The sequence below is a fragment of the Pantoea sp. B_9 genome (assembly GCF_008632015.1).
Taxonomy (GTDB): domain Bacteria; phylum Pseudomonadota; class Gammaproteobacteria; order Enterobacterales; family Enterobacteriaceae; genus Pantoea; species Pantoea dispersa.
In genome coordinates this window covers 287,019-344,689 of record NZ_VWVL01000005.1, presented here as the reverse complement: position 1 = coordinate 344,689, position 57,671 = coordinate 287,019, and the positions used below count along the sequence as shown (strand labels likewise).

Genomic DNA, 57,671 nt, shown 5'->3' with positions numbered 1-57,671 from the left:
GAGCACATCAAGCTGATTCGTTATCCCGGTCAGGCAGCAGAAGCCAGCCAGCAGGGCGTAGGCGCGCACAAAGACTCCGGCTTCCTCACCTTTTTGCTGCAGGACGATCAGCCCGGTTTGCAGGTGGAAGTGTCACCCGGTCACTGGGTGGATGCGCTGCCGAAGCCGGGCGCGTTTGTGGTCAACATCGGTGAACTGCTGGAGATTGCCAGCAATGGGTATCTGCGCGCCACCGTGCACCGCGTGGTGTCGCCGCCGGCTAATCGTGAACGCGTGTCGATCGCTTTTTTCCTCGGTGCGCAGCTGGACGCCGAAGTACCGCTGTATCAGCTGCCGCCGCAGCTGGCGGCAGAAGCCCACGGCCCGACCAGCGATCCTGACAATCCGCTGCTGCGTGAAGTGGGCTGGAACTACCTCAAAGGGCGTCTGCGTTCCCATCGCGATGTGGCGCAGCGCTATTACGCTGATGCATTAAGCACAGTGAAATCATAAGAAACCTAAGGAAAGCCCATGCAGAAAACGATGATAGCGTCACTGGCCCTGATGGCCCTGTTCAGCAGCGTGGCGTCCGCCGCGGCACTGCACGTGGCCGCCGATCCGGTGCCGCACAGTGAGATTCTCAACTACATCAAACAAACCGACAAACAGCTCGACCTGAAGGTGATCGAGCTTAACGGCAATTTAAACGCCAACGAGCTGCTGGCGCGTGGCGACGTCGATGCCAACTATTTCCAGCATGTGCCTTATCTGCGCGATCAGGAAAAAGCGCTGGGCGAAAAATTTGCCGTGGTGGCGACCGTGCATATTGAGCCACTCGGGATTTATTCGCACAAAGTGAAATCCCTGAAAGATCTACCGGATGGCGCGCAGGTGGCGGTGCCCAACAACGTCACTAACCTGAGCCGCGCGCTCTATCTGCTGCAGGCCAACGGCCTGATTACGCTGAAAAGCCGCAGCGCCAGTACGCTGGTGACCACGGCGGACATTAGCGACAACCCGCACCAGCTGAAGATCATTGAAGTTGAAGCGCCGCAGCTGCCGCGCGCGCTGGATGATGCGCAGCTGGCGATTATTAACGGTAACTATGCCCTGCAGGCCGGGCTGGTGCCGTCAAAAGACGCGCTGGCGCTGGAACAGGCAAAGGATAATCCCTATGCCAACGTGCTGGTCACCACGCCAAAGCTGGCCAGCGACCCGCGCATTCTCGCGTTAGCGAAAGATCTCGAATCAAAGCAAACTGCTGAATTTATCAACCAGCACTACAAAGGATCGGTTATCCCGGTTAATCAATAATGCGTGGCGCCACCTGCGGCTGACAGGTGGCGCACCCGCTGTTCTGTGGTATATTTCGCCACCAACACCAGTGGCACCTGCTGCATAACATAAAAAATAACTTATCAATTGATGGCTATTTCCCGCTTCGTCAGGCTTCAGCGGCTGACGCTTTCTCGCGCCTGGTTGCACCTGCGGCTGTCAGCCCTGTGTCTGCTGCTCAGCGGCTGCGGAACGCTGTCGCAAACGTCCGCGCCGGTGGGCGATCGCGTCTATCTTTCCCACGCCTCCTTCCATGAAAACGTCGATGACATTGTGCGCCACTACATGCAGCAAAAGCAGGTGACCGGCATCAGCATCGCCATTATTCATCAGCGCGGCGCGCCGCAGTTTTACAGCTATGGCGTCACCGATGCGCGCCAGCGTTATCCCATCACGCCGGATACGCTGTTTGCGCTGGGATCGCTGAGCAAAGGCGTTACCGCGGAGGTCATTATCGGGCTGGTGGATCGCGGCGAGCTGCACTGGAACGACACGCTGGCCACGCTGCTGCCGCGCGGCGTGCCGCTGAGTGAGGATGCAAAACGCATTACGCTGCTACAGCTGGTTACCCACACCTCGGGGCTGCCGCGTCAGGATATGGATCTGCCGATGTTCCTGAAATTTATGGCTTACCTGCGCAGCGGCGAAAATTTTTACGGCAATCTGGATAGCGATGCCGTGCTGAGTTATCTGGCGGATTTCAGCGCCCCCGCGCACCCGGCGGCGCAGTACTCCAATCTCGGCTATGCGCTGCTGGGCTATATTCTGCAGCATCGCCTGCATCAGGACATTGAAACGCTGGCGCAGCATCAGCTGTTTGGTCCGCTTGGCATGACCAGCAGCAGCTTCCATCCGCAAATCCTGCGCGGCTATCCGTGGCGCGCGCTGGGCCACGCCGGCGATCAGCCGAAACTGATCGCGCGTGGTCAGCTGACGCCAGACTGGGCCTTTCGCGGCAATATGGTGGCGGCCGCCAGCCTGTACAGCAACGCGCGCGATCTGATTCGCTACCTCGATGCGCATCTGCACAGCGATGCACACGGCGCGCTCGGTCAGGCGCTGGCGCAGGTCAATCATCCTTATGAGCAGCATGGCAATCAGGCGCAGAATATCGCCTGGGTAACCGATACCTATGGTCAGCAGCAGATCACTTATCAGGTGGGGTATATTGGCGGTTATGCCAGTTTTATCGGCTACGATCGCGCCCACGGCAATGCCATCGTGGTGCTGCAGAATGCCTTCAACTGGAGCAACTATCTCGGCATTGCGCTGCTGCGTGATTTGGCGCGTAAAGATCGCCGGGATATGAACACGGTTGCTTGCAATTTTGCTGCTCAGCAAAGCGCGCCGCCTGAGGTATGCTGTGGAGCGAAATTTGACGCGCTAAGCGCGGCGCGGGAACCTTCCGCACGTGGCGCTTGTCAGTAAATGGGACAGTTAAATAATTAACCAGAGTGGAAATCACCAATGCGCAGGACACACGTCACCCTTCTTTCAGCAGGAATTTTTCTGGGCGCTTTAAGCCTGACGCCAGCAGCACTGGCAGAAGGTGAGCAAACCGATAGCGTACCGATGCCGCCGCAGGTGCAGCAAACCGCACCGGACGCCTCAGCGCCAGCGGCCACCAGCGATGCGCCCGCCAGCAGTGAACCGGCAGAATCCAGTGGCGATGTCGCGCCGATTCGCCCGTCACAAAACGGTCCGGGTGAAGCGCCATCCGCCGCCAATAATTACGATCTGCACACCATCATCATCGATTACAAAGAGTATAAAGTCGGTGACGTCGTGCCGGATGAGTACCGTAAAAAGCAGTACACCATCGTTGAGTGGCAGCCGCGCCACCTGCCTGCACCGCAGGAAGGCACGCACTGGGCTTACATCAACGCTAACTACATCCTGATCACCGACGACAGCGGCAAGATCGTGATGGGCAAATCCGGCGACATTTTCTTCAAGGGTTAATGCCCGGCAGCAGGCGCGCTAACTGCGCCACGCCTGCCATTATCTGACTGGTGCTGGTATTACCGTATCCCAGCACCAGTCCCTGCTGTTTTTGCCCGCCCAGATAAAAGCCGGACAGCGCGCCAGGCGCATAGCCATGGCGAAATAGCTGCGCCGTCAGCGCCACATCATCCACCGTATCCGCCAGCGGCAACACCAGATGCATACCGCACTCACCGCCCAGCAGCGGCACCTGAGTACCAAATGTCTCCTGTAGCGCAGCCCGCAGCGTGGCCTGCCGCTGACGGTACAGACGGCGCATTTTGCTCAGGTGGCGATTGAAATCCCCGCTGCGTAAAAACAGCGCCAGCGCCTGCTGTTCCGGCCGGTTACCGCCGCGTAACAGCTCATGCAAGGCCGGCCGCAGCCGCGGCAGTAGTGGGGCAGGCAGCACCATGTAGCCGATGCGCAGCGCCGGAAACAGGGTTTTGCTGAAGGAGCCGATGTAAATCACCGGCGTCGGCTGCGCCATGCCCTGCATCGCGGCGATGGGCTCGCCGCTGTAGCGAAAATCGCTGTCGTAATCATCTTCAATAATCCACGCCTGATGCCGCTGTGCCGCCGCCAGCAGCGCCAGCCGGCGCGCGGCGCTCATGATCGCGCCGGTGGGATACTGATGCGTCGGCGTGGTGTAAATCAGCCGCGGCGGGCGCTGCTGCCAGTCCTGCGCTGTCGGTGCCAGTCCCTGCGCATCCACCGCAATCGGCTCGATCTGCAGATCGCCGAGGCGCATCGCCGCTTTGGCGCCGCGATAGCCCGGCTCCTCCACCCAGCCGGTGTCACCACGATTGGTGAGCAGCGCGACGCACAGCGTCAGCGCCTGCTGCGCGCCTTCGGTAATCACAATCTGCTGCGGCGCACAGCGCACGCCGCGCGCCAGCGCCAGATGCTGCGCCAGTGCCTCACGCAGCGCCAGCTCACCCAGCGGATCGCCGTAGCCCAGCAGCTGTGCCTGCTGCGCGGTTTGATTGAGCGTGCGACGCCACTGCGCCAGCGGGAAATGCGCCAGCGCCGGCGTGCTCGGGCGCAGCGCCAGCTCCTGACTGGAGAGGCGATGCAGCGAGTGCAATCCGGCAGCGCGCGCGGAAACCGGCCAGTCGGTGCTGTCGTCGGACGCCTGCGCGGGCAGCGGCGTGTGCGCCAGCCGGCTGACGCGGCTTCCCTGGCGGTCGCTGAGGATAAATCCTTCCGCCTGCAGCTGTGACCAGACGGCGATCACCGTATTGCGCGACACCTGCAGTTCAGCCGCCAGCTGGCGGGTCGCCGGCAGGCGCGTGCCCGCCGCCAGCTGACCATTCAGTATCGCCTGGCGCAGCCGCTGATACAGCTGCTGTTGCAGTGTCAGGCTGCCGTCGGCCTCTGGCGGTGCCAGCAGCAGCGATTGCCGGTTTAATGCACGCATCGGCGCCTCCGTGGATCTATCGATTTGTCACATTGTGGCGCTTTTTCCTGAACCAGCAAAGTGGCACGCTGCACGCTGTCACTCTCACACAGAAGGAATCGCCGTATGTCATCGCAGACCAATCGTTATGGACAACCCATCGGCCCGGTGCTGGAGGCGTGGCAGCCGCGCCCGCTGCCGCAGGGGCAGATTTTCACCGGCCAGTATTGCCGGCTGGAGCCGCTGGATGCCGCACGTCACGGTCGCGAGCTGTATGCGGCTTATGCGCTGGCGGAAGATGACCGCGACTGGACCTGGCTGCCGGTCGGGCGCTTTGACGATGAAGCGTCTTATCTGGCGTTTGCGCAGCAGTGCCAGCAGAGTCCGGATTACCTGCACTTCGCGGTTATTGACCGGCAGAGCGGGCGGGCGGTCGGCTCGCTGGCGCTGATGCGCATTGAACCGCAGCACGGTGTGATGGAGGTCGGCTTTGTGGTGTTCTCTCCGTTGCTGAAGCAAACCCGCATGGCCACCGAAGCCCACTATCTGCTGATGCGTTACGCCTTCGAACAACTCGGCTATCGTCGCTACGAGTGGAAATGCGACAGCTGTAACCAGCCGTCGTACAACGCCGCACTGCGGCTGGGCTTCCGTTATGAAGGCACGTTTCGTCAGGTGGTGGTGTATAAAAATCGCAGCCGGGATACCGCCTGGTTCTCTATCATCGACAGCGAATGGCCGCAGGTGAAGCTGGGCTTTGAGCGCTGGCTGGCGGCAGACAATTTCGACGCCCGTGGGCAACAACGCGCCAGGCTGGAGACATTACGTCAGGCCTGACGCGCGCGCCGGGCTGGCTACCCGGCTAACCGGCAAAAATATATTTGGCGGCTGACAACACAAAGGCGCTGGCCATCGCCATCATCAGCCGCCGATGCCAGAGATTATCGCGTTTGAGCTCATTGAAACCGAGCTGCATGCGATGGTCGAGATCCAGCAGGCGCTCATCCACTTTTTCAAAGCGTTTATCAATTTGCCTGAATCGCTCATCGATTTGTTCAAAACGCTGATCGATTTTCCTGAATTGTTCATCGATTTGTTCAAAACGTTGATCGATTTTCCTGAATTGCTCATCCATCTTTTCAAAGCGTTGATCGATTTTCCTGAATTGCTCATCCATCTTTTCAAAGCGTTGATCAATTTTCCTGAATTGTTCATCGATTTGTTCAAAACGCTGATCGATTGTCCTGAATTGCGCATCCACTTTTTCAAAGCGTTTATCGATTTGCCTGAATTGCGCATCCATCTTTTCGAAGCGTTGATCGATTTGTTCAAAGCGTTGATCAATTTTCCGGAATTGCTCATCGACGTTATCAAACCGCAGCTCAATGGCTTTAAACGTATGGCGGACCTCATTTTCAAAATGCCTGAGGCTCTGTGCCAGTTTATCGACACGTTGCGAGGTGGCGTGATTTGCCCGCATCACGCCTTCCATGGCCTGCGAAAGGTGCGTTTTGGTCAGGCTGTTTTCCTGCTGCATTTCGGCAAAAATGTCGACCATCACTTCGGCCTGGTGATCGGCCACGCCCGCCTGCTGCAGCGCTTTAAATGCCTTATGGGTGTTCATCATCGTCGGTATCATCCCTGTTGCTCCTGGTCGCCTTTCCTGTTGCCTGCAAGGTTATCCAGGTGGTGATAGTTTCACCATGTGATGATGTGGATTTTGCGCGACGTCTCGAAAAATATCAATTCGTACAAAGAGTAACGCTAAGCGGCAATAAAAAGGGCCTGCACGCTGGCAGGCCCTGGTCTGGCACGCATTTTTATCAATTTTCGGGCTGCGGAATTATTTTTATCTCCGCCATGCCGATACCGAGTTTGCGTGGATCCTGACCGGTAATGTTGCCGAGATTAGACAGCTGTGGTTCTGGCGGCGTGATGATGAGGTTGCGGCTGGCGCCGGGGTTGGTGAAATGCAGCGTCTGCGTGGAGAACGCGTCACCCAGATTGAGCTGCTGCACTTGCTCGCCGACGCGCACCGGAATCGGTCGATGGGCGTTAGCCCCATAGGCGCGTGCGGTGATCACCACGTCAAAGCGCGCCGGCAGCGGATCGATATATTCAATGTTCACCTCCGGCGCGAGGTTGGCGTTCGACCAGCGCCCCCAGCTTTCTGGCCGTGAAATACCGCTAAAGCGCTTCACGCTGGCCGGCGCGCCCGGCACGGTCAGCAGGAAGCTGTCCGCCTGGTAGCGAATGGCATTATCCTCGATGCGCATTTGCTGCTCGTTGAGCTGGTAGGTCGCCGCACTGACCTTCACCTGCGGGAACTGCGCTTTGCCCTGCCACACCGGCTGGTCGATGCGCGTCACCGTGGGTTGTCCGCCGGTCTGGCCCATCGCCAGACAGAGATCGGTCGACAGCGCCAGCGCCGGCTGCCACAGCCGGCCCATTTTGAAGCAGCGATCGACCCAGACAAACTTATCGCTGGCGGCAAAATCGGCCAGCTGGAAGCGCAGCGGCGCGGCGTATTCGCCTTCCGGCAGCGGCTCTACCTGATGATCGGATACGCGGAACAGGATCGGCAGCCTGAACGTCGCGCCCGAGAAGCTAAAGGTATTTTTGGGCTGGTCGATGGTGAACGTCTTCATCTGGCTGGGGAAATTCCACAGCTGAATGATATCGGCTTTCCACGCCGTCACCTTCTTCGCCATGTCATCGAACTGGCTGGAGAGCGAGGCCGAAGACAGCCCGCTGCGGCCAAGGCCAATCGCGTTATCCCCGCCGAGAATATCCAGCACCGTGGCGCCGTTATCCAGCGTGCTGCGCTTGCCGTCCAGCACCTCGGCCTGCGGCTGATCGCCACGGATCACCATAAACAGATCGCGGCGCGGCTGCTTGATCAGATACTGATGCGCCGTGTTATTCATCGCCAGATGATCGGAACTCACCACAATCACGGTGTTTTTAAACCACGGCGAGGCTTTGATGCGGGCAATCAGGCGCGCCACGTGCTCCTGGGAACAGGCCACCGCGCTAAACGACTGGTTGGGTTTGCCGTCATAGCTGTAACTTTTGCGCTGACAGCTGCGCGAAATAAAGCCGTCCGGATGATGGGTGTCCACGGTGAGTGTAAACAGCGCAAAGCGTTTCTGCTGACGCGACAGCTCCTCATACTTTTCAAACACTTCATCCATCACCGTATCGTCGTAAAAGCCCCAGTTGTTACGGTAGCTGGGGTCGGCGACGCGGCTCTTCAGCTCCTGCGAGCCGTACATGTTGGCGGCGTCAAAACCGTGTGACAGCAAAAAAGTGTCTTTACCGGCAAAGCGCAGGTCTGCGCCCTGAATAAACCAGTTCTCATAGCCGGAGTGTTTGAGAATATCGCCGAGGCAGATATTTTGCGGATAGAAGCTGGAAAGTGAAGCCGAGGCGTTGCCGTCGAACGGCGCAAACAGCGGAATACCGCACTGTGACGCCACCATGCCGGCGATGGTGTAATCGGTGCCGGGCAGTTGTTCGGTATTGCTGAAGTCAATGCTGTGATCTTTTTCGCGGCTCAGCTCTGGTGCCAGTCCAGGAAAAGCCTGTTGATCGAAGTAGGTGCGCTCAAGGCTTTCGCCGTAGATATACACCAGGTTGAGCTTCGGCGCGTTAATCTGCTTGTTCGGCGTTTTATAATAAGTTTCGAAATCCGAGCCAGCCTGGCGCGCGTGGGAGGCGATCAGCTCTTTCACCTGGCGAAACGCCGGCGTGGTTTGCACCGAGCCGGCAGCACAGGCGATCGCCAGCAGGCTCCAGCCGAGATGATGCGGACGTTTATGCCGGCGCAACACCCAGGAGAGAAAACAAAACAGTAAAAACAGGCCGATGATCAAGCCAAGCGCCGGTACCACATATTTGCTCACGCCCGCGCCGGTCAGGCTGTTGGTCAGGGTATAGAGCACCGCATCGTTGATGCCATCGCCGGTAAAATAGTTGCTGGCATACAGCGTAGCGTTGAGCACGATGAACAGGGTGAGCAGCAGCAAGATCAGGATAAACCAGAATTTATTTCGCCCGGCTTTATACGAATAGACTGCGATCGCAGCCAAAAAGAGCACTATTGAAAGCAACTCCAACGGCAGATCCTCACATTAAGTAAAAAGAACGCGTTACCTGCGTCTGCGGCCCTCTGCGGGGGTTTTGCGTCAATCTATATTGGCTGTCACAGGGCTGCAACACATCCAACCAGATTTGTGCGATGCATTGCGAATCGTTTAAGGCGGGTTTAGGCGGAGTCTGATTTAGTCTGGCAGCAACCGGCGCGCTGCTGCCAGCCAGGGCGGGCGCGGGCGTTACAACTTACCGGTGAGATACTGCGCTTCGCCGTCGGCAAAGCTCCAGTCACCTTTGCTGTTGGTGATAAAACTGATCATCAGATCGTTGCCCTGCACGCCACAATTCTCCCGCAGCTCGCGCGCTAACTCTGCCATGAAGTGCGTTTTCTGTTCTTCACTTCTTGGGCTGGTGTACACGCGCACCATCACCAGATTGTCGCTGCGCGCAAAGCCCAGCCCGGTATCCTGAAAGACCATCTGATAACGCTTGTTTTCATGAACAATCTGGTAACGATCGCGCGCCGGAACCTTAAATGCCGTGAGTACTGCGCGATGCGCTGCGTCGAGTAAGGTACGAATCTCTGCTTCAGAACGGCCCTGAATAACATCAAAAGTCAGTAACGGCATCAATAAATCCTCGTTTTTGCCCACGCGGAAAGAGTAGGATGAAACGCTATGCTGCCGCTTGCTGCCGGAAAGAAAAAGCGCGCTGATTAAAATTATTATTTATTATTTTGAACAATCCTGATGAAAGAAATTAAAACCGATGCACTCTGGGTGCATTTGCACTGGCTGACGGTGCTGGCGGAACAGGGCAGTTTTACCCGCGCGGCTGAACGCCTGGATGTCAGTAAAGCGGCGATGAGCCAGAAAATCAAAGAACTGGAGCAGATGGCGGGCGTGGCGCTGGTGCAGCGCACCACGCGCAGCGTGCGGCTGACGTCGGCCGGTGAAAAGCTGGTGGACGACCTGCGTGAGCCGTTTGCGCGCATCGCGCAGAGCTTCTTTAGCGTGCGTGACGAAGCCGGGCCGGTGCGCGGTCTGGTGCGCATCAGCGCGCCGGTGGCGTTTGCCCGGCAGCAGCTGGTGCCGATTATCGGCGACTTTCTGCGCGACTATCCGCAGGTGCGGTTGCAGCTCAACGTCAGCGATCGGCTGGTGTCGCTGGGCAGCGAAGGATTCGATCTCGCCATTCGCCACAGTCAGCAGCTGCCGGAAACGCACGTCGCGCTGCCGCTGTGTGAAACGCGCACGCTGCTGGTGGCCGCGCCGGACTATCTGACCCGTCACGGTACGCCGCATACGCCGCAGGCGCTGCAGCAGCATAACTGCCTCTATTATCCGCGCGGGCTGGAGTCGCCGCAGTGGCGCTTTCGTCTCCACAGCGATGACAGCGAAACGGTGCAGGTGAAGATTCAGGGGAATTTCGCCACTAATAACAGCGAGTCGATTCGTGACGCTGCGCTGCAGGGGCTGGGCATTGCTATGCTGCCGGACTTCAGCGCCAGCGCGGCGCTGACCAGCGGCACGCTGCAGCAGGTGCTGCCGGAGTGGCAGGCGGTCGATGCCTTTGCCGACCGCCTGTGGGTGGTGCGGCCCTACGCAGCGCAGGTGCCGCGTGCCGTCACCACCTTTATCCACTGGCTACGCACGCGCTTTGTTGATGGGTGAGGCCAGCGACGCGCTGAGCGGTGCGCTGGGCTGCATCATCGCCCCCAGCAGGCTGCGACGGTTGTAGTTACCGAGGCGCAGATTGAAGTCGAGATGCAGCTGCTCAATGCCGCTCAGCTTGATCACCGGCGGCGGCGTATGCGGGCGCTGATGGAACAGCACCGTGTGCGCAAAGGCGTCACTTTGCCAGTTGTTCAGCCGCTGATAGTAATAGGCGTTGGCCTCACATTTACGCAGATACAGGTTCACGCGGCGATGTTCGCGCATCGCCGCCTGCTGCGCCAGCGAACCCAGCTGCTGTGCCGGCTCGGCGATTTTCTGCGTCAGCAGGGCAAAATCATCGCGCTTTGCCAGCTCATTAAAATAGTTGTGCGCCCCCAGATGCTTGATCGGCGCGTACTGTTTTTGCCACTCACGAATAAAAGGATTATTGGGCGCAGCGGCGAGAAACCAGTTTTCAATCACCGGTGCCAGATAGTTGACGGTGGCAATTTCGCGGTAATAGCCAATCACATCCATGCGGCGTTCCTGATGCGCACGGTGCACCCAGCTCAGGTCTTCAAATAACAGCGTGCTGCAGTCAATCGCAATACCGCCGTAGCGTAATAATAATTCGAGGCGAATGACTTCACTTTTTTGCTGCTCGATTAATTGTGTCGAGGTAAAAATAAAATCCGGCAGGACTTCTTTAAGCGTTAAACGGTTTAATACATACACCTGATGATCGGGATTATCCTGACGCAGCTGCTGGATATTTAACGCCATCGATTTCGGTAAATATTCATTGTCCCAGTACATCCAGATTTTTTTGGGTATTTCCGGCAGCGCTTTCTCACCCGAAAGCAACACGATATTGTCCTCTTCGCTGGGATCATATTCCGGCGCGCAGAGCGCAGTATGCTGTTTTTTCTGCAGTAATGTCTGGCCGGTAAAGGCGATTCTCTGCCAGTGTTGCCAGAGCGTAAGGGCTGGCTGGAGACGTTTTTTTATCATGATGCACCTGATTATTGTGATTATGGGGAGCAAGGATTCCCTGATGCTGGCGGCTTGAGCGCGCTTATGTGTCCTGACGGCTGTGTGTAAAAAGACTACCCTTGCTTAATAATCGATCCGCAGCGGCAAGGCTACGAATTTTTTTCGCTTTCAGATTTACCGGAAATGCCGGGATCCGGGATGGCTAAAAAGAGGTATCAATAAAATGATGAGGGAGTGCGTTTTTTATTTTTGCTCGATTAAGACTATTCCTAATAAAATAACCCTCTACAGGCGCAGGCTGCGGCACGGAATAAAAATGAGCGATCGGCGGTCCGTTAACCGCGCTGTATTTTCCCCTGGCCTGGCCGCCGCTTGCCCAACGCGGAGGCAGGTTAGCTACGCTTAGAGCAGGCAACGAAAAAAAGGAGACACTATGCAGCCACACAAGCGTGGGTTACTGGCGGTTGATAAGCAGGGCAACCGCGTGCTGTTTCTCAATCCCGACAGCTTCGCCGTTGAGCAGGAGCTGAATGCCTTACCGCCGCGACCGCATGAGCTGCTGATGCTGCCCGCGCTGGAGAAGGCGTATGTGCCGATCTACGGTGATGGCGTCCACGGCGACAATCCGCATCCGGGGCACAAGGTGGCAATTATCGATTTGCGCCGCCGGCAGATTCGCGGCTTTATCGATCTGTCACCGCTCAAGGCGCCGCACAGCGGCCAGCTGGGACGCGATGGCAAAGTGTATCTGTGCTGTGAACACAGTGCCGCGGTGGCGGTGATCGATCCGCACAGCGACACGCTGGAGAAAACCATCCGGCTGCCGTCGCACAACGCGCACCGGCTGACGCTGTCGCCCAGCGGCCGCAAGCTGTTTACTGAAAACGAAGAGGATGCCAGCATCACGGTGGTAGATCTGTGCGAGGCGGAAGGGCGCATCATTGATAACATCCTGCTGCCGGGACCGATTGCCGGCATTGCCGCCTCGCCAAAGCACCCTTACCTGGTGGCCAGCGCGGCAGACGCGCCGCTGCTGTACGTGGTGGATCGTCAGAGTCACCGTATCCGCCAGCGCATCACGCTGCCCGGCCATCAGCAGCCGTGCCAGGTGGTGCGCTTCAGCGCCAGCGGTGAGCGGCTGGTGGCAATTGGCGACGGGGAAGGGGTGGTGACGCTGTTTGACGACTTGCTTAATCCGTTGGGGGACGTTGCGGTCGGCAATCAGCCGATGGATGGCTGTTTTAGCGCCGATAACCGCAGTCTGCTGATCGCTAATCAGGGTGACGGTTCGCTTAGCCTGATCGATCTGACGCAGATGAAGGTCATCGCCACGCCGCAGGCTGGCACCGGCTGCGAAGTCCTGAGCTACTTTCAGCTGTCGTCCTGAGTGCGAAAGCCGCCATCAAATAAACGGCCGGTGATAAATCGCGCTGCTCCAGTGGCGGCTGCTGGCGTGTTTTTCTGCCTGCCAGCCGCGCTTGCGCAGTTGGCGCGCAATCAGTTTGTTCATAATACCGTGGCCCACCAGCAGCACCGTGCCCTGTTGCGACAGGGCAATCAGTTTGTCTGCCGCCCGCTGCGCGCGCTGCCGGGCATGCTGCACTGATTCCACGCGCCCGGCGTAACCGCATAGCCACAGCAGGCGCAGCAGCGCCAGCCACAGCGTCAGCGGCAGATGCAGGCGCGCGAACGGCAGCAGCGGCATCGCCACTTCACTGAACACCTCATCCACGTCCTGCGCCTGCAGGCCAAGCCGCGCCAGCGACGAACGCGCGCGCGGCAACGGACTACAGGCAATCACGCTGGCCATGCGCGCAATCGCCATACTGCGCGGCGGCGGCGCATCACAAATCACCGCCTGGTCGTAGCCTTCACACCAGTCCGCCAGCGCCCGCGCCGTAAAGCGCCCGCTTACCGGATGGTCTGGCTTGCCGTGTCGCATGAGGATAATGGTCATAATGCTCCTGAGTGAAGGTCATCCAGTCTACTGCAGGCACGCAGGATTTCGCGCGGCCCGGGCGGTTTTAAGAATAATGCCCGGGTGTCATCAAAACTTAACTGAAATGTGCGAAAACGGCGCGGTGAAAGTTTGGTCGCCGTTTTTGCCAATGATAAGCAATAGTCGTTAATCACGCAGCGTGCGTGGATTTTTTAATGACGCTGGCTGTAATGTAATGTCATGAATTAACGCCGTTTTTATCTTTTTCTCCTGCACCATTGTGAAGATAAGTTAATTATTTTCCTGTTGATCACTTGATTTATCTACGCGCGTAGATAGACTGTCTTCACAGTGACAACTCACGGTGCCAGAGACGAAGTTGGCCTTGAGATGACCCAGTTACATTTGCCGTGCTAATGCGATCGATGAAAAAAACATCGGCGAAATCAGGCAAATAGATGAATTCCAACACCAGGGGATTCTTTACTGACCTTTCATCCAGGTTTGCCTACTGAACGTCGCCACCGGGGAGTTCCGCTTGTTGCCAGGGAACCGACCCACGGATGGGCGTTTACTGTTTTCACCTCTTTCAGGGAAATGGTTATGACGGTACATCACTCCGTTACGCAACAAGGTTCACATGCTTCCGCCGCCGATGCGCGGCTGGAAACCACCTCCGGGCGCAAAGATTTCTGGCGCGCCACCTTCTCCTGCTGGCTGGGCACCGCGATGGAATACGCGGATTTCGCCCTGTATGGCCTCGCTGCCGGCATCATTTTTGGCGATGTGTTCTTCCCCGAAGCCACCCCGGCGATGGCGCTGCTCTCCAGCTTTGCCACCTGGTCGGTCGGCTTTATTGCACGCCCGATCGGGGCGCTGCTGTTTGGCTGGATTGGCGATCGCAAGGGCCGCAAGGTGGTGATGATCAGCACCATCATTCTGATGGGCGCTTCGACCACGCTGATCGGCCTGATTCCTTCCTATGCAACGATTGGCCTGTGGGCGCCGGCCTGCCTGGTGCTGCTGCGTTTCACGCAGGGGCTGGGCGCCGGCGCAGAGCTCTCGGGCGGCACGGTGATGCTGGGTGAATACGCGCCGGTTGAGCGCCGTGGCCTGGTGTCGTCGGTGATTGCGCTTGGTTCCAACAGCGGCACGCTGATTGCGTCGCTGGTGTGGCTGGCGGTGATTCAGATGGATAAAGCCACGCTGCTCGACTGGGGCTGGCGTATCCCGTTCCTCAGCAGTGTGTTGATTGCTGCGGTCGCGCTGTGGATTCGCCGTCATCTGCGTGAAACGCCGGTGTTTGAGCGTCAGCAGGCGGAACTGCAGGCGCAGCGCCATGAAACGCTGGCGCAAAGCGCGACGCAACCCGACAGCCGCAGCTTCTGGCAGCGCAGCCGCGCCTTCTGGACCATGGTGGGCCTGCGCATCGGTGAGAACGGCCCGTCCTATCTGGCACAGGGCTTTATCGTCGGCTACGTCGCCAAAGTGCTGATGCTGGACAAATCGGTGCCGACCACCGCGGTGTTCATCGCCTCGCTGCTCGGTTTCCTGATCATCCCGTTTGCCGGCTGGCTGTCGGACCGCTTTGGCCGACGCATCACCTATCGCGGCTTCTGCCTGTTACTGATGGTTTACGCCTGGCCCGCCTTTAGCCTGATGGACAGCCGCGAGCCGGCCATCGTGATTCCGGTAATTGTAGTGGGCATGGCGCTGGCGTCGCTGGGCATCTTTGGCGTGCAGGCGGCGTGGGGCGTGGAGATGTTTGGCGTTAAACACCGTTACACCAAAATGGCGGTTGCCAAAGAGCTGGGGTCTATCCTTTCAGGAGGCACCGCACCGCTGGTGGCGGCGGCGCTGCTGTCGTTTACCGGCCACTGGTGGCCGATTGCCGTGTACTTCTCGGCCATGGCGACCATCGGTTTCCTCACCACCTTCGTGGCACCGGAAACGCGCGGACGCGATCTGAATCTGCCGGAGGATGCTATCTGACGCGCAGGATGGTGCAACATTCTTTGATTACGCTGGCCGGTACTCCCGGCCAGCGGCATTAACACAGAGGCAATATTGGCGAAATCCCCAACCGGAAATGTGACACGCAGTGACGTTGCCAAAGCCGCCGGAACCTCGGTGGCGGTGGTCAGCTATGTGATCAACAACGGACCGCGTCCGGTGGCCGAAGCCACGCGTCAGCGCGTGCTGGCCGCCATCCAGCAAACCGGCTATCGCCCGAATGCGGTGGCGCGCGCGCTGGCTTCCGGCAGTACCAAAACCTTTGGCCTGATCGTGCCCAATATCGCAAACCCGTTTGTCGCCTCGATGGCGCACGTGCTGCTGCAGGAGTCGCTGAACCACGGCCACGTGATGCTGCTGGGCGATGCCGGTGACGATCGCCAGCGCGAGCTGGAGCTGATCCAGGGTTTGCTGAATCGTCAGGTGGATGGCCTGTTTTACACCAGCGTCGATCGCCATCCCTATATTGATGTCATCCAGGCGAGCGGAACGCCGCTGGTGATGCTGGACCGCATCGAACCGCGCCCCGGCGTCAGCATGCTGTGCGTGAACGAACGTGAAGCGGCGCGTCAGGTCACGGCGCATCTGCTCAGCCACGGCTATCAGCAGGTCGGCATGATCAGCGGTCCGCGCGAGATGCTTAACGCGCAGGATCGTATTCAGGGCTGGCGCGACGCCATGGCGCAGCACGGGCTGACGGTAGATGAAGCGCTGATTTTTCCGGCCGGCTATTCGCGCCAGGGCGGTTACGACGCCGGGCAGCGCATGATTGCCAGCGGCCGGGTGCCGCGCGCGCTGTTTACCAGTAACGAAGGGCAGGCGATTGGCTGTATCCGCGCGCTGTCCGAACACGGTCTGCGCGTGCCGCACGATGTCGCGCTGGTGTGTTTCAACGGTACCGAGCAGTCGGCCTTTCATGTGCCCACGCTCACCACCGTGCGCCAGCCGCTGCGCGAAATGGCACGCAGCGCCATCGCCATGCTGAAAAACGGTCATGGCGAGGCGCAGCTGGCCGAATTTCCTCACCATCTGGAGATCGGTGAGTCCTGTGGCTGCCAGCTATCTCAACAAAAATAAATATATAACACCATGAAAAGACTAATTATTGATTGTGATCCGGGGAATGGTATTGCTGGCGCTAACACCGATGACGGGCTGGCGCTGGCCTTAGCGCTGGCGTCACGCGCGCTGGCCGTTGAGCTGATCACCACCGTGAGCGGCAACACACCGAGCGCGGTGGGAGCGCGGGTGGCTAAAGATCTGCTGCAGCGGCTCGGACTGAACATTCCGGTGGTGCAGGGCGCGCTGCAGGCGCTGCGCGAAGATCCGGCGCCGTGGCGCGCGCGGCTGGATAACGTCGCCGACCCGGCGCTGGGCGAACTGTGGCGCGGCGTGCGTCAGCCGCAGACGGTGTCAGCGGACGGCAACGATGCGGCGGGCGTGATGGGCCAGCTGATTTGTGACAATCCCGGCGAGTTTACGCTGGTGGCGATCGGCCCGCTGACCAACGTGGCGCAGGCGCTGCAGCGCTATCCGCAGATGGCGGATTCCGTAGCGGAGATCGTCATCATGGGCGGCGTATTCGCGCTGGATGACTACATCAAAGACACCAATTTTGGCCTCGATCCGGAAGCGGCGCATCAGGTGCTGCACAGCGGCGCCACCATCACGCTGGTGCCAATGGATGCCACCACGCAGACGCTGCTGACCCATCAGGATCTCACGCGCCTGACCGCCTGCGATCATCCACTGCCGCAGTTTGTGCGCGAAACGCTGCGACCGTGGATTGATTACTCCATCCGCACCCGCCATCTGCCGGGCTGCTGGATCCACGATGCGCTGGTCATTGCCTGGCTGCTCAACCAGCGCGTGGCGGACGGCGTGGATTATCACGTCGATATCGAGCTGCGTCCCGGTGCCACGCGCGGCAAGACCTGGCGCTACCGCACGCCGCTGCGACTGGACGTCGGCGTGCCGGCGGACGCTGGCGCGCTGGTGCATGTGATGCAGAACGTAAACAATCCGCTGCTGCTGGAAGTGATTGAGCAGACGTTCAACGGATTGAAACGCTGAGATTTTGCCACGGCGCGCGGTCTCCCGGCCGGAGTACCGTGCGCCGCTTTCCTGCCGACACGCTTCCTTACATCGCGAATCACTCGCTGACAATTCCCCGCCGCGCGGCGCCTTTCTGACATGCTATATACAAATGGTTAACACAATAATAACCAGTGCAACCATTCGCTGGATAACGTTCCAATAAAAATCTGGCCGCGAGCCGGAAGCAATCAGACAGGATACCCTTATGTTTAACTGGACTGCGACCCAGCGCAACGTGGCTTTCGCCAGTTTCGCCAGCTGGACGCTGGATGCGTTCGACTTCTTTATTCTGGTGTTTGTGCTCAGCGATCTTGCGCGCTACTTCAACACCAGCGTCTCCGATGTTTCCGTTGCCATTATGCTGACGCTGGCCGTACGACCGGTGGGCGCATTGATCTTTGGCCGGCTGGCGGAAAAATATGGCCGCCGGCCGATCCTGATGCTCAACATCGTGCTGTTTTCGCTGTTTGAGTTGCTGTCGGCATGGTCGCCCAACTTTGCTGCCTTCCTGACCTTCCGCGTGATTTACGGCGTGGCGATGGGTGGCGTCTGGGGCGTGGCCTCTTCGCTGGCGATGGAAACCATTCCCGACCGTTCGCGCGGCCTGATGTCCGGCATCTTCCAAGCCGGTTATCCGTGCGGCTATCTGCTGGCGTCGATAGTGTTTGGCCTGTTCTTCGAACAGGTGGGCTGGCGCGGCATGTTCCTGATTGGCGCGTTGCCGATTCTGCTGCTGCCGTTTATCTATTTTAAAGTGCCGGAATCGCCGGTATGGCTGGCGGCACGCGAGCGTAAAGAGAATCACGCGTTGCTGCCCATCATCCGCCAGCACTGGAAAATTTGTATTTACATGGTGCTGCTGATGGCCTGTTTTAACTTCTTCAGCCACGGCACGCAGGATCTCTACCCGACGTTCCTGAAAGTGCAGCACCAGTTTGACGCCCACACGGTGAGCATTATCGCCATCGGCTATAACATCGCGGCGATGCTCGGCGGCATTACGTTCGGCTCGCTGTCCGAGCGTATCGGGCGTAAAAAAGCCATCATGCTGGCGTCGTTTCTGGCGCTGCCGGTGCTGCCGCTGTGGGCGTTCTCCAGCGGTTCCTGGGCGATTGGTATCGGCGCGTTCCTGATGCAGTTTATGGTGCAGGGCGCATGGGGCGTGGTGCCGACCTACCTGACCGAGCTGGTGCCGGCCAATGCGCGTGCGGTACTGCCGGGCTTCGTTTACCAGCTGGGGAATTTAATTGCTTCGGTCAACGCCACGCTGCAGTCCCGCATTGCCGAAGCCCATGGCGGTAACTACGGACTGGGCATGGCGATTGTCGCCGGCACGGTGGCGGTGCTGATTTGCGTGTTCGTGGCGTTTGGCCGCGAGACGCGCGGCATCGAAATATCCGGGGCGGTGGCGAAAGAGACGCGTTAACGCGCCTCGCAGACGTCAATCCATTTCGCCGCCGTGAGTTCAGCCATGCGCTGCGGCGAAATGCGCACCGCGCTGTGAATCGAACCGGCCGCAGGTAACACTTCATCGAAACTGCGCAGCGACACATCGCAATAGACGGTCAGCGGATTTTCCAGCCCGAACGGGCACACGCCGCCGACCGGATGGCCGGTCCAGTTCACCACTTCATCCACGCTCAGCATGCGCGCTTTTGCCCCGAGCGCCGCCTTCAGCTTGCGGTTATCCAGCCGGGCGTCACCGCGCGTGACAATCAGCACCACGCTCTCTTTTACTTTCAGCGACAGGGTTTTGGCGATTTGTCCCGGCGTCACGCCATGTACGCGTGCGGCCAGTTCTACGGTGGCAGTGCTTTCCGGCATCTCGATGATGTCGATATCCGGTGCGTGTTCGGCAAAGAAGTGCCGTACCGACTCCAGGCTCATTTTTTTCTCCGGTAAAAACAGAGCGTAAAAGCTGCCATAAGGCGGGAAAGCTGTAAACGGGAGAAACGGAGAATCTGTAACAGAATACGCCGCGCTTACACGGCATTTAACGTGCAGTTACCGCAGCGTTCGACGTCCGGAATGCGATAGCGCTGGCAGCAGCTGCGCCGCTCCATCGCGCCGTTACGCGGGATCATGGTGCGATACAGCGGATTATCACTGCCGTCGGACAGGGATTTGCTGAAAAACAGCGCCTGTTCGAGTTGATGCCGGGTAGCCGCAGGCAGCTGCTGCTGCAGTTCGCCAAGGAACCAGTAAAACGAGAAGCCTAAGTTGTTCCAGATTAGCCGCGCGTTGATGTCACCGTGCTGCGCCATGCCGTTAACGGCGGGGATCAGGCTATATTGAATCAGGCGTTCGATACGCTGCTGCGGAGTGAGATAGCGCGCATCCTCATCCTCCTGCACATCAATCCAGAAGGCACACGGATGGCCGTTTTCGTGGAACTCAACGTGGATACGCTGCGGCGAGCAGTCGAGCGCACGCGGCTCCTGCAGCAGCGCCAGCATTAATGGCGGCAGCAGCAGGCCAAAATACCACTGGGCCCACAGTGACTGCAGCGGTTTGGCTTCCTGCGGAACATCGGGATGGTGGCGATAGAGATAGTCGCTGTAGCGCTGCGTCAGGCGGCGATAGTGAAACGGCGTGGACCATTCGGCCAGCGTCAGGGTTCCTGCGGGGGCCGGCTGGCCCAGCTTCACGTTTTCCCGCATGTAGCTACGCTGGTCGCACATCAGATCTTCCAGCGCGCTGGCTAAGCTGCGATCGCTCTGCATAAAGATCAGCGGATGCGCGCTAAAGCGATGATCCTGAAGCGTGATAATGGCCATGCGGCTCCTGAGTGAAAACGGGAAGCGAAAAACAAATGATAATCGTTCCCGATTCACTGAGCAAGATGCCAGCAGCGCTCACTGTCTGGCCGCCGCGCATTTTGCGTGAAATTTCCCGGAGAGGGCGCGGCGTTGTCGCCGCACCGCTTACACCAGATCGCTGCTTACCGGCGCCAGCTTCGGTAAATCCTCCCACGCCAGAATGGTGTTACGTCCCTGATTCTTCGCCACATACAGCGCGCGGTCGGCGTTGGCCACCGCCTGGTCGAAGTCTTCTGCGAAAATCGGCGCGATACCGGCGCTGATGGTCACGTGGGTCGAGACTTTATCATTGAAGCGGTGGGGAATTTCCAGATCAACCACGTACTGACGGATGCGTTCGGCCAGCTTCATGGCAATCGAGGCGTTAACGTTGGTCATCAGCACCAGAAACTCTTCGCCGCCGTAGCGCGTCACCACATCGCGCGAGCGCACCGCATCGCGAATGGCAACCGACACCCGCGCCAGCGCCTGATCGCCCATGGCATGACCGTAGTTATCGTTGTAGGCCTTGAAGTGATCGATATCCAGCAGCAGCACAAAGTGGCTGCCGGCATGATTTTCCATGATGGTATCCAGCCGGTTCTTCAGCCCGCGCCGGTTATACAGGCCAGTGAGCGGATCGAGCATGCTCAAATCGCTAAAACTTTGCTTCTCCTCATACAGCTGGCGCACCAGCCGCAGGGTGAAGGTGTCGAAGCGGCGGCGCATCAAATGGTGCAGCGAGAAGCCGATCAGCGGCAGCGTAATGGTGAACAGAATGGTCATTAAATGCTGACCATCGTCCAGTAAAAGTACGGTTAATACCGGTGGCGTAATATGTAAACAGAACGCAAGCAAATAATCACTCAGGGCAATCGCGCTGATAAAAAATACGCTCAGCAGACTGATTATTAAAAAGCTACCGTCAAAATAAAACACCAGATGGTAACGATGATTGATATGCCAGGCCCACAGCGCGCCTAATAGCAATGCGACAGGATTTAATAACGGGAATTTTAGATTCGGCGCGATTAAACATAGCGCCAGCAGCGTGGTGCTAAAGCCCGCCACCAGTGTTACCGGCAGCGAATTGATGGGATTATCTGTGCCGAAAAACGGCAGCAGACAAAAAAGCGAAACGGCGACATTTAAAAACAAAAATAGCATCAGCGACAGCCGATACTTGCTGTGTTTCAACTCATCATAAGATTGTAATTTCATTATTATTACTCGTGACAGCCCTGAAATATCAAAGCGCTACCCGCAGGAAATAATCCCACAACGCGGATAGTGAGCACGTTTTTGCTGTGTTATCAAAATAGTTATCGGCGGCAATCTATCATTTTCCAGTAATTCTGTCATCCGGCGCGGGCAGGGCAAAAAATTCGCTGCAAGATGAGAAGTATTGTCATATGATAATAGGAATATTTATCATTTGAAGGGTTGCGCGATGATCATGGCGATGATGGCCGCCTGCGGCTTGTGGGGCGTAAGCTGGGTGATGGGAAAACGTCTGGACAGCGGCTGGGGCGTATTGCTGCCCTGCGCGGCCATGCCGGTATTTGCACTGTGGGAGCCGAGTTTCAGCCAGTGGCGCTTAGTGATGATCGTCGCGCTGCTGCTCACCGTGGTAATGCTGTTTCACCATCGTCTGCGTCATTATCTGCTGCTGCCTTCCTGCCTGGCGCTGGCTGGCGGTCTGGCGGCTATCTCGGTGAATTTTCACGTTATTTAACGGCGAGCAGAAACGACAATATCACGCAAAGGCGTGATAGCAGCGGCAACAATCAAGGGGGGATGTACTGCAGAAGAAGTGTGACAACGTTGGTGCGAAGAGAGGGACTTGAACCCTCACGTCCGTAAGAACACTAACACCTGAAGCTAGCGCGTCTACCAATTCCGCCACCTTCGCATCGTAGTTGTCTGTTTATATCACCGCATGGTGCGAAGAGAGGGACTTGAACCCTCACGTCCGTAAGAACACTAACACCTGAAGCTAGCGCGTCTACCAATTCCGCCACCTTCGCGCAGTGCACGCGATATAAACTCTGTGATTATTGGTGCGAAGAGAGGGACTTGAACCCTCACGTCCGTAAGGACACTAACACCTGAAGCTAGCGCGTCTACCAATTCCGCCACCTTCGCCTGCCTGCAATACGGTACAGTATTGCTAACCACGGAGGCGCATTTTAGAGATTTTACTCATTGCGTCAACACATATTTTGCGACGGTGAAACGACTGCTGCAAAAAGCAACGTTTTCCCCGTCGCATCGCGAGTTTTACTACGCTTAGCGCGCTTTCGCGCCGCGGCCATATACGGCGCGATACACTTTGAAGCGGCCGGTCTGCGCCAGCACTTCATGGTTACCGAAGGTTTCATCCAGCACCTGCGGATAAGGCAGGAAGGCGTTGGCCACGATGCGCAGCTCGCCGCCGCTGTTGAGATGCTTCACCGCACCGCGAATCAGCGTGTGGGCGGCATCAAGGCTGGTTTGCAGACCGTCATGGAACGGCGGGTTAGAGATGATCAGATCAAAACGGCCGCTGACGTCTGAGAACACGTTACTGGCAAACACTTCGCCTTCCAGACCGTTAGCGGCCAGCGTGGCTTTACTCGCCTCGATGGCGGCGGCGTGCACATCGCACAGCCACAGCCGGACTTTCGGCGAATGCTGCGCCAGCGCGGCGGCTAATACGCCACTGCCACAGCCGATATCCAGCACTTTGCCTTTGGTGTGCGGCGTAAGAGTGGAAAGCAGCAGATCGCTGCCGATATCCAGCCCGTCGCGGCTGAACACGCCTGGCAGGGTATGAATGGTGAGATCGTCCAGCTGATAGTGATTGCCGAACGCGCTGGCGTCAAAGCTGGCCTGCTGCGTCAGCTGGCCGTGATACAGCCCGCAGCGGCGCGCGCTGTCGATCTTCTCCAGCGTCGCCCAGTTCTCCAGCATGCCTTCGGCGCTGCGCACGCCGCTGCGGTTTTCACCGACGACAAAAATATCGCAGCCCAGCGGCAGCAGCGACAGCAGGTTTTGCAGCTGGAACTGCGCTTCCGGTTTGTTCTTCGGCCAGAAATAGACCAGCGTGTCGCAACCGGCTACGTCGGCCGCACCGGCCACCAGCCCGTACACTGCCCGTTCACCGAGGCGGCGGCTGAGGTTCTGCCAGTGATGGTACTGCTGAGTGTGCACGCGGCTCGACGCGGTCTCCAACTGGGCGGGCAGGTCATCCTGCAGGTAGCCGGCGAACAGTACGTGGCGGGCGGTAAATTCATCACTGTGGCGCAGAATCACTTCGCTGGCCGGGGTAAAAGCAGACATGGAACGCTCCTGTTAAATCAGAGCGGCGATTATAGTGCTTTGTTGGCGCATGTTCGATGGGTTTGCTAGCATAGCGTCGCATTCTGGCAGGATTACAGGTAACAGCATGAGCACAAGGCGCGACTGGCTTCTACAGCAAATGGGGATTACGCAGTATCAGCTGCGACGTCCGCGCGTGCTGCAAGGTGAAATTGCCGTTACGCTGACGCCGGACACGCGGTTGGTACTGGTTGCTGAGCAGGCGCCGGATCTGCAGGAGCCGCTGGTGCGCGACGTACTACGGACGCTGAGCATTCAGCCGGGGCAGGTAATGACGCTGACGCCAGAACAGCTGCCGATGCTGCCGGAGCAGGTCGACTGTGCTGGCTGGCTGCTGGGTGTGACCAGCGATCATCCTTTTAACGGCATCACGTTCACCAGCGCCGTTTTCAATGAATTAATCAGCAGCGGCGCGGCCAAACGCGCGCTGTGGCAACAGATGTGTAACCATGACAGCCATCTCTTTCATCACCCCTGATTTACAGCCGCGGCTGCTGGAGATCGAGCGCCGCGCGCATGCGTTTCCGTGGAGCGAGCAGACCTTTGCCAGCAATCAGGGCGAACGTTACGTCAATCTTTGCCTGCACGCGGACGGCCAGCTGGCCGGCTTCGCCATCACCCAGGTGGTGCTGGATGAAGCGTCGCTGTTCAACATCGCGGTCGATCCCGCGTTCCAGCGCCGCGGCTATGCGCGTCAGCTGCTACAGCAGCTGATTGCCGAACTGGAGCAGCGTGCGGTAATGACGCTGTGGCTGGAGGTGCGCGCCTCCAATCAGCCCGCCATTGCGCTGTATCAGCAGCTGGATTTTCATCAGGTCAGCGTGCGGCCAAACTACTATCCCACCGCCAGCGGGCGCGAGGATGCCATCATCATGGCGCTCACGCTCTGACGTTATTCAAAAGGGGCACTATGTTAAACGACTGGGACTGCATCCTGTTCGATGCGGATGACACACTTTTCCACTTTGACGCCTTCGCCGGCCTGCAGCGCATGTTTGCCAGCTACGACGTGCACTTCAGCGATCAGGATTACGCTGATTATCAGGCCGTCAACAAACCGCTGTGGGTCGATTACCAGAACGGCACCATTTCAGCGTTACAGCTTCAGACGCGCCGCTTCACGCTGTGGGGCGAAAAACTGCGCGTGGCGCCGGAAGTGCTTAACAGCGACTTTCTTAATGCGATGGCCGAGATCTGCCTGCCGCTGGATGGCGCAGCCCGCCTGCTGGATACGCTCAAGGGCAAGGTAAAAATCGCCATCATCACCAACGGTTTTACGGCGCTGCAGCAGGCGCGCCTTGAACGCACCGGCTTCCGTGACTACTTTGACGCGCTGGTGATCTCCGAACAGGTGGGCGTACCCAAGCCGGACGCGGCGATTTTTGACCATACGCTGCAGCTGCTGGGCAATCCCGATCGCCGCCGGGTATTAATGGTCGGCGACACGCCGGAATCGGATATTCTCGGTGGTATGAATGCCGGCGTGAAAACCTGCTGGATCGATCACGGCACGCGTCCGCTGCCGGCGCACATCACGCCCACCTGGCAGGTGAAAACCTTGCCTGAGCTGCAATCTATTCTGACTGCTTAACAATCCCGATACCCGCTATTTTAGCGTATTAAACCAGCCTGGTCCGCCTGGCTGGTTTTTTTCACTGTCAGTTTGTCTTTATCACCCCTTTTTTATCGCCTGCCTGGATTTTATCGCGCGCAGACAAAATGCGTGCCGCTCAGCGCCATTTTTTTTATGACAATTTTTAATGATCGCGCGAGTAAATTTTCATCTTTCATTTACAATCTTTCACAGTTTTAATGGATTGCTAAGAATAGTCTTAGGTTTATGGGCAAAAGTGACGCAAATTTGCATTAAAAATATTTGTTAACCTTTACTGAACTAATTTCCTCTGCTAGCGGCGCGTTGAAATTTTGTCAGGCTTCTGTAAACTTCCGTCAGACATTAACAAATGGATTGTGATTGCATGCTCACGGGCAGGTTTTACCTGGCTCGTGCGGTAGCTATGATGTTTCCAGTCTTTTATATGTTGTTGATATATCTCAATAAATAGCAATGCTGCCAGCGAATGCCGTAAGTTGTTGCTGTTATCATCTTAATCGTTACCGATTAACCAGATTCATTGAACGTGATAGTTTTTATACCAGGGATGGCATAAGAGAAACCGAGGTTTGGCTGTGGCCGACCCCTTCGCTTAGCAAAAATTGATCATGTTGCTGATCGTTTGTGAAACGATCAGAATTCTTCCGACATCATCCCTGTCACTAATGTTGCATTTTTAATACTTAATTCAGACTGATCAATTTTTGCTTCGCTGGCGCGATGCGTTAGCCGCACTCATTAAAGGGTCAACTTTTTAACTGGTACTGAATCGACGCCGGCTCCCGCCGTGCGCACGGTTCATTTTGCTCTTAACCGGCCTCTGGCCACTTTTTAGGCGTTAATGGAACTAAACATGAAGAAAATGGTGAATCTCCGTATGGCGTTGGGCCTGATGTTTGTTTTCGCAGTGGCTGGCTGTAAAGCACCGCCAAAGATGACAGACGACACTATTGTCAGCAGCACTGTTGACGGCGTCACGCTGTCGCACCGTTATGCCGTCCAGCCGCCGGCACAGTTCAGCCCGGTGAACGAGGCTTATCGCGCGCTCTATCCGGCTTCGATCATGACCCGCCCGAGCTTCGGCGGCAAAGTGGTGGATACGCTGAAAAGCGGTGAAACCTACACCGTGATTGGCCAGGTTGAAAACAACTGGCTGGCACTTGGCGAGTCGGCGCAGGCCGCAGACGAAGCGCAGCCTGAGACTGCACCGGCCGATGACAAAAAAGCGCAGCAGCCGGCGGCTCAGCCTGCGGTACAGCTGATCGGTTATGTCCCGTTCCGCGCGGTGGTGAAAAGCGCGCTGTATGAGCAGACCATCAAAGCGGACCAGCCGAAGCGTCGCGCCCGCGCCAGCAGCAAGAAAAAGACCTGCGTCGCGGTGGATGGCGACAGCAAAGCGTGCCAGAACAGCAACAGCGGCACCTGGATCATCAACTAACACGGTAAGCAGGGAGGGCTGAATGATGACGATGATTTCTCTCCGCCGCGCCGGATTACTGCTGCTGGCTTGCCTGCTGGCCGCCTGCAGCAGCAACAGTCCGGCGCCGGTTGCACGCTACAATCTCGACTTTCAGGCGCATCCGCAGATCAACGCGGGTGCGCCGCTTAAAGTCCGGGTGATGTTGCTGACCTCCGATGCGGAATTCATGTCCGCTGATTTCTACTCCCTGCAGAACCAGCCCGCCACCGCGTTGGGCAGCACGCTGCTCAACAATCAGCAGTTCTTCCTGATGTCAGGTCAGCTGAGTAAAACCCTCAGCGCGAAAAGCCTGCCGGAAGCGCGCTTCATCGGCATCATGGCCGAGTATCAGGCGCTGGACGGTAAAGTCTGGCGTCTCGCGCTGCCCTTCCCGGATGGCGACGACAGCGCATTCTGGCAGTTCTGGAAAAATAACGATGGTGAGTTGAATGCCCGCGTCGTGGCGGATATCAACGGCCTGCGCGTGGTTAAGCAGTAAGGATGCCTATGAACCGAGCCGAAAAGGTTGTCTGGACCGAGGGGATGTTCCTGCGCCCTCACCATTTCCAGCAGTCGGAAAATTTTCTACACAGCACCCTGCGCGAGTGGGGGCAGTCGCAGCGCGCCTACACCTGGGGTTTTTTTGATCTCGAATTTGATGAAGCGCTGTTGCGCCAGGGAAAACTGGCGCTGAGTGCCGCCAGCGGATGTCTGCCTGACGGCACCTTCTTCTCTTTCAGCCAGCCACAGCACGGTCCGGCTCCGCTGGATCTGCCGGCGAATGTCGATCGCAGCAAAGTGGTACTGGCGATCCCGGCCCGGCGCAACGGGCGCGAAGCGGTGGCGTTTCAGGAGACGCAGGATTCACTGGCGCGCTATCTGGCGTGGGAAGCCGAAGTCGAAGATGACAACGCTCAGGCGGTCGGCGCTGCCACCGTTCAGTTCGGCAAACTGCGCCTGCGCCTGATGCTGGAACAGGATCTCACCGCGGAATGGACGGCGATGGGCGTGGCGCAGGTGATTGAAAAACGCAGCGATAACCACGTGCGCCTCGATACCGATTACATTCCGCCGATGCTGACGCTCAACGCCAGCCGGCCGCTGCAGAGCATGCTCAATGACCTGCACGGCCTGATTCAGCAGCGCAGCCAGCAGCTGAGCCAGCGCACGCCGGGTACCGGCCGCTTTAACAGTGCCGACATGGTCGATTTTATGCTGCTGACCTTACTCAACCGTCAGCTTGGCCTGCACGCGCACCTACAGCATCTGCCGCTGCTGCACCCGGAAACGCTCTACAGTCACTGGCTGCAGCTGGCCGCTGAATTGAGCAGCTGGATGCCGGCGCGCACCCCGGACGCGCTGCCGCTGTATGACCATGACGATCTGTACAGCTGTTTTGCCCGCTTAACGCTGCTGCTGCGCCAGGGACTGTCGCAGGTGATGGAAGAGAGCGCCATCCAGTTGCCGCTGACGCAGCGCTCGCACGGCCTCAACGTGGCCACGGTGCCGGAAAGCAGCATGGTGCGCGAGTTCGGCTTTGTGCTGGCGGTCAAAGCCAGCGTGCCGGCCGAGGCGCTGAAAACCCACTTCCCGGCGCAGATGAAAGTCGCGCCCGTTACCAAAATCCGCGATCTGGTACAGCTGCAGCTGCCGGGACTGGCGCTGAAAGCCATGCCGGGCGCGCCGCCGCAAATCCCGTGGCATGCCGGCTACAGCTATTTCGAGCTCGATAAGAACAGCGAGCTGTGGCAGGAGATGGAGCGCTCAGGTGCCTTTGCGCTGCATCTGGCCGGTGAGTTTCCGGGCCTGAACATGGAGTTCTGGGCCATTCGTAGTCAGTCAGAATAATCAAAACTGAGCACGCCGCATGATGCAGGAACAACAGAAACCGAACAGTGACGTCACACAGCAGGATGTCAGCCATCAGAATGTGCTGGTCGCCGCGGCGAATCCGCTGATTAACGCGATCCCGCAGATTCGCCACTCCGTCTCGCACGACGATCCGGCGCGGCTGCGCCAGCAGCTGATCGATCAGATCCGTCGCTTTGAGCTCAGCTGCCAGCAGTCGGGGCTGAGTTATGAAGTGATCGTCGGCGCGCGCTACTGCCTGTGCACCGCGCTGGATGAAGCGGCGGCGCTGACGCCGTGGGGCAGCCGCGGCGTGTGGACCAGCAACGGCCTGCTGGTAACGTTTCACAATGAAACCTGGGGCGGTGAGAAGTTCTTTCAGTTGCTGGCCAAGCTGTCGCAAAACCCGCGTCAGCACATCCTGCTGCTGGAGCTGATCTACTTCTGCCTGCTGCTCGGCTTTGAAGGGCGCTACCGCGTGCTGGATAATGGGCGTTCGCAGCTGGAAACCATCAAACAGCGTCTGCTGCAGATGATCAAAAGCGTGCGCGGCAGTTACCCGGCGGCGCTGTCACCGCATCCCACCGATCAGCCGGTGCTGCGCAAGCTGTGGCGGCCGATGATTCCACTATGGGCCTGTGCGGCGGTGGCCGGCTTTGCTGCCTGCCTGTTCTACATTGTCCTGAACTGGCGTCTCGGCGATTACACCTCGCCGGTGCTGGCCAGCATCTATCAGACCGCGCTGCCGGAAGTCAAAATCAGCAATCCGGCACCGCCGCCGCCCGCCACGCTGAACCTGAAAGCGTTCCTCAAGCCGGAAATTGATGCCGGCCTGGTGGCGGTGCGCGATGAAGCCGACCAGAGCGTGGTCACCCTGAAGGGCGATGGCCTGTTCGCCTCGGCATCCACCGAAGTGCGTGGTCGCTACGATGCGGTGATTCAGCGCATTGCCGCCGCGATGAATAACGTCAGCGGGAAGATTCTGGTGATTGGCTACAGCGACAACGTGCCGATTCGCAGTGCCCGCTTCGCCTCCAACTATGAACTCTCGCTGGCGCGCGCGCAGTCGGTGCAAACCCTGCTGCAGCAGCAGCTGGCACAACCGTCGCGGGTTAAAGCCGAAGGGCGTGGCGAAAGCCATCCGCTGGTGCCGAACACCAGCGCGGAGAATCGCGCCCGCAACCGTCGCGTAGAAATTACTCTGCTGGTCGCGCCGGATGCGACGCAAGCGGAACTCAACGGCCTGGCGAGAGGGAACTAATCCATGCTGAATATGCTTTTTGCGGTGCTGACCAGCCGCCTCGCCTGGGGTTTTGTCGGCATTACCGCGCTCTCCTTTATCATCTGGGTGATTGGCCCGGTGTTTTCCATTGTCGACTCGCGGCCGCTGGAGCCAGAGCAGAACCGCATCATCAGCATTACGCTGCTCTATCTGGTGTGGGGGCTGAGCCAGGCGATTCCGCGCCTGTATAACTTCTGGCTCAACCGCAAACTGATGTCGAGCCTCGAAACCAGCAAAAGCGATGCGCCGGAGCAGGACCGCAAACGCCTGACCAATGAAGAGCAGGTGCTGGCGAGCCGTTTCTCCGAAGCCACCGACATGCTGAAAAAAGCGCACTTCCAGCGCGCCAGCAGTAAGGGCGCGCCTTTCTGGGCGCAGCGCTTTAGCCATCAATACCTCTACCAGCTGCCGTGGTACATGATCATTGGCGCACCGGGTGCCGGTAAAACCACCGCGCTGGTCAACTCCGGGCTGCAGTTCCCGCTGGCGGACAAGTTCGGCAAAGCGGCGCTGCGCGGCATTGGCGGCACGCGCAACTGCGACTGGTGGTTCACCAACGAAGCGGTGCTGCTGGATACCGCTGGCCGCTATACCACCCAGGAGAGTCAGCAGGAGCGCGACGCCAGCGAGTGGCATCACTTTCTCGACCTGCTGCGCAAATATCGCGGCCGTCAGCCCGTCAATGGCGTGATTGTCACGCTCAGCGTGTCTGATTTACTGACGCAATCGCCGGAAGCGCAGCGCAATCAGGCGATCGCACTGCGTCAGCGGCTGATGGAGCTGCACGATCGCCTTGGCATTCGCTTCCCGGTTTATGTGCTGGTCACCAAAACCGACCTGCTCAAAGGTTTCCGCAGCTACTTCGCTTCGCTGGATAAAACCCAGCGCGAGCAAATCTGGGGCTTTACCTTCCCGTGGGCGCAGGCGTCGACCGCAGAGTTTGAGCTCAACAGCCAGTTTCAGCAGGAGTATTCACTGCTGCAGCAGCGTCTGGATGCCGGCCTGGCCGATACGCTGCTGGCGGAGAGCGATGCGCAGGCGCGGGCGGAGAGCTATCTGTTCCCGCAGGAGTTCGCCGCGCTGCGTCCGCTGCTGGCGGATGCGCTGGATACGCTGTTTGCCCGCTCTGATTTCGAAACCCAGTTCGCGCCGCGCGGTATCTATTTCGCCAGCGGTACTCAGGAAGGGCTGCCGTTTGACCGCGTGATGGGCGAGCTGAGCCGCGCCCTGCATCTGCCGGGACAGCGCAGCGGCGAATCCGGCAGCTGGGACCAGGTCGACAAAGAGTCACCGATCCCGCCGAACAAAGGTCAGAGCTTCTTCCTGAAAGGCGTGCTGGAAAATGTCATCTTCCAGGAGTCGGGCCTAGCGGGCAGTAACCGCTGGTGGGAGCTGCGCAATCGCGCCGGATTGTGGTCCGGCTATCTGGCGCTGCTGGTGCTGGTACTGATTGCCGGAGCGCTGTGGCTCACCAGCTACAGCAAAAACAAAGCCTATTTGCAGGAGATGGCGGGTAAAACGTTGCAGGTGGAACAGCTGGGGCAACAGCTGGAACGCCAGGGCAATGGCGATCTGTTTGCGCTGGTGCCGTATCTCAACACGCTACTGCAGCTGCCAAAAAGCGCCGACTTCTCGCTGGAAGATCCCCCGCTGACGCGCCGCATGGGGCTGTATCGCGGTACCGAAGTCAGCGACGCCACGCGCACCCTGTATGACAAAGCGCTGAAACAGCTGCTGCTGCCGCAGGTGGCGCAAAACATCACCCGCTGGCTGCGCAACGACAACGGCAGCGATGCGGATTACAGCTACGAAGCGCTGAAAGCTTACCAGATGCTGTATCAGCCAAAACATTATGACGGCAAATTCCTGCATGCCTGGCTGATGCTGAATATTAGCCGCGAACTGCCACAAAATGTGACGCAGCAGGAAGTGAAACAGCTGGCGTGGCATCTGCAGCAGCTGCTGGAGACACAGATTCAGTCCTCGCCGTACGCGAAGGATGACGCGCTGGTAAAGCGCGAGCAGGCGCTGATTAACCAAATGCCGCTGTCGCAGCGCGTCTACGGACGTCTGAAGCGCCTGCTGCAGCGTGACGGCAGCCTGCAACCGGTCACCCTCGCGGCGCTGGGCGGGCCGCAGAGTGAGCTGGTGTTTTCACGCAAAAGCGGCAAATCGGTCAATGACGGCGTGGCCGGCCTGTTCACACCTGACGGTTACTGGCAGCACGTTGATAAACAAATCGCACCGGTCACGCAGGCGCTGTTTCAGGATGATGTCTGGGTGCTGGGCGGCGTTGCCTCGCCGGAGAACAGTCAGCAGACCGATCTCGCGGTGCGCCAGCTCTACGTGCAGGATTACATCAGCCAGTGGGAGCAGTTCCTCAGCGATATCCAGCTCAACAGCAGCGCGGATTTGTCGCAGCGCATCAACACCGCACGTCTGCTGTCGGGCAACCACTCGCCGCTGCGCCAGCTGGTGGTTAACCTCAGTAAGCTGCTGACGCTGAACCGCGCACAGCCGGATGAGCAAAATACCCAGGCACAGCCGGCGACGGGCAACAGCGCCACGCGCACTTTAGAAGCGCTGTTCAGTTCCTCCAAAGCCAGCGCGGCGCCGGGCCAGGGCGCCGCCCAGCAGGCACCGGAGCAGGCGGTGGCGGTGCACTTCGCGCCTGTGCTGGAGCTGGCACAGCCGCTGCAGCAGGGCAGTAAAGTGCTGGCGGTGGATGATTTTCTGCATCAGATCGACGATCTCTACCGCTACCTGACGGCGGTGCAGGACGCCGCCAATAGCGGCATGCCGCCGCCGTCCGGCGATGCCATCAGTCGTCTGCAGGCCAGCGCCGGTCGCTTACCGGGTTCGCTGCAGAATATGGTTTCCAGCATGGCTGTGGGCGCCAGCAGCGATGCACAGCGCCGCGATATGGATAACGTGCGCAAGCGCATCACCATGGAAGTGGGCAGCTTCTGCCGCCAGGCGATTGCCGGCCGTTACCCGCTGGTGCGCAATGCGCGCAGCGAAGTAACGCCGGACGATCTGGCGCGCATGTTCGCGCCGGGCAGTGGGCTGATGGACAGCTTCTTCCGCGACAATCTGGCCAGCAAAGTGGATACCACCAACGCGGCGTGGCGTTTCACGCCAGGCATCGACGGCAAAACGCTGCCGGGCGGTGAGGCGCTGCTGCGTCCGTTCCAGCAGGCGCAGTCGATTCGTGATGCCTTCTTTGCTAACGGGGCGACCACGCCGTCGTTCCGCGTCACGCTGCGTACGGTGAAAATGGATAACGACATTCTCAACCTGACGCTCGACGTCGATGGCCAGATTCTGCGTTACAGCCACGGCCCGCAGGCGGTGCAGATGGTGAGCTGGCCCGGACCGGGCGGCACCAGCCAGGTGCGGATGCAGCTTGGCCTGACCAACGGCACCACCTCAACACTGGTGACCAGCGGTCCGTGGGCGCTGAACCGCTTCTTCGATCGCGCTCGCTTAACCGCGGTCGGTGGCCTGACCCGCGAGGCCAGTTTTAACGTCGATGGCCATCAGGTCACGTTGTCGTTCACCCCTGGCAGTATTCGTAACCCGTTCCAGCTTCCCGGCTTTAGCTGCCCCTGAAACAGGACCTGATAATGACTCATTACGCAGCACCCGGCTGGTACGGCAAATTGCCCAGCTCGGGTGACTTTGTGAAGCGACGCTTCCCCGATGTGCTGTACCGGCAGTGGTCGAACTGGTTTCAGGTCGGACTGCATCACTGGCAAACCAGTGAAGAGAGTAAAAACGCCCCGTCGCGCGCCTTTCTCAAAGCGCCGGTGTGGAATTTTGTCGTGCCGCCGATGCTCGGCAGTCAGCTGATCCAGATGGGCTGCCTGATTGCCGCCCGCGACAGCGTCGGCCGCAACTATCCGCTGTGCGCGCTGCGCCATTTTACTCCTGCCGAGTGGTCACCGGCGCTGCTGGCCCGCTCGGGCGAGTGGTATCAGCAGGTCGGCAATATGCTGCTGCGCGTGGTGCAAAACGGCGGTACGCCAGAGCAGCTCGACCAGGCGCTGCTGAGTATTCCGCAGCCCCAGCAGCCGCAAACTGACGGCGAACAATCGGACATTTTACAGGTGATTGGCGACGGCGAGCCGTCAACGCTCAACTGGAAACTGCCGGGTGACAGCTTCGACCCGCAGTTTTACACCAGCTTCTGGTGGACAAACCAGAGCGACGGTTTCCCGCTTTACACCCAGGTGCACAGCGGCAACTTCACCGCACAGCTGTTCTCACTGCTGTTTGACCCGGCCGGCGGGGCAAAACCCGGACGAAACGGACTTTATCCTCCGATGTTTGAATCCTGAGGCCAACCGCTATGACGATGAATATTGACGCGCTGCTGGCGCCGGTCAGCAGTGATAACCCCTGCGGCGACAACCTGGAGTATCACGCGGATTACCAGGCGATGGAGCAGGCCAGTACCGGTAAAGCCGAACAGCAATTTGGTGAGACCATTATCCCGGCTGAATCAGCCGACTGGAATAAAGTCGAAAAGCTGGCGATTGACTTGCTCAGCCGCAGCAAAGACCTGCGAGTGATGTTAGCGCTTACTCACGCCTGGACCGAGTTGAAAGGGCTGCCGGGCTATGCGCAGGGACTGAAGCTGATTGAGCAGGCGCTGCTGCTGTACTGGGAGCCGCTGTGGCCGCGACTGGAAGAGTACGGCGAACAGGATCCGTTTTACCGCATCAACGCGGTGGCGCTGCTGGGCGATAAATCAGCGCTGAGCAGCGCGGTACGCCAGAGCTGGCTGCTGCGCTACGCCTCGGATGGCATCACGCTGCGCGATGCCGCAGCGCTGTGCGACGGCAGCAAGACCGAAGTCGCGGACTATCCTGGCGGTCTGCCGCGCCTGACCGATGAGCTGGCGCGCGGTGAGCAGCCCGGTATTGAAGCGGTGCTACAGATAAGTGAGCGTTTGCAAACTATTACCGAAACTCTGACCGAACAGCTGGGTGAAGCGGCGGTGCCGGAGCTGTCGCAGCTGCGCAGGCAGATCGCCATGATCGCCGAACGCTGTCAGGCCACTGACCTCAGCACGCTGCAGCCGGCCGTGGTAACAGAGCCGCCGCCGGAACCGAGCGTCGCCGCGCCCGCCGCAGCGGTTCGCACGGCTGACTGGCGCAGCGTGCAAATCAGTTCGCGCGCCGATGCGCAGCTGATGCTGGAGAAGGTGAAGCACTACTTTGCTCAGCACGAACCCAGCCATCCGGCACCGCTAATGATCGACCGCGTACAGCGGCTTATTGAACTCGATTTTATGGACATCATCCGCGATCTGGCGCCAGACGGCGTGCATCAGCTGGAAAATATCTTTGGACGCCGCGACTAAGCGAGCGTAACAACTCAACGCAGCGAGACCTGCGCGCCTCCTGCGAAATTTTACCCGCGCACCCTTAATGGAGAAAACCATGGCACCAACGAAATCCAGTGGGCAGAAGTTCATTGCCCGCAATCGCGCGCCTCGCGTTCAGATTGAATATGACGTGGAAATTTATGGCGCGGAACGCAAAATTCAGCTGCCGTTTGTGATGGGCGTCATGGCGGACCTGGTCGGTAAACCACTCGAGCCGCAGGCGAGCCTTGATGAGCGTAAATTCCTGGAAATTGATATCGATAACTTCGATGAGCGCATGAAAGCGCTGAAGCCGCGTGCGGCGTTTCAGGTGGATAACACGCTCAACGGCGAAGGCAAACTTAACGTCGAACTGACCTTTGAGAGCATGGACGATTTCTCACCGGATGCGATTGCCCGCAAAGTTGAACCGCTGAGCAACCTGCTGGAAGCGCGTACCCAGCTTTCGAATCTGCTGACCTACATGGACGGCAAAAACGGTGCGGAAGAGCTGATCGGTAAGATTCTGCAGGATCCAACGCTGTTGAAAGCGCTGACCCATCTGCCGAAGCAGGATGAAAGCGCTGAAGGTAAGGAGGAGTAATCATGACCCAGTCTTCGCATCAGCAGCAACAGGGCGCCGCGCACTACAGCGAGAATGAACTCAGCGCCCTGCTGAACAAAGAATTTCGTCCAACCAGCGATCAGGCGCGTGCAGCCGTCGAAAGTGCTGTGAAGACGCTGGCGCAGCAGGCGCTGGAAAACACCGTCACCATCTCGAATGATACCTATCGCACCATCCAGGCGCTGATCGCTGAGATTGACGACAAGCTGTCACAGCAGATCAACCAGATTATTCATCATGAAGAGTTTCAGCAGCTGGAGAGCGCGTGGCGCGGTCTGAGCTACCTGGTGAACAATACCGAAACCGACGAGATGCTGAAAATCCGTTTCATGAGCATCTCCAAGCAGGAGCTGGGACGCAGCCTGAAGCGTTTTAAAGGCGCTGGCTGGGATCAGAGTCCGCTGTTTAAGAAAATTTATGAGCAGGAGTACGGTCAGTTCGGTGGTGAACCGTTTGGCTGCCTGGTGGGCGATTACTATTTCGATCACAGCCCGCAGGACGTGGAGCTGCTGGGCGAAATGGCGCGTATCAGCGCGGCGGCACACTGCCCGTTCATCACCGGTACCGCGCCAACCGTCATGCAGATGGAATCATGGCAGGAGCTGGCGAACCCGCGCGATCTGACCAAAATCTTCCAGAACACCGAATATGCCGCCTGGCGCAGCCTGCGTGAATCGGAAGATGCTCGTTATCTCGGCCTGGTCATGCCGCGCTTCCTGGCGCGCCTGCCGTATGGCATTCGCACCAATCCGGTGGATAGCTTTGATTTTGAAGAGCAGACCGACGGCTCAAATCACAACGGCTACACCTGGAGCAACGCCGCCTACGCCATGGCAGCCAACATCAACCGTTCGTTCAAAGAGTACGGCTGGTGCACCGCCATCCGCGGCGTCGAGTCTGGCGGTGCGGTTGAAAACCTGCCGTGCCACACCTTCCCGAGTGATGACGGCGGCGTAGACATGAAATGCCCGACGGAGATTGCCATCAGCGATCGTCGTGAAGCCGAGCTTGCGAAAAACGGCTTCATGCCATTGGTGCACCGCAAAAACTCCGACTTTGCTGCCTTTATTGGTGCGCAGTCACTGCAAAAGCCTGCGGAATACCATGATGCCGATGCGACCGCCAACGCACGTCTGGCTGCACGCCTGCCGTATCTGTTTGCCTGCTGCCGCTTCGCGCACTACCTCAAGTGTATCGTGCGCGACAAGATCGGTTCATTCCGCGAGCGTGATGAAATGGAGCGCTGGCTGAATGATTGGGTGATGAGCTACGTCGACGGCGACCCGGCGAACTCGTCACAGGAAACCAAATCGCGTAAGCCGCTGGCTGCCGCCGAGGTGAGCGTGGAAGAGCAGGAAGATAACCCGGGCTACTACGCCGCGAAATTCTTCCTGCGTCCGCACTACCAGCTGGAAGGCCTGACGGTGTCACTGCGTCTGGTATCGAAACTGCCTTCACTCAAATCGAATGAGAATTGATTAACTGCATCAGGCCGTCATGTATGGCGGTCTCAATGCTCACAAAGCTTTGCAGTTACCGTGCAGACGCAAAACGCTTATTGCGAGCCGGCTCCGCGTTTCGATATTAATATCGAGGAACTAAAGGATTCACTATTTTTTATTGCTCCATCCAGTGGGACAATAAAAACACTCTCTGAATAAACCATGTAGCAATATTCAGAAAACGAGGCAGAGGTAAAATATGGACTGTTTTATTCAGCCCCATGCTTTCCTGTTTGCCATAACGATGCTTTATCAAAGCAGAACGTAAATCAAGCAAGAGAAGATAATTATGGCTATTGATATGTTTTTAAAAGTTGATGGTGTGACCGGCGAGTCTAAAGACTCCAACCACACCGGCTGGACTGATATTACCTCTTTCAACTGGGGTGCTAACCAGCCGGGTAATATGTCTGTTGGCGGCGGTGGCGGTGCAGGTAAAGTGAATTTTGCTGACCTGAGCGTAAATGCACTGATTGACAAATCCACCACTGCAATCCTGAAAAATTGCGCCAGCGGTAAGCATATCAGCAAAGTAGAGCTGTCCGTATGCAAAGCAGGCGGCACACAGATTGAATACGCACGTATCACACTGGAAGATGTGCTGGTGTCAAAAGTTGATTATACCGGTGCTGCTAATGGCGATACCCTGAGCGTGACTTACGCGTTCCAGGCTGCCAAAGTGAAGCAGCAATACTGGGAGCAGAGCTCTTCAGGTGGTAAAGGCGCTGAAAGCAGCGCTGGCTGGAACATCAAAGAAAATAAAGAAGCGTAATTGCTTTATTAAGCGGCCCTGTGGGGCCGCTATAAATATTTCAGAATACTTATCTGAAAATATAATTGAGCGGGATACAACTTACAGAAGAGATGTTAATAAGATTATCTTTTAACTAAATAAATATTTAACTGCAAAAGGAGATTGTGATGACAGGTAAAACTTCCATCGAACCGGGATTTTGTGTAGTGCAACGCCCTGGAAGCCTCACCGAGCAAGCGATGTGGCTGTACGGTACGCGCAACATGCCGGCGGCAAATTACTTTTTGCAGTTAAATGCTGATGTCGCATGGGCTAAACCGGGACAAATCCTGATCGTTGCTGATCCGGAAGGAAACAATCATCCTGCGGCAATGAGTGCCCTGGCAACGGCAAAAGCGACAACCAACAATAGTCTGGCGCATCTATCCGTTGATGAGGCTGACTTTTTCAACCGGCATTATGCTTCGATCGCTGCTATTACCAATTATATGGATCAAGCTTCGGGTCTGATCGGTGATGCAGGCGAGAAATACTTCTCAGAAATAGCAAATAAACTTACTGCCATTGAAAATGCCTATCGCAACCAGTACCTAACGGCAGGCACACTATTTGGTGAGCAGTTTTTTGTTGAGCGTCGCCGTCTGTTTGGCGAACTCGAACAGCTGCTCAATCGCGTTTCGCGATTGATTCTGAATTTGAGACCCTACGATAAAATTAAACATGCATTGAATTTGTCCAGTTCATCCATTGTGCACGACTGGCAAACCGCTGGAGTGGGAGCAATTCGTGGCTACTCAACCTACGTAGATGGTGCAGCGAAAGCAGCTAAGTTTATGAAAGCCGGGGGGTTGGTAGCTGTAGGATTTGGTGCCTTAAATACGACGAATGAGGTCTATCAGGCTTGTACGGTGGACCGGAAAAATGAGTGTGCTAAAGTTGCCGTAACCGAATACGCTAAATTTGCAGCGAGTACAATGGCAAGCGTTTATGGTGGTGCATTTGGTGCAGCCTCAGGTCAGTTTGTTTGCGTTGCTTTGGGAATAGGTACTGGACCGATAGGTTATCTTACATGCTCACTGGTTGGAGCTGCTGTAGGTGGATATGTTGCTGGCGAGGTAGGTGGTTGGCTGACAGGATTTACAATGGATAAAATTTTATGAATTTTCCTGATGCTTTAATTTTTCTATCTGTATTTTCTTTTCTTTTATCGATCGTTTTACAAATTTCTGGCTATGTGATTTTTAGAAGAAATATCAAGAAATTCGAAGTTATTTTGTCTGAATTTCGACAGAGAAATCTTCAGCTTGACATCACGACGAATATTTCCTCTTACTTTAGCGCATCCTTTCATCCGCTTAAAATAGCTTATTTTGCTTATCTTTATAAAGGTGTCATGCTTTATCATAAAAGGAATGAAAGGGTAAACAAGGAAACCTATGATTTCATTCAGTCCCTGCCTAAAGAAAAAATAAACTGGTTGCTGCGTCTGCATACTTTAAATCTGGTTACTGCCTTTTTCATGATTGGCGGAGGCGTGGGGTTTATAATCTGGAGGCACTATTATAGTTAATCAGTCGCAGCATCTGTGATGGACATAGCTCCTGAAGCTGGGGCAGTCATGATTATGGAAAACTACTGTGGACCTATTACTATCAATATCAGCTGCTTTGATAGGCTCGGGTTGCATTTTGCAAGTATGGGCATTTATCCTGTTCAAGAGTAATCAGCGGAAATTTGATTTTATAATGAGTGAGTTTCAGCGTATTAACCTGCAGAACGATATTATCACGCAGGTTGCTAATCATTTTCCATCATTATTTCATCATAACAAGGTCTCATATTTCGCACGGCTTTATAAAGGTGTGACCATGTATCATAAGAAAAATGAGCGGGTGAGTGCTGAAACATATAATTTTGTTCAAAATTTCCCATCTGAAAAGATAAAATGGTTGCTCATAGTGCATAACCTAAACTTAATCAGTGCGCTGCTATTATTTTTAGGTGCCGTAACTATTTGAATTTATAAGCGGATGCACTGATTTCTTCAGTATACTGAATGAAGTTTTCAGAATCATATATGTCTGCTTTCATTGTTTATATTGAATAAATCAGTTGTCGCTACATCCCGGCTAATCGTCTTGATCCGGTGTACTGACACTGCGCCACGCACATATTGTAGCGGCGCGATTCATCGCGCAATAAATGGTGCTGCTACAAAATTGCAATCATTTCTAAGCCAACGAAAATTCTAAATGGCAAATATGACACAACGCATCGCGTTTTAAAGCACAGCATCATTCACCTGATATCGCTCGCAGCATCGTATCACCCGCTTCCTATATTCCGCGTCTTTCCCGGAGAGCCGCGCAATATAGATGCCGAACCGCTAACCGCAGGAACCCGTTATGCGCTTTACGATAATAACGACTAAACCCGGCCACCAGCCGCCGCAAACCCGCTGTGACTTTATGCCGCCCGGCGGCACCATTGGCCGCGGAGTAGACAACAATCTGGTGCTGCCGGATGACGATCGCACCATTTCTCGCCTGCAGGCGATTGTGCATATCACCGCCGCTGGCGAATGCCGCCTCACCAACCGGGGCAACGTGACGCGCGTGCTGCTCAATGACATCCCGCTGGAGCGCGGGCGTCAGGTGGAATTACAGGATGGCGACGTGCTGGGCATCGATGATTACCAGCTGCTGGTCAACGATCTCAACGGCGCGCAGCAGCCGCAGGCCGCCACGCTGGCACCGCAGCCGGTGGTGCAGGCGCCGGTAATGGCTGATGCACCACCGGCGGAAAAGGATGCCAGCACCGCCACGATCCCCAGCGAGATCTGGGACAGTCTCGCCAAAGAGTTCTCGATCTCCGATGATCTGTCGAAGCGCAAAGCAGCGGCCGAGGTGCTGCCGGAGGCCAATCCGCTCACCGCGCCGGCCAGCCTCGATCGCAACCCGGAGGATCCGCTGGCTCAGCTGGTGAACGATGCGCCGCTGGATATTGGCCAGCAGCCGAAAAACACCAGCCTGTTCGATGAAGGCGATGCGCTATTCGCGCAGGAAAGTATCTTCGACGATCGCACCCCCAGCACGCTGTCGGCGCAGCAGAATGCCGCCGCGCAGCCGCAGGTCGAGAGTGCCACCGAGCTCGATCCGCTCAGCCTGTTTGGCAGCCAGAGCAGCAGCGACGTGCGCAACCACGACGATCCGCTCGGCCTGATGATGGGCAATGCGGTTCCGCTGGCGCAGCCGGAGATCGCGCCTGCACAGACGGTTCAACCGCAGCCCGTCGCCCAGCCGGAAACGCCCAGTGAACCCTCGCCGGAGACGGCACCGGTCGAGCTGGCGGATCTCAGCAGTTCGCCACTGTTTGATGACACCGAAACCCAGGCCACGCCGCCGCTGATCGAACCGCAGGCGGAGCAGCCGGAGACGGTCGCGCCGCAGATGGATTACGGCGGCATTACGCTGCCCACGCCGCAGGCGGTGCAACGTGTACCGTCGCCGACGCCGAAAGGGCGGCTGCGTATCGATCCGGTGGCTTCCAGCCATCAGAACGCAGCACCCGCCAGCCAGGCGACTGCCAGCCACAGCAGCGGCGACGCGCTGAAAGGCGAACTGCTGGATGCACTGCTGGAAGGCATGGGGCTGCGCGATCTGCAGCCCACGCCGCAGTTCGACCGCGAGCAGATGCTGCAGTTTGGCCAGATGCTGAGCATGTTCTCGCAGGGCACCGTTGCGCTGCTGTCGTCACGCTCGATTCTTAAGCGTGGCGTCAAAGCGGATATGACGGTGATCCTCGATGACGCCAACAACCCGTTCAAACTGCTGCCGTCCGGCAAAACCGTGCTGATGCAGATGTTTGGCAGCCGCATGCCGGGCTTCATGCCGCCGCGTCAGGCGGTGCGTGATGCGCTGATCGATCTGCAGGCGCATCAGCTCGGCATGATCGCCGGGATCCGCGCCATCATCGCTTCGATGCTGCAATCCTTTAATCCGGATCAGCTGGAAGAGGAAGCCCGCCAGGCGGGATCGCTGTCGCGCCTCGGCCTGCCGGGCAGCCGCAAAGCTGCGCTGTGGGAGCATTTTGTTGAGCGCTACGGCGAGACGGCGGGCGAGATTGAGGACGATTTCCATACCCTGTTCGGCGAAGCTTTCCTGCATGCCTACGACCTGGAAGTTAATCAGTACAAAGATTCACAAACCCACACGGATGACGCATGAATATCACCATTGCTTCCACGTCGAATCAGGGCGACCGCGCCAGCAATCAGGATCAAACCGGTGAGGTAATCGGCGAACGCTCAGCCTGCTTCGTGGTGTGCGACGGCGTAGCAGGATTTCCCGGCGGCGACGTGGCCGCCCGCATCGCGCGCAGCAGCCTGATGGAGGCGTTCGACGGTAATGCGCACCTGGATGCGCAGTCGATTCGCAACTACGTCAACCACGCGAATCACGCGATTCGCCAGCAGCAGAAAGCCAGCAGCGAGCACAGCCGCATGGGCACCACGCTGGTCAGCCTGTTTGTCGACCGCGACTACGAGCTGGCCTACTGGGCGCACGCGGGCGACAGCCGGCTGTATCTGTTTCGCCGCGGCTACCTCTATCACGTGACTACCGACCACAGCCTGGTGCAGCAGATGAAAGATGCCGGCCACCAGACCGAAGGTATCAACAGTAACCTGCTCTATTTTGCCCTCGGCATGGGCGATGAGCAGCGCGACGCCAGCTACAGCGATGTGGTGGAAATAGAAGACGGCGACGCCTTTTTGCTGTGCACCGATGGCTTCTGGCACGGCGTGACGCTGGAGCAGATGCAGCAGTCGCTGCACATGGTCAATACGCCGGAAGAGTGGCTGACGCTGATGCAGCAAATCATCCGCAACGGTCAGCCGGATAACGGTCAGCAGGATAACTTCAGCGCGCTGGCCGTCTGGATTGGCTCACCGCAGGACACCACCTTACTGCACTCGCTGTCCGAAGCGGCGCAGTTTTTCCCTCTTCGAGATTGAGAACGCCAACATGAAACATGGATTACTGGGTCTGGCTGCGCTGCTGCTCAGCACGCACGCATTTGCTGAGAACTATCGCATCGTGCAGTCCCCGGCACAGAAACTGGATGTCTGGATTGATGACGTGAAAGATAACCAGCTGGCGAGCTGGTGTAAGCGCAATGTTGATCTGCGCATCGTCACCCACGGCGCGAAAAACGTCGCGGCGCTGGAGGATTTTCTGCCGCGCGTCGCCGGGCTGATGGCATCGCAGTGTAAAGCGCTGCAGCAGCTCAACTGGGCGCTCAACGATGATAATGGCAACCCGATCGCCAGCGGTAGCGCTGCCAAAGCGCAGCAGTGGCAAACGGTGGTAACGCCGCCGCCCGCGCCCGTGCAGCAGCCAGAGACCGCTGCGGTTGCCCCTGCCGCGCCGGTGCTCAACTCGCCGCAGGCCGATACCACGCCGTGGCTGCAGTTCAGCCTGCTCGACGGCTGTCACTTCCGCACCTGGTGGCAGCATCCGGCGCAGACCAGCGCGCTGTTCGTGCCGTCCAAACAGGGTCTGAGCTGCGGTCAGGATGGCTGGCTGAGCGGCCGCAGCAGCCTGACGCAGATGGGCAACGGTGCGGCGAAAAGCGTAGTGGTGACGTTCCTGCAGGGCTTCCCGATTGCCGGCCTGAATAACAAACAGCAGAGCGCTGAGCTGAGCATCACTACCGTCAACAGCGAACGCATGGTGCTGAGCAACGAGAAGTCGCCAGACAGCTGGCTGGTGCTGCCGTTCAGCAGCCAGTTCAATGGCTGGCAGGCACCGGATCAGGTGGTGGTGCAGATGCCCGCCAGCGATGCCGCCGATGAGAGCGCACTGCGCGCACGGCTGCAGGAAGTACGCAAAGTGTGGTCGCCGTGGCTGAGCGCCAGTGCACCGCTGAAAGTCCAGCTGGTAGAGCAGCTGCATCCGGAGCTGAAAGATCCCGCCGCCGCGGTTTACCGCACCATCAACTAACGCAAAAGGAGCTTGCATGGAGTCGTTACAATCGCGCCTGGCCAGTGCCTCACTGGCCGATAACCTCGCCGATATCACCCGCCAGATTCAGGCCAGCCCGGCCAATGCCGACCTGCGCGCGGCGTTTGTGCAGCTGCTGTGCCTGGCGGGCAACTGGGCGCGCGCGCAAACCCAGCTGCAATCGTGGCTGGCGCTGACGCCCCAGGCGCAGCCGACCGTCACCTTACTGCAGCAGGCCATTGCCGGTGAGCAGCAGCGTGAAGCGGTACTGCGCGGCGAGGCGCAGCCGCAACTGCCGGGCAGCGCGTGGGCGTGGTGTGAAACCCTGCTGGCTGCGCTGACCGCCGACATCCGCGGTGACTTCGCGCAGGGTGCGGAGCAACGTGCCGCCGCGCTGGCGCAGGCCGAAGCCAATCCGGGCCAGCTGCAGCAGCAGGAACAGACGGCAGACTTCGCGTGGCTGATGGACGGCGACAGCCGCTTCGGGCCGGTGTGCGAAGCCATCGCCAACGGCCGCTACTACTGGATTCCGTTCGCCGCGATCCGCGAGATGGAATTTCAGGCACCCGCCAGCGTGACCGATTTGGTCTGGCGCCATACGCGCGTGCAGCTGGTGGATGGCAGCGAGCAGATTTGCCAGATCCCGGTGCGCTATCCGCTGCTGCCGGGGGCGGATGAGCGTTATCTGCGCGCCAGCGTCACGGAATGGCAGCCGCTGGGCCACGATGACAGCCAGTTTACCGGCCATGGCCAGAAGCTGTGGCTGAGCGACAGCGGCGAGTATCCGCTGCTGACGCTGCAGCAGCTGACGTTCCAGGCAGGCGGCAGCGATGAGCCGTGATAACAGCTCGCATAACGACGGCTATGCCCAGCTGCATGGCGGTTTCCGCGCGCGTAAAAATCGCGATGCGCTAACCGCGCGCGACAAGCTGCAATCCTCGTTACTCGATCGTCTGACTGACAACGCGCCGGACAAGCAGAGCGAAGCCAGCAATACCACGCTGATTTCCCACAGCACGCTGCGCCGCCACGTGCTGCGCGATCTGCAGTGGCTGTTTAACACCATCAACAACGAAGCCCAGCAGGATCTCAGCGCCTTTGGTGAAGTGCAGCGCTCGGTGTGGAATTTTGGCGTGGCACCGCTGGCCGGACAGAACATCTCCGACATCGAATGGCAGGATATGCAGCGCAAAATGACCGATGCCATTCTGCACTTTGAGCCGCGCATTCTGCCGCAGGGGCTGCAGGTACGCTGCGTCAGCGATCTGAAGTCGCTCAGCCTGCACAACGTGTTATCGATTGAAATAAAAGGCCGCCTGTGGTGCGTGCCTTATCCGCTGGAGTTTCTGTTCCGCACCCAGGTTGATCTGGAAAGCGGTCATTTTGAACTACTGGATGCAGGTTAATCATGGACAGCAAACTGCTCGACTACTACAACCGCGAACTGGCCTATCTGCGTGAGCTGGGCGCGGAGTTCGCTGCGCGCTATCCGAAAGTCGCCGGGCGGCTGGGAATGCGCGGCATCGAAGTCGCCGATCCTTACGTTGAGCGGCTGATGGAGGGCTTTGCTTTCCTCACGTCGCGCGTGCAGCTCAAAATGGACGCCGAGTTCCCGCGCTTTTCGCAGCGGCTGCTGGAGATGATTGCGCCGTCTTATCTGTCACCTACGCCGTCGATGGCGATTGCACAGCTCACGCCGGACAGCCGCAAAGGCGACATCAGCAATGGCTTCCACGTGCCGCGCGGCACCATGATGGAGAGCCAGCACCTGAAAAAAAGCGGCGTCACCTGCAGTTACACCACGGCGCACGATGTCACGCTGCATCCGCTGCGCATCAGCGACGTTTCACTCGGCGGCGTGCCGGGCGATCTGCCGCTGGGCGAACTGAAGCTCAGCGGTCGCGGTGCCGCCAGCGCGCTGCGCGTGCGTATCGCCTGCGAAGGCATCTCGTCGCTCAGCCAGCTGAATGTCGCCGATTTAATGCTGTATCTCAGCGGTCCGGACATTCAGGCGCAGAAACTGCTGGAGCTGCTGATGCAGCACCGCGTCGGCATCGTGCTGCAATCGGTCGAACAGAAACCGCTGCGCCAGGTGCTGCCGGATGACGCGTTACAGCAGGAAGGCTTTGCGCCAGAGCAGGCGCTGCTGCCGGACGATCTGCGTAACTTCGACGGCTACCGGCTGCTGCAGGAGTATTTTGCCTTTCCGGCGCGCTTCCAGTTCATCAGCCTGAGCCAGTTGGCACCGTTTCTGCGCCGCTGCGATAACGCGCAGGAATTCGACATTATCATCCTGCTGGATAAGGCTGACAGCGCGCTGGAAAGCGTGGTGGACAGCAGCCATCTGGCGCTGCACTGCACGCCGGTGATCAACCTGTTTCCCAAAACGGCCGAGCGCCTGAAGGTCAGCGACAGCCAGCACGAATATCATCTGGTGGTGGATAACATCCGGCCGCTGGACTACGAAGTGCACTCGGTGCAGCGGCTGTTCGCCACCGTTGAGGGCAAGCGCGAAGAGCAGTTATTCCGCCCGTTCTGGAGCACCTTCAGCGGCGACGACGGCGATTACGGTGCCTATTTCTCGCTGCGCCGCGAGCAGCGCACGCTGTCTGAGCAGGCGCAGCGTTACGGCACGCGCACCGGCTATATCGGCTCGGAAGTGTTTTTGTCGCTGGTGGATGAGCATCACACGCCGTGGCGCGACGACATGCGCTACCTGTCGGCAGACGTGCTCTGCACCAGCCGCGACCTGCCGCTGATGCTGTTGCAGCAGGAGCAGGGCAATTTCGTCATGCCGGATTCGATCCCGGTCGGTCAGCTGAAGTTGTGTAAAGGCCCGACGCCGCCGCGTCCGGCGCTGGCCGAAGGGCTCTCCGCGTGGCGTCTGATCAGCCACCTGCAGATGAACTACCTGAGCCTGATGGACAGTAGCGACGGCCAGGGCGCCGCCGCGCTGCGCCAGCTGCTGAGCCTGTACGCTAATCTCGCCGAAGCGGCGGTGGCGCGCCAGATTGACGGTATTCGCCACTGCCAGCTTAGCGCGGTCAATCGCCGGGTGCCGGAACCGGGCCCGGTGGTGTTTGCGCGCGGCGTCAGCATCACGCTGGAGGTCGACGAACAGGCGTTCTCCGGTGCCAGCCCGTGGCTGATCGGCAGCGTGCTGGAACGCGTGTGCAGCCGGCTGGTCGCACTGAATAGCTTTACCGAATTCACTCTCAACAGCCAGCAGCGCGGCGAGGTGGGCTACTGGCCGCCGCGCATGGGCAGGAAGGCGCTGCTATGAGCGAGGCGCAGATCATTCCGCTGCAGCGCGCCCAGCGGCTGCCGGACGATTTCTGGCAGGCAGTGATGGCGGCACCGTGGCGCTACGATCTGTTTCAGCTGCTGCGCCGGCTGGATGCACAGGGCGGCCAGCGCTATCCGCTGGGACGTGCGCCGCTGCCGAAGTTCGAAGCGCTGCGCATTGGTCAGAAACCGTCGCTGGCGTTTGCCCCGGCAACGCTGGCCAGCGTGCAGCCGCGCGCAGAGGACGCGCGCCATGACGTGGCGATTTACAGCTTTGGCCTGTTTGGCCCCAACGGTCCGCTGCCGACCCATCTGACGGAATATGTGCACGAGCGCATCGTGCACCATCAGGATCACAGCCTGGCGGCATTTGCCGACATCTTTCACCATCGCGCCACGCTGCTGTTTTATCGCGCCTGGGCCGATGCGCAGCCGGCCGTCTCGCTGGATCGCGCCGATAACCGCCGCTTTGTCGATTACCTTGCCTGTCTGGCCGGCATCGGTTTACCGGCGCAGCAGCAGGCCAGTTCGCTCAGCCTGCATGCGCGGCTGATGCTGGTCGGCCATCTTAGCCGCCACGGTCACGACGCTGAAGGGCTGGTACGCATTCTTCGTCACTACTTTGGCGTACCGGTGCAGCTGGCACAGAACGTGCCGCAGTGGCTGACGCTGGACGCGCGCGATCAGGCGCGGCTGGGAGCCGGACGCCAGATGCCGCGGCTGGGCGAATCGGCGTTCCTTGGCGTGGCGGTGCGCGATGTGCAGCACCGTTTTCGCCTGCGGCTCGGTCCGCTGAGCGCGCAGCAGTATGCCCACTTTCTGCCGGATGCGCCGGGCGCACGCGAAGTGCGCGACTGGGTGCGTCACTATCTCGGCATCGAGATGCAGTGGGACCTCAGCCTGATCCTGGCGGCGGAAGAGGTGCAAAGCGTCACGCTGGGAGGCAATGCCCGGCTGGGCTACACCAGCTGGCTGGGACACGCGCCACAGCCGCAGGATCGCGAAGATTTCATGTTTGAGGTTGAGGCAGCCGCAAGCTAGCCCAATCGCTTTTCCCTGTTACACAGCCTGCTTCTTTCATTAAAGAGACCCGATATGTCAGAAATCAGCCGTGCCGTGTTATTCGGCAAACTGGATACGCTGTTATTTACCTCGCTGGAAAGCGCCACCGCCTTTTGTAAACTGCGCGGTAATCCTTATGTTGAACTGGTGCACTGGCTGCACCAGCTGATGCAGCAGCAGGATGGCGACTTACAGCGGGTGATCAGCCATTTTTCACTGGATGAAAACGCGCTGACGCGGGATATCGTCGCGGCGCTCGACCGCCTGCCGCGCGGTGCGAGCGCGGTTTCCGATCTCGCCGAACACATCGACAGCGCCGTCGAGCGCGCCTGGGTCTACGCCTCGCTGAAGTACGGTGCGACGCGCATTCGCGGCGGCCATCTGCTGATTGGCATGCTCAAAACCTTCAACCTCGCCAGCGTGCTGAAAGGCATCTCCGGCCAGTTTGGCCGTATCAATGCTGATGCGCTGCTGGAGCAGTTCGACACGCTGCTCGCCAGCAGTAAAGAGGCACAGCAGGCGCTGGTGGCACAGCCGGGCACCGAGAGTGCCGCACCGGCAGCCAGCACCAGCACGCTGGCGCAGTACGCGCAGGATCTCACCGCGCGCGCACGCGAAGGACGCATCGATCCGGTCACCGGCCGTGATGAAGAGATCCGCCAGATGGTGGATATTCTGATGCGTCGCCGGCAGAACAACCCGCTGCTGACCGGCGAAGCGGGTGTTGGCAAAACCGCGGTGGTTGAAGGCCTGGCGCTGCGTATTGCCGCTGGCGACGTACCGGCTCCGCTGCGCGATGTGCAGCTGTGGCTGCTGGATATCGGCATGCTGCAGGCCGGTGCCGGCATGAAAGGCGAATTTGAAGCGCGCCTGCAGGCGCTGATTAATGAAGTGCAGTCCAGCCCGACGCCGATTGTGCTGTTCGTTGACGAGATCCACACGCTGGTCGGTGCCGGCGGCCAGCAGGGCACCGGCGATGCCGCCAACCTGCTGAAACCGGCACTGGCGCGCGGCCAGCTGCGCACCATCGGTGCCACCACCTGGGCCGAATACAAAAAGTACATTGAGAAAGATCCGGCGCTGACGCGTCGTTTCCAGACCGTGCAGGTGCAGGAGCCGGATGAAGCCAAAGCGATTCTGATGCTGCGTAGCACCGTCAGCGCGCTGGAGAAGCACCATCAGGTACTGCTGCTGGATGAGGCAGTCAGCGCGGCGGTGAAGCTGTCGCATCGTTACATTCCGGCGCGCCAGCTGCCGGACAAAGCGGTGGCGCTGCTGGATACCGCCTGCGCACGCGTAGCGGTGAGCCAGGGCGCACAGCCTGCGGCACTGGAAGATTGCCTGCACCGTCTGGCCGCGCTGGAGATTGAAGCGGAGATCATTGCGCGCGAAAGCAAAGTCGGGCTGGGCGATGCGGCGCGTTCGCAGGCGGTTGCCGCGCAGCGCGCGACGCTGGAAACCGAGCGCGATGCGCTGCAGCAGCGCTGGCAGCAGGAGCGTGAACTGGTCGATCAGCTGATTGCGCTGCGGGCGCGCTGCGTGACGGAGGGCGAAGCCGCGCTGCGCGATGAGCTGGACGCAACGCAACAGCAGCTGCAGCAGGTGCAGGGCGAAGCGCCGCTGCTGTTTGCCGCCGTGGATGCCAGCGTGGTGGCCGCCGTGGTCGCAGACTGGACCGGGATTCCGCTGGGGCGCATGGTGAAAAACGAAATCGACGCGGTGCTCAATCTCGCCGATACGCTCAACCAGCGCGTGATTGGCCAGCGGCACGGTCTCGATCTGATCGCCAAACGCGTGCGCACCTCACGCGCGCGCCTCGACAATCCGAACAAACCGGTCGGCGTCTTTATGCTGTGCGGTCCTTCCGGCGTCGGCAAAACCGAAACCGCGCTGGCGCTGGCCGAGTCGCTGTACGGCGGCGAGCAGAACATCATCACCATCAACATGAGTGAGTTTCAGGAAGCCCACACCGTTTCCACCCTGAAAGGCGCACCGCCGGGCTACGTGGGCTATGGCGAAGGCGGCGTGCTGACCGAAGCGGTGCGGCGTCGTCCCTACAGTGTGGTGCTACTGGATGAGATTGAGAAGGCGCATCCGGATGTGCACGAACTGTTCTTCCAGGTGTTCGATAAAGGCTGGATGGAGGATGGCGAAGGGCGCCATATCGACTTCCGTAACACCATCATTATTCTGACCTCCAACGTCGGTACGCAGCTGATCAGCGCGATGTGTGCCGATCCGGAGCTGATGCCGGATCCGGAAGCGCTGAGCACCGCGCTGCGCAAACCGCTGCTGGAGGTGTTCCCGCCAGCGCTGCTGGGTCGCCTGCTGGTGGTGCCGTATTACCCCCTGAGCGACGCGATGCTGGCGGAAATCGTCCGGCTGCAGCTGGGCCGGATTGTTCAGCGTCTCGCCGACAACCACGGCATCAGCGCGCAGATTGACGATTCGGTCATCAGCCAGATCGTGCAGCGCTGCACGGAAGTGGAGTCCGGTGGCCGCATGGTCGACGCCATCCTTACCAATACCCTGTTGCCGCAGATGAGCCAGATGCTGCTCAGCGCCCACGCCCGCGATGAACGCTATCGTCGCGTGCAGGTACGCTGTGAGCAGGGCGAGTTTGTTTGCCAGTTCGATGTCTAAAGCCGTTAGTGATCAGAGAGTTTTCGAAAATGTCGGAACACGATAATCCCCTCAACGTACCCAACGCTCTGCCGGTGGGTTACCGTTTCAATGAGTTTGAAATTAAAGAAGTGATCGGTGGTGGCGGCTTTGGCATTGTTTATCGTGCCTGGGATCATCAGCTGGAGCGTGATATCGCTATCAAAGAGTTTATGCCGGCTTCGCTGGCGGTGCGCAGCGATGATCTGAATCTGGTGCTGCGCAGCGAACGCTTCAGCAAAACCTTTCATGCCGGGCTGAACAGCTTTATTCAGGAGGCGCGCCTGCTGGCCCGCTTCAACCATCCAAATCTGTTGCACGTGCTGCGTTTCTGGGTGCAGAACGACACCGCTTATATGGGCACGGTGTTTTACAGCGGCACCACCTTATCGAACCTGCGCGAGCGCAATCCGCAGCTGGTGGATGAAGCCTGGATTCGTCGCCTGCTGCCACCGCTGCTGGGTGCGATCAAAACCATCCACGACGCCGGATACCTGCACCGCGATATCTCGCTGGATAACATCCAGATTCAGAGCAGCGGCGAGCCGGTGCTGCTGGATTTTGGCTCCGCGCGTAAAACCATTGGTAACCTGTCGGATGAGAGCGAAACCATGCTGCGTCCGGGCTATGCGCCCATCGAGCAATACAGCGATAACGATGAAAGCGAACAGGGCGCGTGGACGGATATTTACGCGCTGGGCGCGGTGCTGCACACGCTTATCACCGGGGCGCCACCGCCGGTGAGCGTGGTGCGCAGCATCGAAGATAACTACCAGCCGCTGGCCGCGCGCCGCCTGCCGGGCTACACCCAGGCCTTGCTGACGGCGGTAGACAGCGCGCTGGCGCTCAAACCAGAAGATCGGCCGCAGGATATTGATGCTTTTGCCGGGCTGATGGCGCTGCCAGAGCGCGAACCGGAACCGCTGCTGAGCGCCAAAATCAGCGGCCCGGGCACCATGCTGGTGCCGGTGGAAGAGGCGAACGAAGCCGAAACGCTTTCGCCGGTGAAATCGCTGCTGCGCCATCGCTTTGCGCTGCCGGGGCTGGTGGCCGCGGGCGTGCTGGTGGGATTGTGCGTGGGGCTGCTGATGTCCGGGGGCGATGAGCCTGCGGCGCCGGCAGAGACGGTGCAAAACAGCGCGCCAGCTGCTGATCCTGCAGTTTCACCTTCAGCGTCGTCAGCGCCAGCCGCAACGGCAGCGGTAACGCCGGAAAAACCGCGCGAAGCGGAGCCGCAGCCTGCACCGCCGCCGGAGCCGGTCGCGCAGGTTTACATCAAGCTGCAGCAGGGCGAACGCGTCCAGGTGAATGGCAAACCGCAGGCGCTGGTGCCTGCCGCCAACGGTTTTGCCGCGCTGCAGCTGGCGCCAGGCAATTATACCTTTGCCATCAGCGGCCAGGGCGGCACGCGCGAGCAAACGCTGACCATCAGCGAAGAAGGCGTCTGGTTGCTCGATCCACACAGTTAATCATCAGGGATTTATTATGTTCTCACGCATCACCGCGCAGCTGCCGATGGACGGCCTGCTGTTCTGGAAACTCACCGGCGCCGAGGCGCTGTCGCAGTCGTTTGAGCTGAACGCCGAGCTGCTGGCCACGGACGCGCGCATCGACCGGCACGCGCTGCTGGGGCAGCCGGTCACGTTCACGCTGCCGACGCAGAGCCTGCTGTCGCCGCGCTACCTCAACGGCAAAATCACGCGGGTGGCGGTGCGCAGCGAGGAGCTGAGCGGGACGCGCTACGCGGTGTACCAGCTGCGGGTGGAGCCGGACCTGTGGCCGATGCGCCGGGACCGCAACCTGCGGATATTCCAGGGTCAGACGGTGCCGCAGATAGTGCAGACGCTGCTGCAGGAGAACGGGGTGAACGTGGAGACGCGGCTGGGCAGCAGCTACCGGGTGTGGGAGTACTGCGTGCAGTACCAGGAGAGCAGCTTCGACTTCATCAGCCGGCTGATGGAGCTGGAGGGAATTTACTACTGGTTCCGCCACGAGGCGGAGCGCCACGTGATGGTGCTGTGCGACGGGGCGGACCAGCACGAGGCGTTCGCGGGCTACGAGACGATACCGTACCACGTGACGGCGTCGGGGGGGAGCGTGACGGAGGAGGGCATCAGCCAGTGGTCGCTGTGCGAGAGCGTGACGCCGGGGATGTACAGCACGGACGACTACGACTTCCGCAAGCCGAACGCGTGGATGCTGCAGGCGCGGCAGAACCCGGTGTCGCCGGTGCCGGGGGCGGTGGACGTGTACGACTGGCCGGGCCATTTTGTCGACCACAGCCACGGGGAGTTTTACACGCGCATCCGCCAGGAGGTGTGGCAGGTGGCGCACCACAGCGTGAGCGGAACGGGAACGGCGACGGGCATCGCGCCGGGGTACCGGTTCGGCATCGTGAACGCGCCGCACTTCAGCGACAACGGTGAGTACCTGGTGACGTCGGCGCGGTACGACTTCGAGGAGAACGAATACGCGAGCGGCGGCGGCGGTGCGCGGCACAACATCGCGTTCACGGTGCTGCCGTCGTCGGTGACGTACCGCGCGGAGCCGGCGACGGCGTGGCCGAAGACGCACGGTCCGCAGACGGCGAAGGTGGTGGGCCCGGCGGGTGAGTCAATCTGGACGGACCGCTACGGCCGGGTGAAGGTGAAGTTCCACTGGGACCGACTGGCGAAGGGCGACGACACGAGCTCGTGCTGGGTGCGGGTGTCGAGCGCGTGGGCGGGCCAGGGGTTCGGCGGCGTGCAGATCCCGCGGGTGAACGACGAGGTGGTGGTGGACTTCATCAACGGCGACCCGGACCGGCCGCTGATCATCGGTCGCGTGTACAACGAGGCGAGCATGCCGCCGTGGGCGCTGCCGGCGGCGGCGACGCAGATGGGGTTTTTAAGCCGTTCGAAGGACGGCACGGCGGACACGGCAAACGCGCTGCGCTTCGAGGACAAGGCGGGCGAGGAGCAGGTGTGGCTGCATGCTGAGAAAAATATGGACACCGAGGTGGAAAATGATGAAACCCACTCGGTTGGTAGTAATCGCACCAAAACCATCGGCGGCAACGAAACCACTGAGGTCAAAAAGAACCGCACTGAAACCGTCGATCAGAACGAAACCATTACCATTCACCAAAATCGTACGGAAACAGTGGACGGCAATGAAACCATCACCGTGCACAGTAACCGCACTGAAACGGTTGATCAGAATGAAAATGTGCGTATTGGTCAGAATCAGTCAGTGACCATCAATGGCAACCAAACGCTGAAAGTCGATCAGACGAAAACTGAAACGGTCGCATTAGCCTCGATGTTAAATGTCGGGCTGGCGCAGAATACCAACATTGGTGCTGCTTATGTACTCAATGTGGGGGCCGGCTGGATGACTAACGTGGGTGCGATGCAAATGCACAACGTTGGCATGAAATATTCACTTAATACCGGGCGGGACATTGGACTTTCAGCAGGAACATCGGCGGAGTTTAGTGCGGAAGACAAGATTACCCTGGTTTGTGGCGAATCGATGATCGTGCTCGAACAGAACGGCACCATTACCATCAGTGCAAACAAAATTAAGCTGGTTGGTGAGAAGGTGATAGACATTGACGGAACGCAGATAGATATCAACTAACTATGGAAAATTTTGTCAACTATAGTGCTTTCCCGGCACAGCTTTTTGAGTCGATAGACCAGCACGATCATGGATTTAGTGTGCTGGTGACACGCGTCAGTTACGATCTGGATATTCACAGCGGCCAACTTACGTTATGCGAAGATCAGGGTGAATTGGTTGAACAGGATGAATATTACGATGAGCCGGGCAGAAGCAGTGTTCGATTCGAGAGCGATCTGGCACCCTATAAGCCGCGTTTGGATGTCATTATCAACGGTAGTGCTCACGCTCCGGAAGGTAAGCCGGCGCGTCATTTCACCGTCGGAGCGCGTATTGGCGATTTTACCCGTTTACTAAATGTGTATGGCCCACGCGAGTGGCGCAAAATGGTGGCTAGCTGGCAATTAAGCGAGGCCAAAGCGATAACGGCTCTCGAATTACGTTACGAGCATGCGCAGGGTGGAATGTTCCGCTTAGAGCATGGCGACGAGATTGCATCCGCCACTAACAGCGTCGGTGTTGGCTGGCTACCCGCCAGGGCGCAGAAACAGCTTAAGCTACAGCGTATCGCAGCGCCACAGTTTGAATTACTGCCCCAGCCGATCAAAAACATTGATGATGAAACCTTACCTGCCGGTTTTGGTTTTTATGGTCGTGGCTGGAAACCGCGTATTGGCTTTGCCGGTACTTATGACGAGGCGTGGAAGCAGCAGCGTCATCCTTTTCTGCCGCAGGATTTTCGCTTTGATTACTGGTGTGGCGCTCATCCGTGGATGCAGTTTCCATTACCCAAGCCGCTGTCACATATTCCGGTTACGCTAAAAAATCTTATCTCACAACAGGATAAGCCCGGACAGGAAATCAGTTTTTCAGTACCGGTTGAAACCTTATTTGCCTTTGTCACCACACAACTGGGGGCTGGAGTAAGCTACGATTTGCAGCTGGACACGCTGGTGATTGATTTGCCCGAGCGCAAAGTGCACTGTACTTATCGCACAGTTTTTTCTGAATTGCTTGAGGCAGCAGTAACAGAGTTACGCTTCATCACTGCAAAGGAACGTAAGGCAATAGTGCAGAAGGCACAACAACAGATCACGGATACCAATGACGATAGTTTTACCCCGCTGCCGCCTTCACTGGTAGGGCTCATCTCGCAGGAGTCAGGTCATGGCTGATAATTACGCTGCACGCAAAGATGGTGTGTATAAAGTGGTGGGATTACTACCCGATTTGTGTTTCACCCCCGGCATTCAGCCGCCAGTGCCATATCCGGTTACTGCCACACTGGCACCCTCGAAAAGTACGGTGGAAAGCGTACGCTTTAATGGCCACCCGGCATTCGTCTATGACATTAGCTTTGTGCCGACGACGATTGGAGATGCGGCCGGGCGTAACAAGGGCGTAGTCAGCGGTACAGTTGAGGGTGACTGCTGGTCAATTGAGCACAGTCCGGATACCTATATCGGTGGTTTTCCCCTCAACCGCGTACAGGATATCTTTGCCATGAACGGCAAGGCCAAGGGAGGGCGCGGCGGTAATCTGACCAAAAAAGAAACCTGGGAGCGACGCAAGGCGCTGATAGCAAAAGGTAAGCAGAGCAGTGACCCAAAAGTTCGGGCAGCCGCTGAAAGGCTGGAACTGAATAATACGGGGATGGAAAAAGCGAGACTTGCCGACTATGTTTATGAACCACGTGATCCCACTAAGCCTATGCCAGAAATACCTGAAGGCTGGAGTGACATTAGTAATGATCCTGAAGCTCTAACCAAATATGGTTTGTCACCGCGTGACTTAAATGCGCCCGGTGCACCGCAATTCAAAGCTAAAGTCTATGCTCCAGATAAAGAAGTATTTGGAGATGATATGTCTGCTTCAGTGGTTTTTCGGGGTACTCAGTCTGGACCTGACTGGGCAGCCAATGCGCAGCAAGCATTAAATCTTCCCACCCCATACTATAAGCAGTCAGTGGAAATTGCGTCTCAGTTGGAAAACACCACGGCTAAGATTGACTGCGTTGGGCATTCACTTGGAGGAGGCATGGCTTCAGCTTGCTCTAGGGGAAGCGGAAAACCAGGCTGGACATTCAATGCGGCAGGATTAAACAAAAATACTGTTAATAAATATGGTGGTAGCGTAATAGATCGCACCGTTGAAAATGAAAACATAAACGCTTATCGCGTTAAAGGTGAGGTATTAACGTCGGCTCAAGAGCCTGGCTTGTGGGGAGGCGCGCTGGTCGCTACTTTAGGTGGTGTAGGGGCATTACTGGGAGGTGTTGTAGGAGCTGCTATTGGTTCAACTTTAGGGATGATCATAGTTGCTCTGCCTGCTGCACTTGGATTAAAACACGATATGGATGGTGGCGTAGGAAATCCAGTCAATAGGCACTTCATGAGTCAGGTTATCCCGTGCATAGAAGCAGAAAAACAGGCTGATGAAGAAACATTAAGTACATTATGAGGCTTGTATGGTCAAAAATATAAAAAATATCAAAAGTATCATGAGGTTATTTTTATTTGTTCCTTTTGCTATAATGTCTAATATAGGATGTGCAAGTATGAAAGTGTCTGAGCCAGAGGCTTATTTTAGCGGCGAGCAGCTGCAATTGGCCCAAGCGATTAAAGAAGGGAATATTAAAGAAGTTGAAGCCTTATCTTCTAATGTGAATTTAAATAAGCCAGGTGGTGAGGACATGACTATACTGGTTTATTCATTGCTCGTAGCAAGTAGTAATGATACAAAAACGGGCTTTGATATCATCTCTTTACTAGTTAAGTCCGGGGCAGATCCACTATTTAATATACCAAATTACGGAAGTGCGGCTGAGGTGATGGCGACTTCAGACGATCCTCGTTACCTGAAGGCATTAATTGATGGCGGTCTGGATAAAAATGCAGTGAGCAATTATCGTCCGCTAATTATTAATGCAACTTCCCACCATTCAAGAAAAGTGCTG

At 58.2% G+C, this 57,671-nt stretch carries 51 protein-coding genes and 3 tRNA genes (2 of these 54 cut by a window edge); 41 read left to right on the top strand and 13 right to left on the bottom strand.

What is annotated here, in order from left to right; all coding sequences use genetic code 11:
* The 4 genes from F3I21_RS17030 to F3I21_RS17015 form a co-directional block, all read left to right on the top strand.
* A protein-coding gene (locus tag F3I21_RS17030; RefSeq protein WP_058780927.1) for an isopenicillin N synthase family oxygenase crosses the window boundary here: on the top strand, positions 1 to 492 show its final stretch. Its footprint begins 528 nt before the window's first position; only the last 492 of its 1,020 coding nucleotides appear in the window; its start codon lies off the left edge, out of view; the stop codon is at positions 490 to 492.
* A gap of 18 nt (positions 493 to 510) precedes the next feature.
* A complete protein-coding gene (locus tag F3I21_RS17025) occupies positions 511 to 1,293 on the top strand; it encodes a MetQ/NlpA family ABC transporter substrate-binding protein (RefSeq protein ID WP_150059381.1) in 783 nt (260 codons plus the stop codon).
* 111 nt (positions 1,294 to 1,404) lie between these two features.
* Positions 1,405 to 2,742 (top strand): serine hydrolase domain-containing protein, encoded by a 1,338-nt coding sequence (locus F3I21_RS17020; RefSeq protein ID WP_325924792.1) that lies wholly within the window; start codon positions 1,405 to 1,407, stop codon positions 2,740 to 2,742.
* 39 nt (positions 2,743 to 2,781) lie between these two features.
* Positions 2,782 to 3,276 (top strand): RcnB family protein, encoded by a 495-nt coding sequence (locus F3I21_RS17015; protein ID WP_031279558.1) that lies wholly within the window; start codon positions 2,782 to 2,784, stop codon positions 3,274 to 3,276.
* Here F3I21_RS17015 and F3I21_RS17010 read toward each other — a convergent pair.
* Positions 3,266 to 4,717: a PLP-dependent aminotransferase family protein gene (locus F3I21_RS17010; protein ID WP_150059380.1), complete on the bottom strand. Its 1,452-nt coding sequence runs from the start codon at positions 4,715 to 4,717 to the stop codon at positions 3,266 to 3,268. The genes F3I21_RS17015 and F3I21_RS17010 overlap by 11 nt on opposite strands.
* Positions 4,718 to 4,822: 105 nt before the next feature.
* Here F3I21_RS17010 and F3I21_RS17005 point away from each other — a divergent pair, with 105 nt between their 5' ends.
* A complete protein-coding gene (locus tag F3I21_RS17005) occupies positions 4,823 to 5,533 on the top strand; it encodes a GNAT family N-acetyltransferase (RefSeq protein WP_150059379.1) in 711 nt (236 codons plus the stop codon).
* A 25-nt stretch (positions 5,534 to 5,558) separates the two neighbouring features.
* Here F3I21_RS17005 and F3I21_RS17000 read toward each other — a convergent pair whose 3' ends face one another.
* From F3I21_RS17000 to F3I21_RS16990, 3 genes are all read right to left on the bottom strand, one after another.
* Positions 5,559 to 6,278, bottom strand: a complete 720-nt coding sequence (locus tag F3I21_RS17000) for a hypothetical protein (protein ID WP_150059378.1) — start codon at positions 6,276 to 6,278, stop codon at positions 5,559 to 5,561.
* Between the two features lie 241 nt (positions 6,279 to 6,519).
* On the bottom strand, positions 6,520 to 8,820 hold the full coding sequence (gene opgB, locus F3I21_RS16995) for a phosphatidylglycerol--membrane-oligosaccharide glycerophosphotransferase (RefSeq protein WP_150059377.1): 2,301 nt from the start codon (positions 8,818 to 8,820) through the stop codon (positions 6,520 to 6,522).
* Between the two features lie 210 nt (positions 8,821 to 9,030).
* Positions 9,031 to 9,420, bottom strand: a complete 390-nt coding sequence (locus F3I21_RS16990; RefSeq protein ID WP_021506760.1) for a tautomerase family protein — start codon at positions 9,418 to 9,420, stop codon at positions 9,031 to 9,033.
* 120 nt (positions 9,421 to 9,540) lie between these two features.
* Between F3I21_RS16990 and F3I21_RS16985 the strand changes: the two genes are divergently transcribed.
* Complete coding sequence (locus tag F3I21_RS16985) at positions 9,541 to 10,464, top strand: LysR family transcriptional regulator (RefSeq protein WP_150059376.1); 924 nt, start codon at positions 9,541 to 9,543, stop codon at positions 10,462 to 10,464.
* On the opposite strand, the gene F3I21_RS16980 is transcribed toward F3I21_RS16985, so the two are convergent.
* Positions 10,438 to 11,457 carry a glycosyltransferase family 32 protein gene (locus F3I21_RS16980; RefSeq protein WP_150059375.1) on the bottom strand — a complete coding sequence of 340 codons (1,020 nt, stop codon included), beginning with the start codon at positions 11,455 to 11,457 and terminating at the stop codon, positions 10,438 to 10,440. The two genes, F3I21_RS16985 and F3I21_RS16980, sit on opposite strands and share 27 nt — an antisense overlap.
* A gap of 415 nt (positions 11,458 to 11,872) precedes the next feature.
* Between F3I21_RS16980 and F3I21_RS16975 the strand changes: the two genes are divergently transcribed.
* On the top strand, positions 11,873 to 12,826 hold the full coding sequence (locus tag F3I21_RS16975; protein WP_021506763.1) for a YncE family protein: 954 nt from the start codon (positions 11,873 to 11,875) through the stop codon (positions 12,824 to 12,826).
* A 15-nt stretch (positions 12,827 to 12,841) separates the two neighbouring features.
* On the opposite strand, the gene F3I21_RS16970 is transcribed toward F3I21_RS16975, so the two are convergent.
* Positions 12,842 to 13,396 carry a histidine phosphatase family protein gene (locus tag F3I21_RS16970; RefSeq protein WP_021506764.1) on the bottom strand — a complete coding sequence of 185 codons (555 nt, stop codon included), beginning with the start codon at positions 13,394 to 13,396 and terminating at the stop codon, positions 12,842 to 12,844.
* Between the two features lie 585 nt (positions 13,397 to 13,981).
* Here F3I21_RS16970 and F3I21_RS16965 point away from each other — a divergent pair.
* From F3I21_RS16965 to F3I21_RS16950, 4 genes are all read left to right on the top strand, one after another.
* Complete coding sequence (locus F3I21_RS16965; RefSeq protein ID WP_125310877.1) at positions 13,982 to 15,370, top strand: MFS transporter; 1,389 nt, start codon at positions 13,982 to 13,984, stop codon at positions 15,368 to 15,370.
* 75 nt (positions 15,371 to 15,445) lie between these two features.
* Positions 15,446 to 16,468 carry a LacI family DNA-binding transcriptional regulator gene (locus F3I21_RS16960; RefSeq protein ID WP_058771438.1) on the top strand — a complete coding sequence of 341 codons (1,023 nt, stop codon included), beginning with the start codon at positions 15,446 to 15,448 and terminating at the stop codon, positions 16,466 to 16,468.
* A 12-nt stretch (positions 16,469 to 16,480) separates the two neighbouring features.
* Positions 16,481 to 17,464, top strand: coding sequence for a nucleoside hydrolase (locus F3I21_RS16955; protein ID WP_141496395.1), 984 nt, complete (start codon positions 16,481 to 16,483; stop codon positions 17,462 to 17,464).
* A 229-nt stretch (positions 17,465 to 17,693) separates the two neighbouring features.
* Positions 17,694 to 18,914 (top strand): MFS transporter, encoded by a 1,221-nt coding sequence (locus tag F3I21_RS16950; protein WP_150059374.1) that lies wholly within the window; start codon positions 17,694 to 17,696, stop codon positions 18,912 to 18,914.
* Here F3I21_RS16950 and F3I21_RS16945 read toward each other — a convergent pair.
* The 3 genes from F3I21_RS16945 to F3I21_RS16935 form a co-directional block, all read right to left on the bottom strand.
* A complete protein-coding gene (locus F3I21_RS16945; RefSeq protein ID WP_058757173.1) occupies positions 18,911 to 19,375 on the bottom strand; it encodes a YbaK/EbsC family protein in 465 nt (154 codons plus the stop codon). The genes F3I21_RS16950 and F3I21_RS16945 overlap by 4 nt on opposite strands.
* Before the next feature lie 95 nt (positions 19,376 to 19,470).
* Complete coding sequence (gene fhuF / locus F3I21_RS16940) at positions 19,471 to 20,265, bottom strand: siderophore-iron reductase FhuF (protein ID WP_150059373.1); 795 nt, start codon at positions 20,263 to 20,265, stop codon at positions 19,471 to 19,473.
* Between the two features lie 147 nt (positions 20,266 to 20,412).
* Entirely contained in the window at positions 20,413 to 21,507 is a 1,095-nt protein-coding gene (locus F3I21_RS16935) for a diguanylate cyclase (protein ID WP_021506772.1), read from the bottom strand.
* A 229-nt stretch (positions 21,508 to 21,736) separates the two neighbouring features.
* Here F3I21_RS16935 and F3I21_RS16930 point away from each other — a divergent pair, with 229 nt between their 5' ends.
* Complete coding sequence (locus tag F3I21_RS16930; protein WP_058757170.1) at positions 21,737 to 22,021, top strand: DUF1435 domain-containing protein; 285 nt, start codon at positions 21,737 to 21,739, stop codon at positions 22,019 to 22,021.
* A gap of 90 nt (positions 22,022 to 22,111) precedes the next feature.
* Here F3I21_RS16930 and F3I21_RS16925 read toward each other — a convergent pair.
* The 4 genes from F3I21_RS16925 to rsmC all read right to left on the bottom strand — a co-directional run bounded on the left by F3I21_RS16925 (position 22,112) and on the right by rsmC (position 23,607).
* Positions 22,112 to 22,198: transfer RNA gene (locus F3I21_RS16925), tRNA-Leu, on the bottom strand.
* Positions 22,199 to 22,226: 28 nt separating this feature from the next.
* A tRNA-Leu gene (locus F3I21_RS16920) sits at positions 22,227 to 22,313 on the bottom strand.
* 31 nt (positions 22,314 to 22,344) lie between these two features.
* Positions 22,345 to 22,431: transfer RNA gene (locus tag F3I21_RS16915), tRNA-Leu, on the bottom strand.
* Between the two features lie 144 nt (positions 22,432 to 22,575).
* On the bottom strand, positions 22,576 to 23,607 hold the full coding sequence (gene rsmC / locus F3I21_RS16910; protein ID WP_150059372.1) for a 16S rRNA (guanine(1207)-N(2))-methyltransferase RsmC: 1,032 nt from the start codon (positions 23,605 to 23,607) through the stop codon (positions 22,576 to 22,578).
* Positions 23,608 to 23,713: 106 nt separating this feature from the next.
* Between rsmC and F3I21_RS16905 the strand changes: the two genes are divergently transcribed.
* From F3I21_RS16905 to F3I21_RS16765, 29 genes are all read left to right on the top strand, one after another.
* Positions 23,714 to 24,124, top strand: coding sequence for a DNA polymerase III subunit psi (locus tag F3I21_RS16905; RefSeq protein ID WP_031279565.1), 411 nt, complete (start codon positions 23,714 to 23,716; stop codon positions 24,122 to 24,124).
* Positions 24,096 to 24,536: a ribosomal protein S18-alanine N-acetyltransferase gene (gene rimI / locus F3I21_RS16900; RefSeq protein WP_058776442.1), complete on the top strand. Its 441-nt coding sequence runs from the start codon at positions 24,096 to 24,098 to the stop codon at positions 24,534 to 24,536. The genes F3I21_RS16905 and rimI overlap by 29 nt, the downstream gene beginning before the upstream one ends.
* 20 nt (positions 24,537 to 24,556) lie before the next feature.
* On the top strand, positions 24,557 to 25,237 hold the full coding sequence (gene yjjG / locus F3I21_RS16895; protein ID WP_021506777.1) for a pyrimidine 5'-nucleotidase: 681 nt from the start codon (positions 24,557 to 24,559) through the stop codon (positions 25,235 to 25,237).
* A gap of 865 nt (positions 25,238 to 26,102) precedes the next feature.
* Entirely contained in the window at positions 26,103 to 26,699 is a 597-nt protein-coding gene (locus tag F3I21_RS16890; protein ID WP_031279568.1) for an SH3 domain-containing protein, read from the top strand.
* Between the two features lie 22 nt (positions 26,700 to 26,721).
* Positions 26,722 to 27,219, top strand: coding sequence for a type VI secretion system lipoprotein TssJ (gene tssJ, locus F3I21_RS16885; RefSeq protein WP_021506780.1), 498 nt, complete (start codon positions 26,722 to 26,724; stop codon positions 27,217 to 27,219).
* An 8-nt stretch (positions 27,220 to 27,227) separates the two neighbouring features.
* Positions 27,228 to 28,568, top strand: a complete 1,341-nt coding sequence (tssK, locus tag F3I21_RS16880; RefSeq protein ID WP_058757167.1) for a type VI secretion system baseplate subunit TssK — start codon at positions 27,228 to 27,230, stop codon at positions 28,566 to 28,568.
* A gap of 19 nt (positions 28,569 to 28,587) precedes the next feature.
* The gene (locus tag F3I21_RS16875; protein ID WP_021506782.1) at positions 28,588 to 29,829 is read left to right on the top strand and encodes a DotU family type VI secretion system protein; all 1,242 of its coding nucleotides are present in this window, start codon (positions 28,588 to 28,590) and stop codon (positions 29,827 to 29,829) included.
* A gap of 3 nt (positions 29,830 to 29,832) precedes the next feature.
* On the top strand, positions 29,833 to 33,462 hold the full coding sequence (gene tssM, locus F3I21_RS16870; RefSeq protein WP_150059371.1) for a type VI secretion system membrane subunit TssM: 3,630 nt from the start codon (positions 29,833 to 29,835) through the stop codon (positions 33,460 to 33,462).
* Positions 33,463 to 33,476: 14 nt separating this feature from the next.
* Positions 33,477 to 34,190 carry a type VI secretion system-associated protein TagF gene (gene tagF / locus F3I21_RS16865; protein WP_021506784.1) on the top strand — a complete coding sequence of 238 codons (714 nt, stop codon included), beginning with the start codon at positions 33,477 to 33,479 and terminating at the stop codon, positions 34,188 to 34,190.
* Positions 34,191 to 34,207: 17 nt separating this feature from the next.
* A complete protein-coding gene (gene tssA, locus F3I21_RS16860) occupies positions 34,208 to 35,218 on the top strand; it encodes a type VI secretion system protein TssA (RefSeq protein ID WP_058757231.1) in 1,011 nt (336 codons plus the stop codon).
* Positions 35,219 to 35,297: 79 nt separating this feature from the next.
* Complete coding sequence (tssB, locus tag F3I21_RS16855) at positions 35,298 to 35,825, top strand: type VI secretion system contractile sheath small subunit (RefSeq protein ID WP_021506786.1); 528 nt, start codon at positions 35,298 to 35,300, stop codon at positions 35,823 to 35,825.
* 2 nt (positions 35,826 to 35,827) lie between these two features.
* Positions 35,828 to 37,324 (top strand): type VI secretion system contractile sheath large subunit, encoded by a 1,497-nt coding sequence (gene tssC, locus F3I21_RS16850; protein ID WP_058757164.1) that lies wholly within the window; start codon positions 35,828 to 35,830, stop codon positions 37,322 to 37,324.
* Between the two features lie 313 nt (positions 37,325 to 37,637).
* The gene (locus F3I21_RS16845; RefSeq protein ID WP_021313206.1) at positions 37,638 to 38,120 is read left to right on the top strand and encodes a type VI secretion system tube protein Hcp; all 483 of its coding nucleotides are present in this window, start codon (positions 37,638 to 37,640) and stop codon (positions 38,118 to 38,120) included.
* A 149-nt stretch (positions 38,121 to 38,269) separates the two neighbouring features.
* Positions 38,270 to 39,262, top strand: a complete 993-nt coding sequence (locus tag F3I21_RS16840) for a hypothetical protein (RefSeq protein ID WP_150059370.1) — start codon at positions 38,270 to 38,272, stop codon at positions 39,260 to 39,262.
* Positions 39,259 to 39,672 carry a hypothetical protein gene (locus F3I21_RS16835; protein WP_021506789.1) on the top strand — a complete coding sequence of 138 codons (414 nt, stop codon included), beginning with the start codon at positions 39,259 to 39,261 and terminating at the stop codon, positions 39,670 to 39,672. The genes F3I21_RS16840 and F3I21_RS16835 overlap by 4 nt, the downstream gene beginning before the upstream one ends.
* Before the next feature lie 67 nt (positions 39,673 to 39,739).
* On the top strand, positions 39,740 to 40,120 hold the full coding sequence (locus F3I21_RS16830) for a hypothetical protein (protein ID WP_150059369.1): 381 nt from the start codon (positions 39,740 to 39,742) through the stop codon (positions 40,118 to 40,120).
* A 387-nt stretch (positions 40,121 to 40,507) separates the two neighbouring features.
* Positions 40,508 to 42,328: a type VI secretion system-associated FHA domain protein TagH gene (tagH, locus tag F3I21_RS16825; protein ID WP_150059368.1), complete on the top strand. Its 1,821-nt coding sequence runs from the start codon at positions 40,508 to 40,510 to the stop codon at positions 42,326 to 42,328.
* A complete protein-coding gene (locus F3I21_RS16820; protein WP_021506792.1) occupies positions 42,325 to 43,116 on the top strand; it encodes a PP2C family serine/threonine-protein phosphatase in 792 nt (263 codons plus the stop codon). The genes tagH and F3I21_RS16820 overlap by 4 nt, the downstream gene beginning before the upstream one ends.
* 10 nt (positions 43,117 to 43,126) lie before the next feature.
* On the top strand, positions 43,127 to 44,104 hold the full coding sequence (locus F3I21_RS16815; protein WP_150059367.1) for a hypothetical protein: 978 nt from the start codon (positions 43,127 to 43,129) through the stop codon (positions 44,102 to 44,104).
* Between the two features lie 16 nt (positions 44,105 to 44,120).
* Positions 44,121 to 44,945, top strand: a complete 825-nt coding sequence (locus tag F3I21_RS16810; RefSeq protein WP_150059366.1) for a type VI secretion system accessory protein TagJ — start codon at positions 44,121 to 44,123, stop codon at positions 44,943 to 44,945.
* Positions 44,935 to 45,510 carry a type VI secretion system baseplate subunit TssE gene (tssE, locus tag F3I21_RS16805; protein ID WP_021506795.1) on the top strand — a complete coding sequence of 192 codons (576 nt, stop codon included), beginning with the start codon at positions 44,935 to 44,937 and terminating at the stop codon, positions 45,508 to 45,510. Before F3I21_RS16810 ends, tssE begins: the two co-directional genes overlap by 11 nt.
* Before the next feature lie 2 nt (positions 45,511 to 45,512).
* A complete protein-coding gene (tssF, locus tag F3I21_RS16800) occupies positions 45,513 to 47,387 on the top strand; it encodes a type VI secretion system baseplate subunit TssF (RefSeq protein ID WP_150059365.1) in 1,875 nt (624 codons plus the stop codon).
* Positions 47,384 to 48,430, top strand: a complete 1,047-nt coding sequence (gene tssG, locus F3I21_RS16795) for a type VI secretion system baseplate subunit TssG (RefSeq protein WP_150059364.1) — start codon at positions 47,384 to 47,386, stop codon at positions 48,428 to 48,430. The genes tssF and tssG overlap by 4 nt, the downstream gene beginning before the upstream one ends.
* A 54-nt stretch (positions 48,431 to 48,484) precedes the next feature.
* Positions 48,485 to 51,094 (top strand): type VI secretion system ATPase TssH, encoded by a 2,610-nt coding sequence (gene tssH, locus F3I21_RS16790; RefSeq protein WP_058780949.1) that lies wholly within the window; start codon positions 48,485 to 48,487, stop codon positions 51,092 to 51,094.
* A 29-nt stretch (positions 51,095 to 51,123) separates the two neighbouring features.
* On the top strand, positions 51,124 to 52,581 hold the full coding sequence (locus F3I21_RS16785; RefSeq protein WP_150059363.1) for a serine/threonine-protein kinase: 1,458 nt from the start codon (positions 51,124 to 51,126) through the stop codon (positions 52,579 to 52,581).
* A 16-nt stretch (positions 52,582 to 52,597) separates the two neighbouring features.
* A complete protein-coding gene (locus F3I21_RS16780; RefSeq protein WP_058775980.1) occupies positions 52,598 to 54,733 on the top strand; it encodes a type VI secretion system Vgr family protein in 2,136 nt (711 codons plus the stop codon).
* A 2-nt stretch (positions 54,734 to 54,735) separates the two neighbouring features.
* Entirely contained in the window at positions 54,736 to 55,890 is a 1,155-nt protein-coding gene (locus F3I21_RS16775; protein WP_150059362.1) for a DUF2169 domain-containing protein, read from the top strand.
* Positions 55,883 to 57,175 carry a PAAR-like domain-containing protein gene (locus tag F3I21_RS16770; RefSeq protein WP_021506802.1) on the top strand — a complete coding sequence of 431 codons (1,293 nt, stop codon included), beginning with the start codon at positions 55,883 to 55,885 and terminating at the stop codon, positions 57,173 to 57,175. The genes F3I21_RS16775 and F3I21_RS16770 overlap by 8 nt, the downstream gene beginning before the upstream one ends.
* A gap of 7 nt (positions 57,176 to 57,182) precedes the next feature.
* Positions 57,183 to 57,671: the 5' portion of an ankyrin repeat domain-containing protein gene (locus F3I21_RS16765; protein WP_223815708.1), read on the top strand. Its footprint extends 267 nt past the window's final position; only the first 489 of its 756 coding nucleotides appear in the window; it begins with the start codon at positions 57,183 to 57,185; its stop codon lies off the right edge, out of view.

Coding starts and splice junctions, on each gene's coding strand:
- F3I21_RS17005 (WP_150059379.1), top strand. CDS start 4,823: ATGTCATCGCAGACCAATCGTTATGGACAACCCATCGGCCCGGTGCTG.
- tssF (WP_150059365.1), top strand. CDS start 45,513: ATGGACAGCAAACTGCTCGACTACTACAACCGCGAACTGGCCTATCTG.
- F3I21_RS16840 (WP_150059370.1), top strand. CDS start 38,270: ATGACAGGTAAAACTTCCATCGAACCGGGATTTTGTGTAGTGCAACGC.
- F3I21_RS16845 (WP_021313206.1), top strand. CDS start 37,638: ATGGCTATTGATATGTTTTTAAAAGTTGATGGTGTGACCGGCGAGTCT.
- tssH (WP_058780949.1), top strand. CDS start 48,485: ATGTCAGAAATCAGCCGTGCCGTGTTATTCGGCAAACTGGATACGCTG.
- F3I21_RS16815 (WP_150059367.1), top strand. CDS start 43,127: ATGAAACATGGATTACTGGGTCTGGCTGCGCTGCTGCTCAGCACGCAC.
- F3I21_RS16810 (WP_150059366.1), top strand. CDS start 44,121: ATGGAGTCGTTACAATCGCGCCTGGCCAGTGCCTCACTGGCCGATAAC.
- tagH (WP_150059368.1), top strand. CDS start 40,508: ATGCGCTTTACGATAATAACGACTAAACCCGGCCACCAGCCGCCGCAA.
- tssA (WP_058757231.1), top strand. CDS start 34,208: ATGAATATTGACGCGCTGCTGGCGCCGGTCAGCAGTGATAACCCCTGC.
- F3I21_RS16980 (WP_150059375.1), bottom strand. CDS start 11,457: ATGATAAAAAAACGTCTCCAGCCAGCCCTTACGCTCTGGCAACACTGG.
- F3I21_RS16970 (WP_021506764.1), bottom strand. CDS start 13,396: ATGACCATTATCCTCATGCGACACGGCAAGCCAGACCATCCGGTAAGC.
- F3I21_RS16965 (WP_125310877.1), top strand. CDS start 13,982: ATGACGGTACATCACTCCGTTACGCAACAAGGTTCACATGCTTCCGCC.
- tssM (WP_150059371.1), top strand. CDS start 29,833: ATGCTGAATATGCTTTTTGCGGTGCTGACCAGCCGCCTCGCCTGGGGT.
- F3I21_RS16890 (WP_031279568.1), top strand. CDS start 26,103: ATGGAACTAAACATGAAGAAAATGGTGAATCTCCGTATGGCGTTGGGC.
- F3I21_RS16820 (WP_021506792.1), top strand. CDS start 42,325: ATGAATATCACCATTGCTTCCACGTCGAATCAGGGCGACCGCGCCAGC.
- fhuF (WP_150059373.1), bottom strand. CDS start 20,265: ATGGCCATTATCACGCTTCAGGATCATCGCTTTAGCGCGCATCCGCTG.
- tssB (WP_021506786.1), top strand. CDS start 35,298: ATGGCACCAACGAAATCCAGTGGGCAGAAGTTCATTGCCCGCAATCGC.
- F3I21_RS16835 (WP_021506789.1), top strand. CDS start 39,259: ATGAATTTTCCTGATGCTTTAATTTTTCTATCTGTATTTTCTTTTCTT.
- tssK (WP_058757167.1), top strand. CDS start 27,228: ATGAACCGAGCCGAAAAGGTTGTCTGGACCGAGGGGATGTTCCTGCGC.
- F3I21_RS16905 (WP_031279565.1), top strand. CDS start 23,714: ATGAGCACAAGGCGCGACTGGCTTCTACAGCAAATGGGGATTACGCAG.
- F3I21_RS16785 (WP_150059363.1), top strand. CDS start 51,124: ATGTCGGAACACGATAATCCCCTCAACGTACCCAACGCTCTGCCGGTG.
- F3I21_RS17025 (WP_150059381.1), top strand. CDS start 511: ATGCAGAAAACGATGATAGCGTCACTGGCCCTGATGGCCCTGTTCAGC.
- F3I21_RS16955 (WP_141496395.1), top strand. CDS start 16,481: ATGAAAAGACTAATTATTGATTGTGATCCGGGGAATGGTATTGCTGGC.
- rimI (WP_058776442.1), top strand. CDS start 24,096: ATGACAGCCATCTCTTTCATCACCCCTGATTTACAGCCGCGGCTGCTG.
- rsmC (WP_150059372.1), bottom strand. CDS start 23,607: ATGTCTGCTTTTACCCCGGCCAGCGAAGTGATTCTGCGCCACAGTGAT.
- tssC (WP_058757164.1), top strand. CDS start 35,828: ATGACCCAGTCTTCGCATCAGCAGCAACAGGGCGCCGCGCACTACAGC.
- F3I21_RS17020 (WP_325924792.1), top strand. CDS start 1,405: ATGGCTATTTCCCGCTTCGTCAGGCTTCAGCGGCTGACGCTTTCTCGC.
- F3I21_RS17010 (WP_150059380.1), bottom strand. CDS start 4,717: ATGCGTGCATTAAACCGGCAATCGCTGCTGCTGGCACCGCCAGAGGCC.
- tssG (WP_150059364.1), top strand. CDS start 47,384: ATGAGCGAGGCGCAGATCATTCCGCTGCAGCGCGCCCAGCGGCTGCCG.
- tssJ (WP_021506780.1), top strand. CDS start 26,722: ATGATGACGATGATTTCTCTCCGCCGCGCCGGATTACTGCTGCTGGCT.
- F3I21_RS17015 (WP_031279558.1), top strand. CDS start 2,782: ATGCGCAGGACACACGTCACCCTTCTTTCAGCAGGAATTTTTCTGGGC.
- F3I21_RS16985 (WP_150059376.1), top strand. CDS start 9,541: ATGAAAGAAATTAAAACCGATGCACTCTGGGTGCATTTGCACTGGCTG.
- tssE (WP_021506795.1), top strand. CDS start 44,935: ATGAGCCGTGATAACAGCTCGCATAACGACGGCTATGCCCAGCTGCAT.
- F3I21_RS16930 (WP_058757170.1), top strand. CDS start 21,737: ATGATCATGGCGATGATGGCCGCCTGCGGCTTGTGGGGCGTAAGCTGG.
- F3I21_RS16945 (WP_058757173.1), bottom strand. CDS start 19,375: ATGAGCCTGGAGTCGGTACGGCACTTCTTTGCCGAACACGCACCGGAT.
- F3I21_RS16935 (WP_021506772.1), bottom strand. CDS start 21,507: ATGAAATTACAATCTTATGATGAGTTGAAACACAGCAAGTATCGGCTG.
- F3I21_RS16770 (WP_021506802.1), top strand. CDS start 55,883: ATGGCTGATAATTACGCTGCACGCAAAGATGGTGTGTATAAAGTGGTG.
- F3I21_RS16875 (WP_021506782.1), top strand. CDS start 28,588: ATGATGCAGGAACAACAGAAACCGAACAGTGACGTCACACAGCAGGAT.
- tagF (WP_021506784.1), top strand. CDS start 33,477: ATGACTCATTACGCAGCACCCGGCTGGTACGGCAAATTGCCCAGCTCG.
- F3I21_RS16780 (WP_058775980.1), top strand. CDS start 52,598: ATGTTCTCACGCATCACCGCGCAGCTGCCGATGGACGGCCTGCTGTTC.
- F3I21_RS16950 (WP_150059374.1), top strand. CDS start 17,694: ATGTTTAACTGGACTGCGACCCAGCGCAACGTGGCTTTCGCCAGTTTC.
- F3I21_RS16775 (WP_150059362.1), top strand. CDS start 54,736: ATGGAAAATTTTGTCAACTATAGTGCTTTCCCGGCACAGCTTTTTGAG.
- yjjG (WP_021506777.1), top strand. CDS start 24,557: ATGTTAAACGACTGGGACTGCATCCTGTTCGATGCGGATGACACACTT.
- F3I21_RS16990 (WP_021506760.1), bottom strand. CDS start 9,420: ATGCCGTTACTGACTTTTGATGTTATTCAGGGCCGTTCTGAAGCAGAG.
- F3I21_RS16975 (WP_021506763.1), top strand. CDS start 11,873: ATGCAGCCACACAAGCGTGGGTTACTGGCGGTTGATAAGCAGGGCAAC.